The following is a 57,671-nucleotide window of genomic DNA, read 5'->3' as shown; positions in this document are numbered from 1 at the left end:
AGCGTCTTTGCGAATGGTGTGGGAAAGGTCCAGTCTTGGAACAGGATATTGCCTTGTCAAACATCGCTTTGGATTTGTTGGGAGAATCTTCCAACTATTATCAATATGCCGTTGAGATTCAGAATGAAGGAAAAACCGAAGACGATTTGGCCTTCCTAAGAAACGAGCGTGATTTCAAGAATCTGTTGTTGGTAGAAAAAGAAAACGGACATTTCGGAGACACGATTGCGAGACAGTTTTTCTTCGATGCTTATCATCATTTATTATTGACAGAACTGAAACACCATTCAGATTTGAAACTCGCTTCCATCGCAGAAAAGTCTTTGAAAGAAGTAACCTATCACTTAAAATGGAGTAGCGAATGGATGATTCGATTAGGCGACGGTACAGAAGAAAGCCACAACAAAATCCAAAAGTCAGTTAATGATTTGGTGGATTTCACAGACGAAATGTTCATTCCTACAAACTGGGAATTAGAATTAATTGAACAAAACATCATCCCAGACATCAGAATCTTCCGAACAAAATGGGAAACCAAAGTTCTTGAAATCCTGAACGAAGCCACATTGTCCATCGATTTCGAAAAATCAAGAAAACTGACAGGCGGAAAAGACGGAAAACATACCGAGAAAATGGGTTACATCTTAGCAGAAATGCAAATAATGCAACGCACTTATCCAAATATGGAATGGTAGATTTATAAGAGAAATGACAATGACTCAATCTTGTCAAGCCACGTAGTGGCTTAATGTTAATAGCGTCGGGTGAAACCCGATGTAAAAATGACCAAAATGAAGAGAGCCCTGAAGGGGCGACACAATTATTAGCCTTTGTAATAAAAATGACAATCACGGAAAATGACATCTGGCAAATCTTAAAGGAAGTTCCTGACCCGGAAGTTCCGGTTCTCAATCTTTTGGATTTGGGAATCATCCGCGATGTGCGATTCAATGATGACGAAATCGAAGTGGTAGTGACACCAACTTACTCCGGTTGTCCTGCCACATCGATGATTAATATGTCGATTAAATTAAAACTGATTGAAAAAGGTTTCAACAATATTAAAATAACAAACCAATTAAGTCCGGCGTGGACAACCGATTGGATGACTGAAGAAGGAAAACAAAAACTAAAGGCTTACGGCATTGCACCACCTGTCTATTCAAAAAATAGTGATGAATTATTTTCCAAAACAGATGAGGTAGAATGTCCGCTTTGCAGTTCAAAACACACCCATTTGGTAAGTCAGTTTGGTTCCACAGCGTGCAAGGCATTATATCAATGTGATGATTGTAAAGAACCTTTTGATTATTTTAAATGTCATTAATTTGGTTGATGGTTGTTAGTTGATAGTTGTTTGATTTAAATTAAAACGAAAAAAAAAGTCATTGTACTTTTTACATCATACATTTTACAATTAAAAATGAAAATAGGAATAGTCGGTAGCGGAGCAATGGGAAGTGGAATAGCACAGGTTTTGGCAACAGCCGGAAACGAGGTTTTGTTGTACGACAGCAATCCAACTGCCGTAGAAAAAGCAGGACAAAACCTCGAAGCACAGTTTCAGAAATTGGCCGAGAAAGGCAAAATGACATTCGAGGAAGCGGAAACTTATTTTGATAAGATTCGATTGAGTGATAAATTATCCGAATTAAAAGACTCAGAATTAATTATCGAAGCCATTATTGAAGAGTTGGAAATCAAAAAAGATTTGTTCCAAAAATTGGAAAGTCTGGTTTCCGAAGATTGCATTTTGGCGACCAACACGTCATCGTTATCCATTGCATCCATTGCATCGGCTTGTCAGAAACCGGAACGTGTGATTGGGATTCATTTCTTCAATCCTGCGCCGTTAATGGCTTTGGTTGAGGTTATTCCTGCTGTTCAAACGGATAAAAATTTAGCTTCACAAGTGAAAAACTTAGTAGAAAGCTGGAAAAAACTTCCGGTGATTGCAAAAGATACACCCGGTTTTATTGTGAACCGCGTCGCAAGACCATTTTACGGAGAAGCCATCCGGATTTTGGAAGAAGGAATTGCTGATTGTGCAACTATAGATTTTGCAATGGTAAGTTTAGGCGGATTCAAAATGGGACCATTTCAACTGATGGATTTCATTGGTCACGATGTGAATTACAGAGTTACGGAAAGTGTCTTCAAAGAATTTTTCTACGACCCGAGATTCAAACCGTCATTTACCCAAAAACGATTATTTGAAGCTGGTTATTTTGGAAGAAAGTCAGGAAAAGGATTTTATGATTATTCTGAAAATGCAGAACAATCTGAACCAAATGAAAATCCTGAATTATTAGAATTAATCTTCAAAAGAATCTTGGTAATGTTGATGAATGAAGCCGCAGATGCTTATTTCTTAAACATTGCTTCCGCAGAAGACATCGATTTGGCAATGACAAAAGGCGTGAATTATCCAAAAGGATTACTGAAATGGGCAGACGAATTTGGTTTAGAAAATCTTCAGAACGAGCTTGATGAACTTTATAATTTCTACCACGAAGACCGCTACAGATGCAGTCCGATTATTAGAAACTTAATAAAACAGAATAAAACTTTTTATTAATAATATTTTGAACCACATAGACACATAGTTTTTTATAAAGTTTAAATAGTTCACGCAAATTATTTCTTCTCTAACTTTTAAAATTTAATCCTTAACTCTATGTGTCTATGTGGTTAATTAAAAATTTACAATAACTAAATCATTTATCGATTATCATTAATCAATCATAAAAAATGAACAACGCATATATAATAGATGGCATCCGAACGCCAATTGGAAAACTGAAAGGAAGTTTATCTTCCGTTCGTCCCGATGATATGGCGGCTTTTGTCATCAAAAAATTATTGGAAAGAAATCCGAGCATCGACCAAAGTAAAATCTACGATGTCGTTTTAGGTTGCGCCAACCAAGCCGGCGAGGACAACCGAAATATCGCAAGAATGTCAGCTTTGCTTTCCGGTTTGGATTATCACGTGCCTGGCGAAACGGTGAATAGACTTTGTGCTTCTGGTTTGTCGGCGGCGATTAATGCAGCGAGAGCCATTCAGGTTGGCGATGCAGATTTGATGATTTCTGGTGGTGTGGAAAATATGACGCGCGGACCATTGGTGATTTCAAAATCTGAAAACCCGTTTGGTGGTGATTCAAAAATCTACGACACGACTTTCGGCTGGCGGTTCGTCAATCCGAAAATGAAAGAAATGTATGGTGTGGATGCAATGGGCGAGACAGCAGAAAATCTGGCTGAACGTGACCAAATTTCCCGTGAAGACCAGGATTTGTTTGCCTTTAATTCTCAGCAGAAAGTGAGAGTTGCTCAGGAAAGCGGAAGATTGTCGCAAGAAATTGTTCCGGTCAATATTCCTCAGAGAAAAGGCGAAGATTTGATTTTCGATAAAGATGAATTCCCGAAAAACGATACAACATTGGAAGGTTTGTCAAAATTAAGAACAGCTTTCAAAAAAGACGGAACGGTAACAGCAGGAAATGCTTCCGGATTGAATGACGGCGCAGCTGTAAATTTATTAGCTTCGGAAAATGCGATTAAAGAATTTGGATTAACGCCAAAAGCAAGAATAGTTTCCAGCGCGGTTGTCGGTGTTGAACCAAGATTGATGGGAATTGGTCCTGTAAAAGCAGCTGAATTAGCATTGCAAAAAGCAGGATTGACATTTAATGATATTGATATTATTGAATTAAATGAAGCATTTGCTGCACAAAGTTTAGCTTGCATCAGAGCTTGGGGATTGGATGACAACGACTCGCGAATCAATCCAAACGGCGGCGCAATCGCACTCGGACATCCACTTGGAATGAGTGGAGCAAGAATCCTGAATTCAGCAATGTATGAACTTCAAAACCAAAATAAAAAATATGCCATGGCAACGATGTGTGTTGGGTTGGGACAAGGTTTTGCGGTGATTATTGAGAAAGTTTAAATCAGACCAATAGATGATAGACGAATAGAAAACAGACATTTTAAAATCTATCATCTATCCGTCTATTATCTCTAAGTCTAAAAATTAAAATTATGCAACTAGAAAATTACGCGCTCGGCAGATGGACAAAAGGAGAGGGAGAAGGGCAGGCTTTATATAATTCCATCAACGGTGATTTGGTGGCAACAGCGACTTCCAAAGGTTTGGATTTTGCGGAGATGATGGATTACGCCAGAAAAGTTGGCGGTCCGGCTCTTAGAAAATTGACTTTCCAGGAAAGAGGATTGATGCTGAAGAAACTAGCTTTTCATCTTTTGGAAAAGAAAGAAACGTTCTATAAAGTGAGTTGGGCAACCGGCGCAACCAAAGCTGACAGTTGGGTTGACATTGAAGGTGGCATCGGAAATCTTTTTGCGAATGCATCACTTCGAAGACAATTTCCTGATTTACCTTATTATATAGATGGCGATGCAGTGAAACTTTCCAAGGAAGGAACTTTCATTGGTCATCATATTTGCACGCCGAAACGTGGGGTTGCAATTCATATCAATGCATTTAATTTTCCGGTTTGGGGAATGTTGGAGAAAATTGCGGTCAATCTTTTGGCTGGCGTTCCGGCAATCGTAAAACCTGCAACCGCAACAAGCTTTTTAACAGAAGTTGTCGTTAAAGAAATCATCGCTTCCCAAATTTTACCCGAAGGAAGTCTGCAACTGATTTGTGGTTCAGCCAACGGAATCTTGGAAAGTGTGACGAGCGAAGATGTCGTGACTTTTACAGGTTCGGCTTCCACAGGGAAAATGCTAAAGTCTCATCCAAGAATTCTTGAAGAATCTGTGCCTTTCAATTTGGAAGCCGATTCTTTGAATGCAATGGTTTTAGGCGAAGATGCAAAACCAGGAACAGCGGAATTTGATTTGTTCATTAAAGAAGCCGTTCGTGAAATGACGACCAAAGCTGGACAAAAATGTACGGCGGTGAGAAGAATTTTAGTGCCTATTAATTTGGTTGAAGATGTTCAGATTGCGCTTGGACAAAGACTTTCAACCGTTGTCATCGGCGACCCGAATGTCGAAGGTGTGAGAATGGGCGCTTTGGCAAATAAAGACCAGGTGAAGGAAGTTTCCGAGAAAGTACAGGAATTATCCAAAACTCAGGAAATCGTTTTTGGGAATGTGGATGATTTTGATGTGAAAGGTGCGGACAAAAGCAAAGGCGCTTTCATTTCCCCGATTTTATTCCTTAATTCAGACCCTTTTAAATATACAGATTGCCATAATATTGAGGCTTTCGGACCAGTCAGTACCATTATTCCTTACCATAATATCGATGAAGCGATTGAGCTGGCGAGAATGGGAAAAGGTTCGCTTTGCTGTTCTGTTGTGACGGCTGACGACGATTTTGCAAGAGATTTTGTCATCGGTGCTGCATCGATGCACGGCCGGATTTTAATACTCAATTCCGATTGCGCGAAAGAAAGTACAGGTCACGGTTCGCCTTTGCCAATGCTGGTTCACGGCGGACCGGGAAGAGCTGGCGGAGGCGAGGAAATGGGCGGGAAACGTGGCGTTCTTCATTATATGCAACGCACGGCAATCCAAGGTTCGCCAACGACTTTGACCAACATTACGCAGCAATATCAGTACGGCGGAAAACAGTTTGAGGACAATATTCATCCCTTCAGAAAGCATTTTGAAGAACTGAAAGTCAGTGAAACTTACATCACGGCGAAACATACCGTTACCGAAGCAGATATTACGAATTTTGCCAATGTTTCCGGTGATAATTTCTATGCACATATGGACGCGACATCTTTGGAAGGAACGATTTTCGAAGGTAGAGTAGCGCACGGATATTTCATTTTGAGCAAAGCGGCGGGATTATTTGTTGACCCGAGAAAAGGTCCTGTTTTGCTTAATTACGGTTTGGACGAATGCCGTTTCGTGAAACCCGTTTATCCGGGAATGACGATTGGCGTGAAGTTTACCTGCAAAGAAAAAATCAGTCAGGAAAAACGGGATGAAGACGATATTGCCAAAGGAATCGTCCGCTGGCTCGTGGATGTTTATGACGAAACCGGAGAAACTGTGGCGATTGCTACGATTTTGACGATGGTGAAAAAACTTAATCAAGAATAAATTAAGAAACAAAAGAAAAGAATAAAGATAAAAGATTGCGATTCGAAATTTTTATTCTTTCAATTATTTAATATTTAAAAATGGAAGCATACGTAAAATCAACCATAGAAAACGGAATCGGAACCATCGAGTTTTTTCATCCGCAAAGCAACTCGATGCCGAGTTCTCAACTTAAAAATCTGGTAGAAGAAATCAATAACCTTGGAAAAAATGACGATGCAAAAGTCATCATATTAAAAAGTGCTGGCGAAAAAGCCTTTTGTGGAGGTGCTTCTTTTGACGAATTGATTTCAATCAAAGATTTCGAAACGGGAAAAACATTTTTCTCAGGTTTTGCCAACGTCATCAACGCTATGCGAAAATCTCCGAAACTCATCATCGCAAGAATTCATGGAAAAGCTGTGGGAGGAGGAGTTGGAATTGCCTGTGCTGCTGATTATACTTTTGCTACGGAAAATGCTTCTGTCAAACTAAGTGAATTGGCGGTCGGGATTGGACCTTTTGTTATCAGTCCGGTTGTAGAAAAGAAAATCGGAACTTCCGCTTTTGCTCAATTAGCCATCAACGCAACTGAATTTTACTCTGCTGAATGGGCAAGAGAAAAAAATATGTTCCAGGATATGTACGAAACGACGGAAGAAATGGATGCTGAAATCCAAATTCTTGCAGAGAAACTAGCAGCTTCAAACCCAGAAGCAATGTTCGAACTGAAAAACATTCTTTGGAAAGGAACAGAGCACTGGGACCATCTCTTAACTGAGCGTGCGGCGGTCAGCGGACAATTGGTTCTGTCGGAGTTTACAGTGAATGCCATTAATAGTTTTAAAAATAAATAATTGCCAACAAAAAGCCTTTCAAATTCTGAAAGGCTTTCGTTTTATTCTTTGATGATTTTCTGAGTGATATTCTCTTTGTCCGTTTTGATTTTCACAAGGTAATTTCCTTTTGGCAAGTTAGAAATATTGACTTCTTTTATTGTTTTATGGAAGCGAAAATAATATTTTTTTATTGAAAATTTTACAACAAATAAAATCCCTTTCAAATCTGAAAGGGATTTTCTCCATTTAAGGGATTAAGTTGCTGATCCGACTCATAACTTAATTTTCTGAAACATTCTCATCATTATTAGTTTCTAATCTTGGAGCGTTCTGCCGATGAGAGCAGAAATTGCTAACTATTATATATGAATTTGTGTCTGTATCTTCTTGTACAAAGATATTATAATACACACGTGTGGAAACAGAGCAGAAATTACCAATTTTATGATTAAGTATTTATACGGAAATGTTTTTGAATCAATAAAAAAGCTTCATCAATACATTTTTGATGAAGCTTTAAAAATATGAAGCAGGTCTGTCTTATTTTTGCTTTAAAAAAAATGATCGCTAGATTCTAATATTACCGATTTTTTATTGGTTTTATTTCTGGATCTTGTGACACAAAAAACATTTTCTCTTGTTTGTATTACTTCAAATGAGCTGTAAGCCGTTCCAATAGAAACAAATGGCTTTGCCGTAAAAACGCCTCTCGGCGTTCTGATCATCGCTGAAACCTGAACGATAGGACAGATTCCCCGTTTTTCTGATTCCCAATTAGTATTTGGTTTCACAAAAAAATAATGACTGGAACAAAAGACAGTCATATAAGAGATCTCGCCTGAGATGATATAATTGGTAGAGTTTATTATTTCTATTGGGGAAGACATATTGTAAAAAATTAGATAATTGTTTTTTTACATTTTCATACTTCAAAGAAATAATAAAAAATAATCCTGTATTAGAGTAAAAATACTGAATTTTTAGGAACTATAGTTTAATTGAAACAGAATGGATGTTATTAATAACGGCATAGATAACAATCCCTACCGTGTTTTTGGCGCCAATCTTGTCAAGGATCCGTTGGCGGTGGCTTTCCACAGTTCTGGGACTTAGGAACAATATATCAGCGATCTCCTGATTGGTCTTTTCCTGGCAGATCAGTTTTACAACATCTATTTCTCGGTTGGTAAGCGTTTCTTCGTTTTCAAATAATGATTTTTTTCGGGAAGGGGTATTCATATAAGATAGAAGCATTTCATGATCTTCTTTTGTAAAATACATTCCGTTCTGGTCAACTGCTTCTATGGCTTCTATAAAAGTCTTTTTATCAGAGTTTTTTGGAAGAAAAGCAGAAACGCCCAGTTTGATCATATAACCAAGAACACTGCTCTTGTAATGCGAAGAAAGGATAATGATCTTTAGGTTAGGATAGTTTTTTTTCAGGATTTCTACGAGTTCGAATCCATCCATAGGTTGCATCTGTACATCGATCATGGCGATATCCGGAAAATCAGTGGCGCCTATTGTCTCCAAATGTTCCAAAATCTCTTTACCAGAAGTGGCGGCAAAATCTACAGAGATATTTGTTTGTGCAGCAAGCAGCATTTTGATTCCTTCCAGAATGAGCTGTTCATCATCCACCAAAACAATTTTAATTTTTTCACTCATAATTAATTAGGAATATTAATGATCAATCGGCTTCCTATCCCGATTTTGTTTTTCCATTTGTAAAAGCCTTTCACGGAACTGATTCTGGATTCGATGTTTTTGATTCCCATTCCTTTGCCTGCTTTTTCGTAATCGAAACCTTGTCCGTTATCAGAAAGTATCATAGTCAGATATTTCTGATGATTTCTAATGTAAACGACTACTTCATTAGCATTCGAGTGTTTCATTACATTGGTCGTGAATTCCTGAATCACTCTGTAGATCTGGACTTCTGTAAATATATCTTTTTTCTGATAGGCAGGATCGATCTGCAGTATGAGATTTATTTTATGGGAAAGATTAGTAACCAGTTCTTGTAAATATAAAACCAGACCCAGCGTCTCCAAATTTACAGGATAAAGAGAATGCGATATATTTCGGGTAGAATCTATAAGCTCGGTGATCTGATTAGTAATGACCTTTTTGGAAGCTTCCTGGTTTTCTGCATCGAGATTGTTGAGCCAAAGTGAGAGAATATTGAGACGATTACCAATGTCATCATGTACAGATATGGCAATTCGTTTTCTTTCATCTTCCTGCCCTTTGATATGTTCCATCGTCAGTTCCTGCTGATGATTTAGCTCTGCCTGAAACTGGATGTCCTTTTCTTTGATAATGCGCTGAATAAAACTTCGGTACGCTAATAATATAAAGGATATGATGATTATCAGAACGACAATCAACAAGACCAGAAAAATGATATTGAGTTTTATTTCTTTAATTTTAAAAAAGTATATAAAAATGTTAAATATAGGATGACAAGCAGTATATTATTGATGGCCCAGATTATAAAAAAAGATTCGTGGTCAAATCTGAGCACTTGATGCTGCAACATAAAAATAAAAATGCTTACGGTGTAATACAAAAAAAGCATTCCGTCCAAAAAAAGAAATTGGCTTTTAGTTGAATGTCTTATCTCCTGAATTAGCGAATATGCGATAAGACAGATGATAATCAAATTGGATATTGCCTTGGAGTAATCATTTTCATAATACGGAAATATTTGACTTGCGGTCAAGAATACCAAACTTAAAAGTATTATCGGAATAAAATAATATCTGCTAAAACTGAGTTTTTTTAAGAAAGTTCCGCTCAGCAAGAAGAACTCTCCGGCAATATAGATAGGATAGAGATGGGTATGTGTTTGTTTTATTTTGAAAAACATGATGATCTCTATACAAAACACGAAAAAGGCATAATAGATATACCATCTTTCATTTTTTGTAAAGAACTTAAGCTTTATGATTGCAATGATAAGCGTAATTCCCAGAAAAATATCTGCTAATGTAGCACAGATTTCAAATATCTTTTCCACAATTTATCCTATTGTTGATGCTGTATAGGGCGGATATGGCCTTGACCAGTCATACGTATTGGATGGCAACTTTGTGGTCACATTTTTCAAACTCGGGTCATCAAAACAAGAAATGAAGATCAGAGTTGGCAGCAATCGCTGATATACAGGCGAATATTTCAATCCAAATGCACAAACAATACTTGTGGCATCATCCTGATTTTGCAAGAGGTCTGCCTTGGGCACATAAAAGCTTTGAAATATCCTTTCCCCATTGAACTCGTTGGACTCCAGACTTAGCCAGTCCATCCCGTTTTCTCTCCAGGACTCGATTTCATCTACGGCAATTTGTTGGGCTGTTACCGGTTGTTGTAGAATCGGAAAGCTGACATCGGTGTCGTTCTCGTGTTTTGTAAGGTCCTTGGACAATATATAATTATTGGTCATTGTGTAGGTCTTGGTCTGGGTCAGCGTAAGGTCATTCTCCAGAAAGCCTAGCGGAGCATACTCGTAATGGTCTAATATTTTTATATCACCAAAAGTTGTTCTTGGAGCCAGTATCAGGATCAATTCATCTCTCTGCACACCGATATCAAGACGGAAGTAGGTCTCAGTTTCGTTGTTGTTGGCTAGCCAATCTATCTGGTCCGGAAACAATGTGAAAACCTTTTGCGGAGATATAAGACTTTGGATATCAGAATAATTTGATTTTGACAGATTCCAGTTGTCTATGGCAAGGTTATACTTTTCGAAAGTTAAATCAGACATATGTTCTCAATTTTTAGTTTGGGATAAAAATATGCAAAGAATTTTATTGAAGCAATATTAATAACCGATTATTGCCAGGAGAATGATAAAAATTATGGAACGGTCGGGATTTTTAATTTTCGGAATAAATATTTGCAGAATAAAAAAGTTTTCTTATTTTTGCATCCTCAAAACCAGAGTTGCTGGATCCATTAGTCCGAAACTCATATTATAACAAATTTTAAAACTTCTGAAAATGAAACAAGGCATACACCCAGAAAATTATAGATTGGTAGTTTTCAAAGATATGAGCAACGATGAAATGTTCCTTTGTAAATCTACTGCTGATACTAAAGATACTATCGAGTTCGAAGGACAAGAATATCCTTTGATCAAAATGGAGATCTCTTCAACTTCTCACCCATTCTACACAGGTAAGACTAAATTGGTTGACACTGCTGGTAGAGTTGATAAGTTCATGAACAAATACAAAAAATTCGCTAAGTAATCTTAGCTCGTTTTATAAATACAAGCCTTTCGTTTTCGGAAGGTTTTTTTATTTGTAAATTTGCTCAACGTTGAATTTGGAATTTTAAACTCAGAATAAATAATGCAATTAGTATTCTCAGACGCACAATATTGGGAAGATTTCCTTCCGTTGACTTTCACAAGACCTGTTGCAGAAATGCGAATGGGAATTCTGACCTTCTCAGAAAGATGGAAAAAACTTCTTGAGATAGATGATGTTTTTTATATAACTGAAAATTATCTTCAGGATAAATTCAAAGAACCGAAACCTGAACAAAGTCTTTTCATTGTTCCTAATTTCTTCCCTTCAAACGAAGTTTTGAAACAAATTAAAGACTTGCAACCTGGTGAGGCTTTGGTTTATGAAAATGAGGTTCTGGTGGCGAACATCAATATGGAGAATTTTTCTTTGAACCAGATCAATAAAATGACGGATATCCATGAGAAATTATTATTCATAGAAAAACCAACGGATATTTTTTCACATAACGATTTTGCCATTAATTTCGATTTCGATTTGATAAAAGGAGATAGAGATTCTCAGGAATTATCACCTACGAACGGTTTTATTGGGGATAGAGAAAACCTGTTTATAGAAGAAGGTGCTGTAGTAGAATATTCCACTATCAATTGTAAAACTGGACGGATCTATATCGGAAAGAATGCGGAGATCATGGAAGGTTCCAATATCCGTGGTTCTTTGGCGCTTTGCGAAGACTCGAAAATAAACTTAGGAACCAAATTATATGGTGGAACTACGATTGGGCCACATTCCAAAGTCGGTGGAGAGGTCAATAACATTGTGATTTTTGGTTATACCAACAAAGGTCACGATGGTTTCGTGGGCAATTCTGTAATCGGGGAATGGTGTAATTTGGGTGCAGATACCAATTCGTCAAATCTTAAAAATAACTATGCTTCCGTAAAACTTTGGAATTATAGGAAAAAAAGGTTTCTCGACTCCGGATTGCAATTTTGTGGGCTGATAATGGGAGATCATTCCAAAACAGCGATTAATACACAACTTAATACAGGAACTGTGGTCGGTGTTGCGGCTAATATCTTCAAATCAGGTTTTCCTCCAAATTTGGTGGATAGCTTTTCCTGGGGAGGAATGAAGGGTGATGAGAAATTCAAATTGGAAAAATCCTATGAAGTCGCGGAAAAAGCGATGGGACGCAGAAAAATAGCCATCACAGAAGCAGATAAAGATATTTTGAAGCATATATATAATGAGTTTTAATTTTAAAACTCATTTTTGTTTTCAATTTAACTTACTTTACAATTGTCGAAACAATTTTGTATCAAAGTTTCCTTATTTTTGCACTCGAGGATTTTAGTCTAAAATCTAAATTCCAACATCTAATATCTAATTTTTATAATGAAGCAGTTTCTTCTTTGGCTTTTTGCATCGTTGGTTTTGGTAAGTTGTGCCAGAGTAGGTTCACCTGTGGGAGGAAAAAAAGATTCCATCGCTCCAAAAATGATAGGCTCTAATATTGATACGACCAGAGTTAATGTTTCGAAAAATATTAAAGAACTTAGAATCTATTTTAACGAATATATCCAGTTGAAAGACATTAGTAAAAATCTGATCATTTCCCCACCTATAAAATATACCAAGATTCTTCCTTCTTCTACGGGGAACAAGTATTTGGAAATCCAATGGAAAGATTCTTTGCAATCAAACACGACTTATAACTTCAATTTTGGAAATTCTGTTGTGGACCTTAATGAAGGTAATGTGTTGCCCTATTTCAATTTTGCTTTTTCGACGGGAGAAAAACTGGATGATCTCTATATAAGTGGAACAATTTCTGATGCCTTAGGGAATAGTAAAAACTCAGAAGGAAAAGAAAAAAACTTGGTAGTTGGACTTTATCAAGTAAAAGATAGTATGAATTACCGCCAAAAACCTTATTACATTACAAAAGCCGATGAGGATGGTTATTTTGAACTCAATTACCTGACACCTGGAAAATATAGGATCATTGGTTTCGATGATGAGAATAGTAATTCCATCTATGACTCGGGGAAAGAGAGTGTTGCTTTCCAAAAAGCAGAAATCAATCTTGAAAGTAGTATTTCGGGAATGAGGATGAAAACTTTTCCATCAAAAAAAATTGTAAAATATAAGGAAATGGCTGCAACCGTGGGAGGTGTAGCAATGATTTTCGAAGGTAATCCTGATAAAGTCATCGTGAAAACTGTAGGAGAAAAACCGACAGATTACAAAGTGACACACAAGGCAAAATCAGATTCTGTTCGAATTTGGTTCGATGCTGCAAAAGAGAATATTGGAGCAACAGTAAGTGAGAATCTGAAATTTTCTTATGATACAGGTTCCAAACAAGATACAATGTCTGTATTTTATAAGAAACCTGCAAAGGATGAAATGACTATTGCAAATCCCTTTTCTAATAAACTGGCACCAGAAACGGATTTTCGATTTTCCTCTAATTATATTATTAATAAGATCCAACCAGAAAACTGGAAGCTGGAGTCAGACAGTATTACCCAGGATTTCACAGCAAGGATCTCGGAGTTAGATTCGACACAAGTTATTGTTAAATCAAATTTTGTTTCTGGAAAGAAATATAAACTGACTGTTCCTAAAAATACGGTCATTTCTTATTATAACAGATCCAGTGAAAGTGTTCGTTTTGATTTCGATGTTTCAAAACCGGAAGAGTTCGGGAGCTTTAAGGTCCATCTTATAAACCCGCCTGCTCACAAATTTTGGATACAATTACTTAATGAAAAAAATGAACCCGCATATCAGCAATATACCAATCAATCTGAGATTGCGTTTGTCAATATAAAACCGGGAACTTATAAACTAAGGATTTTGGTGGATAACAATGAAAATGGATATTGGGATAACGCAGATTTTGCAACCGAAACTTTGGCGGAGGATGTATATCTTTTCAAGAAGGTTGGGGAAAAAGATGCAATGAGCAATATCAATGCACGACAAATGTGGGAGATCAATGAGAATTGGGATTTAACAAAAGAAGAGCAGCCTGTCAATTGAAAAAAATAATTTTTTGGATAGTTATTGTTTTTCTGGCAATACAATTTATTCCTGTTAATAGAGAAAATAAACCTGTCGATAGGAAAGATAACTTTGTTGATATTTATAAGACTCCGGGAAATATAAAGACAATTCTGAAGAACGCTTGCTATGATTGCCATTCCAATGAGACTGTTTATCCGCAATATTCTTACATAGCCCCAATTTCATGGGCTGTTAAAGATCATATTAATGAAGGTCGGGAATATCTTAATTTTTCCGAATGGGGCAGATACAATGAGGATTTAAAACAAAATGCTGTTCAAAAAACGATTAGCACCGTTCGCGATCTTCAAATGCCTTTACCTTCTTATGTCAGTTATCATCCCAAGGCTAACCTGACAACAGAGCAGAGAAAAGTACTACAAGATTATTTTTTTAATCTCCAATAATCATAAATTAATATTACCCAATTTTATTTAACACATTTTATATCTGGTTAAATAAATTTATGGAACGCCTTTTAACATTTTCTTAATGTTTTGTTTTCTTGCAACTGCACAAAAAAAACAAACAAAAAATCGACAAAAGATGAAATCTGATAAAGATGGATTTTAAATCTGCTATCTTCAAAAGCCATCAATTCGCATACGAGAGAATCATTATCAAGAGGTTTAGCATTCAAGTTTCTTGCGATCCCTCTTGTTATATTTAAATAATAGGGTTGATATTCAGGGTGTAGTGTAGATATGAGAATAAAAGTGCCGGATAAATTTGCGGTTAGGCGAAAAGTTTCTATTTTTGCAACCGCTTCGAGAGGGGCAGCGCAGGAGGGGGTTATGATATCTGGTTGGGATTTTTGGTTTGGGCCTTCGGGTCGACTATAAATATTTCCAGAATAACTTGCCGGGTCGGAAAAAATAGCTATCTTTGCATTCCCTTATCGAGAGAAGGGGAGCGCAGGAGCGGGACCGGGGGTTTGAGAAGGGGTTAAGGTCACTTAAAAAAAACTTTAAGATTTTCTTCAAAAACATTTGGTCATTAAAAAATAATTTTCTACTTTTGCACTCGCAAATCGGGACAAGATGACAGAATTAGATGTCCCGGGGAAGCGAACAGAACGCAGTTCATTGACATAAAAGATATAACAACCAAGTAAGGAAAAAAACCAAAGCGTCAATTTTAGATTGAGTTTGAGTATAGGGACGAACGAACATACAATGGAGAGTTTGATCCTGGCTCAGGATGAACGCTAGCGGGAGGCCTAACACATGCAAGCCGAGCGGTAGAGGTCCTTCGGGACCTTGAGAGCGGCGCACGGGTGCGGAACACGTGTGCAACCTGCCTTTATCTGGGGGATAGCCTTTCGAAAGGAAGATTAATACCCCATAATATATCAGATGGCATCATTTGATATTGAAAACTCCGGTGGATAGAGATGGGCACGCGCAAGATTAGATAGTTGGTAGGGTAACGGCCTACCAAGTCGATGATCTTTAGGGGGCCTGAGAGGGTGATCCCCCACACTGGTACTGAGACACGGACCAGACTCCTACGGGAGGCAGCAGTGAGGAATATTGGACAATGGGTGAGAGCCTGATCCAGCCATCCCGCGTGAAGGACGACGGCCCTATGGGTTGTAAACTTCTTTTGTACAGGGATAAACCTTTCCACGTGTGGAAAGCTGAAGGTACTGTACGAATAAGCACCGGCTAACTCCGTGCCAGCAGCCGCGGTAATACGGAGGGTGCAAGCGTTATCCGGATTTATTGGGTTTAAAGGGTCCGTAGGCGGGCCTGTAAGTCAGTGGTGAAATCTCATAGCTCAACTATGAAACTGCCATTGATACTGCAGGCCTTGAGTAGATTTGAAGTGGCTGGAATAAGTAGTGTAGCGGTGAAATGCATAGATATTACTTAGAACACCAATTGCGAAGGCAGGTCACTAAGATCTAACTGACGCTGATGGACGAAAGCGTGGGGAGCGAACAGGATTAGATACCCTGGTAGTCCACGCCGTAAACGATGCTAACTCGTTTTTGGGCTTTCGGGCTCAGAGACTAAGCGAAAGTGATAAGTTAGCCACCTGGGGAGTACGTTCGCAAGAATGAAACTCAAAGGAATTGACGGGGGCCCGCACAAGCGGTGGATTATGTGGTTTAATTCGATGATACGCGAGGAACCTTACCAAGACTTAAATGGGAAATGACAGGTCTGGAAACAGACCCTTCTTCGGACATTTTCCAAGGTGCTGCATGGTTGTCGTCAGCTCGTGCCGTGAGGTGTTAGGTTAAGTCCTGCAACGAGCGCAACCCCTGTCACTAGTTGCTACCATTAAGTTGAGGACTCTAGTGAGACTGCCTACGCAAGTAGAGAGGAAGGTGGGGATGACGTCAAATCATCACGGCCCTTACGTCTTGGGCCACACACGTAATACAATGGCCGGTACAGAGGGCAGCTACACAGCGATGTGATGCAAATCTCGAAAGCCGGTCTCAGTTCGGATTGGAGTCTGCAACTCGACTCTATGAAGCTGGAATCGCTAGTAATCGCGCATCAGCCATGGCGCGGTGAATACGTTCCCGGGCCTTGTACACACCGCCCGTCAAGCCATGGAAGTCTGGGGTACCTGAAGTCGGTGACCGTAACAGGAGCTGCCTAGGGTAAAACAGGTAACTAGGGCTAAGTCGTAACAAGGTAGCCGTACCGGAAGGTGCGGCTGGAACATCTCATTTTAGAGACTATACGTCAAAAAATATTAAAAAGTGCTTATACAGATAATAAGCTTTGGTTTTTTTACTCGGTTGCTTATATTAAAAAATACACCCACTAGAAATTAGTATAAGGGATAAGAGATTTAGAAAAAGAAGTTAGGACTATAGGTTAGAGATTATCTACCATGTAGTGTCTAAAATCTAACATCTAAAACAAAGTCTCGTAGCTCAGCTGGTTAGAGCGCTACACTGATAATGTAGAGGTCGGCAGTTCGAGCCTGCCCGAGACTACTAATTGTAAAAGACGGGAAGACATCAGATATGAGACGACAGGCATTAAGTCTGACATCTATCATCTGACATCTGAAGTCTACTAGAGGGGGAATTAGCTCAGCTGGCTAGAGCGCCTGCCTTGCACGCAGGAGGTCAAGGGTTCGACTCCCTTATTCTCCACTGTTCTAGGAGTTTGATCTAAAGGTTACGGATAGAGCCAAAACAATATCCGTTCATCAGACGACTAGGAAGAACAAAGATCATTGACATCAACGGTAAGAACATCACAAAGAGAAAACCGAGCGCGACCAAGCGTTTGAGTTTACAAGAATATCTGGCAGCGATGTTAGATAAAGATATTGAACTGATTAACAATCAGGAAAGAAATCGTTAAGGGCGTATGGCGGATGCCTAGGCTTTCAGAGGCGACGAAGGACGTGGTAAGCTGCGAAAAGCTGCGGGGATCGGCACACACGAATTGATCCGCAGATGTCCGAATGGGGCAACCCAATACATTGAAGATGTATTACCTCTTAGGAGGGGCAAACCCGGAGAACTGAAACATCTAAGTACCCGGAGGAAAAGAAATCGAAGAGATTCCGTAAGTAGTGGCGAGCGAAAGCGGATTAGCCCAAAAGTCCTTATATGTTTAATAGAACGTTCTGGAAAGAACGGCCGTAGACGGTGATAGCCCGGTATATGAAAGGCATATTAGGATGATAAATGAGTAGGGCGGGACACGTGAAATCCTGTCTGAATATGGGGGGACCATCCTCCAAGGCTAAATACTCCTGAAAGACCGATAGTGAACAAGTACTGTGAAGGAAAGGTGAAAAGCACTTCGAATAGAAGGGTGAAACAGAACCTGAAACCGTACGCCTACAAGCGGTCGGAGCACCTATATGGTGTGACGGCGTGCCTTTTGCATAATGAGCCTACGAGTTGATCTTACTAGCGAGGTTAAGGACTTCAGGTCCGGAGCCGGAGCGAAAGCGAGTCTGAACAGGGCGCATAGTTAGTAGGATCAGACGCGAAACCTTGTGATCTACCCATGGGCAGGTTGAAGCTTTGGTAACACAAAGTGGAGGACCGAACCGGTTGACGTTGAAAAGTCTTCGGATGACCTGTGGGTAGGGGTGAAAGGCCAATCAAACTGGGAGATAGCTCGTACTCCCCGAAATGCATTTAGGTGCAGCGTCGTGAAAAAGTTTATTAGAGGTAGAGCTACTGATTGGATGCGGGGGAGTCAAATCCTACCAATTCCTGACAAACTCCGAATGCTAATAAATGTTCCACGGCAGTGAGGGCATGGGTGCTAAGGTCCATGTCCGAGAGGGAAAGAACCCAGACCAACAGCTAAGGTCCCCAAATATATGCTAAGTTGAAGCAACGCGGTTGGACTGCATTGACAGCTAGGATGTTGGCTTGGAAGCAGCCATTCATTTAAAGAGTGCGTAACAGCTCACTAGTCGAGCGGTCCGGCATGGATAATAATCGGGCATAAGCATATTACCGAAGCTATGGATTTATAATTTATTATATCTGGTAGGGGAGCATTCTGTTTGCACAGAAGCAGTGGCGTGAGCCATTGTGGAGCGTACAGAAAAGAAAATGTAGGCATAAGTAACGATAAAGCGGGCGAGAAACCCGCTCACCGAAAGACTAAGGTTTCCTCAGCCATGCTAATCAGCTGAGGGTTAGTCGGGACCTAACGCGAACCCGAAAGGGGTAGTGGATGGACAATGGGTTAATATTCCCATACTTGCTCACACTAAAAAGGGGACGGAGTGCCGTACCTGCTGGAGACTGACGGAATAGTCAAGGCCTAGCCTTCGGGCGAAGCTGCTGCAGGGAAAGTGCTTCCAAGAAAAGCCGAAGTGAAGCAACCCGTACCATAAACCGACACAGGTAGTCGAGGAGAGGATCCTAAGGTGCTAGAGTGAATCATGGTTAAGGAACTAGGCAAAATAGTCTCGTAACTTCGGAAGAAGAGACGCCATCAGCAATGGTGGCCGCAGTGAAGAGGCCCAGGCGACTGTTTATCAAAAACACAGGACTCTGCTAAATCGAAAGATGCTGTATAGGGTCTGACACCTGCCCGGTGCTGGAAGGTTAAGGAAGGGCGTTAGCGTAAGCGAAGCGTTTGACTGAAGCCCCAGTAAACGGCGGCCGTAACTATAACGGTCCTAAGGTAGCGAAATTCCTTGTCGGGTAAGTTCCGACCTGCACGAATGGTGTAACGATCTGGGCACTGTCTCAACCATGAGCTCTGTGAAATTGTAGTATCGGTGAAGATGCCGATTACCCGCAATGGGACGAAAAGACCCTGTGAACCTTTACTATAACTTCGTATTGACTTTGAGTAAGTAATGTGTAGGATAGGTGGGAGACTATGAAGCGGGCACGCCAGTGTTCGTGGAGTCGACGTTGAAATACCACCCTTTACTTACTTGGAGCCTAACTTCTTTCAGAAGGACATTGCGTGGTGGGTAGTTTGACTGGGGTGGTCGCCTCCAAAAGAGTAACGGAGGCTTTCAAAGGTACCCTCAGCACGCTTGGTAACCGTGCGTAGAGTGTAATGGCATAAGGGTGCTTGACTGTGAGACCTACAAGTCGATCAGGTGCGAAAGCAGGACATAGTGATCCGGTGGTTCCGTATGGAAGGGCCATCGCTCATAGGATAAAAGGTACTCCGGGGATAACAGGCTAGTCTCCCCCAAGAGCTCATATCGACGGGGAGGTTCGGCACCTCGATGTCGGCTCGTCACATCCTGGGGCTGGAGAAGGTCCCAAGGGTTGGGCTGTTCGCCCATTAAAGTGGCACGCGAGCTGGGTTCAGAACGTCGTGAGACAGTTCGGTCTCTATCTATTGCGGGCGTTAGATGTTTGAGAGGGCTTGGATCTAGTACGAGAGGACCGATCTGAACAAACCTCTGGTGTATCAGTTGTACCGCCAGGTGCACCGCTGAGTAGCTACGTTTGGAAGAGATAAGCACTGAAAGCATATAAGTGCGAAACTCGCCTCAAGATGAGACATCTTTTAAGGGTCGTTGGAGATGACGACGTTGATAGGCTACAGGTGTAAAGGCAGTAATGCCATAGCCGAGTAGTACTAATTACCCGTAGATTTATGGCCTGATTGGCCAATGCCTGGCCGCGCGACCAAGGTTTGCTCTTTGTGAGAGTTTTTATCGATAATTATCGTATACTGTAAAAAGTATGATGTACAAAGTATGAACGAACATCGTGAATACACTCTACATTTTACAAGATACATTGTACATTGATATAAATATACCGTACATCCCTTTGTACGTGACAGCCTTTAGGGTGGTTCTAGCAGAGGGGCTCACCTGTTCCCATTCCGAACACAGAAGTTAAGCCCTCTAGCGCCGATGGTACTGCGAAAGCGGGAGAGTAGGTCGCCGCCAGTTTTTTTCAGACGCTCATCAAGTAATTGATGAGCGTTTTTTTTTGGTATATGGCCCCGTCCATCTATCTGTCCGGATGGGCCTTTTTTGTACCCTATAGGACAAGCCCGTACCCACCCACCCAGGTGATAATGGAGAGATTTATTTAATTAGGGCAATCATTTTTTTGAATAATTTATTTTTGAAGTTTGAAAGCTTCATAACATTTATCTCCTATTATAGGTATTATCTGTTAATGTTTTGATAAAAATGCAAATTTCATTTTTTTTCAAATCTTAATTAAGTTATTTTTGCACAAATTAATTTTTAAAATGAAAAAGTACTTATTTCTTCTTTTACTCTCTTTGATAGTAGTTTCTTGCTCCAAAGTTAAGGTTGAAGGAAATATCAAGGGAGGTTCTCCTTTGGAAAGAATAGAATTTATAGAAGCCTCAGGCGTAGCTACTTTGCCATTGGTCAATATAGGTGTTGACGAGAAAGGTAATTTCAAAGGTGAGTTCAAAGCTCCAAAAAATGGGATGTATGCTATGACATATGCCGGAAAAATGAATTTTATTTATCTTAAAAAAGGACAGAACCTTAAAATCTTTGGAGATGCTGCTACGTTCCCTGAAGTTTATAAGATAGAAGGAGATGCTAAGAAGAATAATGATTTCATCACTGCGACTCAGAAATATATGGAGACTTATAGTTCTAAACTCAATATGGGACTACTTCAGAAGAAAGAATCTGATTTTTTGACCGAGATCAAAAAAGTTTATGCCGACCTTGAAAAGAATATCGATGAAAATGCTGATAAGATTGGCCCTGATAGCGATGTAGTAAAACTGAAGAAAGATGAATTAACAACCAATGTTCTTACATTCCTGGTTCAATATGAATCTTCACATGGACAAGTTGCTAGTGACCCGTCTTTCAAAGTTTCAAAAAACTTCCTTGATTATGAAAAATCTTTGACAAAGAACAATGACAGAATGGTAGAAAACCTTCCTGTTTATAGAAACTATCTTTTAAATAAAGTAGGACAAGATTTTCAGAATTTTGCAGTTAAACAAAAAGACAAAGACAATGTTAGCATGTCAACTATCTTTGCGAGATTTTTGGCTACAAATAAAGACTTATCTCAAAAAACAAAAGATTATCTATTGGCTTTCGTAATTGCAAAGTTTGATCTTAATCCTTATACAAGTGAAGTAGAAAAAGTGCAAAAGATCAGCGAAGAATATATCAAGGATTCTGAGGTTAAGAAAGATTTGAATTCTGCTATCAATGCAGTTTTTGGACTGAAGAAAGGTGAAATTGCCCCAAAGGTCAATTTACTGAAATTGGATGGTAAATCTGGAAATATCGAATCGAATGGCAAACCAACTTTGGTTATGAGCTATGCTTCTTGGAATCCTTATATCGGACAGTCTACGATTCCTGTTCTTAAGGAAGTTGTTAATTTCTATAAAGCTAAGGTTAACTTTGCCTTTGTAAATCTGGATGATACAAAAGAGCAATTTACTAAAACAGCAAATGCAATGTTGAAAGGAATTCCTGGAACTAATTATTATGCTGAAGGCGGATTGTCATCAGAATATGCTAAGAAATTTTTTATCTATGGATTCAAGATTCCAGGTTTTTTCTTGATAGATAAAGATGGAAAAGTTGCTAGCCAAACTTTTTATAATTTGGGCGACGCTAAATTTGTAGAAGAGATGAACAAAATTTCCGGTTTACAAGCACCATCTGTTAATCAGCCGGCACAATTGCAAAATGATCTGTTGCAACAAAAGCCAACAACAACTGATTCTACAGCAACAAAATAAATGATAGATGAAGAAAAAAAAGAATCTGATTCTTGAAAATATCAAACTCCTTTCCGCAGGTGCGAAAGGAGTTTCTGTTGGTAAGACTACAGAAGGAAAGACTGTTCTGGTTTCCGGAGCAGTGCCAGGAGATCTGGTAAATGTAAGGGTTAAAAAAGCCAAAAGCAACTATTACGAGGGTGAAGTTGTAGACATCTTGGAATATTCTGAAGACAGAGTTGAGCCAAAATGTGTGCACTTTGGAACCTGTGGTGGTTGCAAATGGCAAAATATTGCTTACGAGAAACAATTGGATTTCAAACATAATGAGGTTGTAAATAACATTACGAGAATCGGAGGTGTGTCAGGATTTGATATTATTCCAATTCTGGGCTCGGAAGAGCAATATTTCTATCGCAACAAAATGGAATTTTCTTTTTCCAATGCACGTTGGTTGACTCAATATGAGATCAGTTCAGAGGAGAATTTCGGTAACAAAGATGCTTTAGGTTTCCATATTCCGGGAATGTGGAGCAAGATCCTAGATCTTAAAGAATGTTTTCTTCAGGAAGATCCTTCTAACCAGATTCGTTTGACAGTGAAGAAATATGCAGTTGAAAATGGCTTGGAATTCTATGATGTAAAGGCACAGGAAGGTTTCCTAAGAACATTGATGATGCGCCAGAATTCTAAAGGTGAGTGGATGGTCCTTTTTCAATTGTTCAAGGAGATGAAAGCTGAAAGAATCAAGTTGTTTGATTTCCTTTTAAGCCAATTCCCACAGATCAAGACGCTTGTCTTTGCCATTAATCCAAAAGGGAACGACAGCATTTATGATCTGGATATCCAAACATATTTTGGGGAAGGTTTTCTTTATGAGGAAATGGATGGCCTTAAATTCAAAATTGGACCAAAATCCTTTTTTCAGACCAATTACCGTCAAGCCCTTGAACTTTACAGAAAAACTCTTGAATTTGCAGAATTGACAGGCGACCAAGTCGTTTATGATCTTTATACAGGAACTGGAACTATTGCACAATATGTTGCAAGAAATGCCAAACAAGTTATTGGGATAGAAGCGGTACAAGAAGCTATTGATGCAGCAATTGAACATGCAGAACTGAATGGGCTTGATAATACAACATTCTATGCCGGTGATATGAAAAATGTTTTCAATGATGAGTTTCTGGCAAATCATCCGAAAGCTGATGTTTTGATTACCGATCCGCCAAGAGACGGTATGCATCAGAAAGTGGTAGAACAGATATTGAAATTGGCACCGGAAAGGATTGTCTATGTAAGTTGTAACTCTGCTACACAAGCCAGAGATATAGCACTCATGAAAGATGATTATGATCTGGTAAAGATCCTACCTGTGGATATGTTCCCGCAAACACATCATGTGGAGAATATTGCATTGCTTTTGAAAAAATAGAACATTTTCTCTTACCTTTATTTAATGAAAAAAATATTTTTCTTTCTAAGTTTTATCTTGATCTTAACAAGTTGCGGAGGAGATGATGACATCTGTCTGGGAGGAGATTCTACACCGAGATTGAAGCTGAAGTTTCATGATAGTGGTGGAAAATTGATGCAGGTAGATTCTCTGTATGTATATGTAGATTATGGAAATACAAAACTTACCAATATCATGTCTGCTGGAAAAGTAGATTCGGTTTTCATTCCTTTGAAGGTGGATGACAGTCCTTATACAGATGTTTATTTTAAGACAACGATCAATGGAGATAGTTCAAAAGTCCGAATCAACTATGATAGCAAAGCGGTATATGTTTCACCAGCCTGCGGTTTTAAAAAGAACTATGAGAACCTGAAAGCCGAACTTTTAAAAAGTAACCCAGTTTCACTTGTTGAACAAAATCATACATCACTTACAGATGAGAACACGATCAATTTTTATCTGCGTTTTTAGTCTATTTTGTATCTCTGTTTTTTCTCAGAATGAACCTGCAGAGAATAAAAAATCAGATTCTATAAAATGGAAATACACACCTAACTTTACCATAGGTGCGGATGTACTGAATCTTGGAATTGGGCTCTTTGGAGACAGAAAGCTGTTTCAAGGTTTTATTTCTAGTAGGATCAATAAAAGAACACACGCAGTAATCGATCTAGGTTATGATAAAAATATCTATCAGAAAAACGGATACGATGCGAAAGCTGACGGAATGTTTGCCAAGGTTGGTGGGTTTTATATGTTGTCAATAGACCCCGAGAATGATTTGAACGGTTTCTATGCCGGAGGAAAATTAGCCGGCAGTTTTTATACACAAGAATACATGGCAGTTCCAGTAAAAGGAATGTATAGTGAAGGCGTTACTTTGGCTTTCGACCCTTCTACACAAAGCAGTTATTGGATAGAGGCTATGTTAGGAGCAAGAGTTCAGGTCTTTGAAAGCAATTTCTTTATAGATGTCAATGTACAACCAAGATATCTTGCATACACTACGAAGCAGGACGAAATAGAACCGATGATCGTTCCCGGATTTGGCAGAAGTTCGGGTAAATTCACAATGGGATTTAGCTGGAATATCGCTTACAAATTTTAGTACATTCAATAAAAGCATAAAAAGTCTGCAGTGAGCAGGCTTTTCTGTTTTAATGGCATTGCAGTTGGCCTCTTCCATCTTAGGCGGATATCTCCATTCAGCCTAGGCATCAGCTATATGATCAATGTCATGATTATCATTGCCTGGAAGGTTTCCAACTTTAAGCTAGAAGTTGGTCAATAACAAGCTAGAAGTTAGTCAACAACAAGCTAGATGTTGATCAATAACAAGCTTGTTAATATCCAGAGAGTGGCTTCTCATCTACCGAAACCCATACGGCTTGTTACAAACTCATGATCTTAAATAGAGAGTGATGATTCAAAAATAAAAGCACAAAGCTCGTTTATTGGGCTTTGTGCTTTTTAAACTTTATTTTTATAAAAATTAGTTGATTTTTATACTGAAAGGGCTTTCCATCATTACCGCAGATCTGGTATCGGGGTCAGTAATATGCTGGAAGATTTTGAAATTCTCTTTCCCGATTTTATTTTTGATAAGCCTCGTCGAGAAATCCTCTTCTGTTTCCGCTGAAAATATTTGTTCAAATTTCGAAACTTTTGCAGGGTAAGAAGAAACACCATAATCCTTTAGGCCAGCAGACTTGGCTGCGTAATTGATCGCATCTTGTAAAGTCCCCAGTTCATCTACAAGACCAATTTGTTTAGCTCTCACACCAGACCAGATCCTTCCGCCGCCTAAAGCGTCTATCTCTTCAAAAGATTTTTTTCTGTTCAACGTTACGAAATGTACAAAGCGCTGATAGGTAGATTCTACACTCCTTGTCATTATATTAAGGGTTCCGGGACTTAGACCGTTGATTGCAGATATCATATTAGAATTGGCATTGGTAGAGACGACATCGCTTCTGATGCCATTTTTCTCAGCCAATTCTTTGAAATAGGGAATAACTCCGAAAACTCCAATGGATCCGGTCAAAGTATTAGGTTCCGAGAAGATCTTGTCAGCTCCCATGGCGATATAATAACCTCCGGAAGCAGCATAGTCCCCGAAAGAAACCACGACAGGTTTTTTTCTTTTAAGTTGTTGTAATTCAAAAAGGATCTCATCAGAAGCATTGGCACTTCCACCAGGCGAATTGATTCTGAAAACGACAGCTTTCACATCGTCATCTTTCTGTAATTTTTTGATCTCTTTTATGAAATTCTCAGAATAGATGCCATCATAGCCTTTTCCGTTATAGATCGCCCCGGATGCATACAGGACCGCGATCTGTTTATCATCACTATCAGAATTCAAAGATTCTGAGTATTTTGCAAATGATATCTTATTAATTTTCTTATCATTATCAATATTCAGTTTTTTCTTGATGATATTATCATATTCCGATTTTTGGATCAGTTGGTCCGCAAGTTTATATTTAAGACTTAAGTTGGGAAGGTAGCTATAAAGGCTATCCGTAATTGTATTTAGTTCTGCCAGAGGTATTTTCCTGGAACTTGCAATTTTATTGGAGGTGTTTAACCAGATATCATTCAGTAAAGTCGAAAGCTGCTCTTTGTTTTCAGGAGATATTTCGTCTCTTAAAAAAGGTTCAACCGCAGCCTTGAATTTCCCATGGCGGATCACCTGTATGCCTACACCATATTTTTCAGCGAAGTTTTTGAAGAAAGTTACTTCTGTAGAAAGTCCTTTCAATTCTATTAATCCCGCTGGGTTCAGATAATATTTGTCAGCAACAGAACCTAAATAATAGGCGCCCTGAGAAACGGTATTACCATAAGCATAAACAAATTTTCCACTTTTTTTGAAATCTATTAACGCATTTCGGATATCATCTAATTGGGTCATCCCGGCATTGATATTGTCCATTTCCAGACTAATTCCTTTTATTTTGTCATCAGTTTTTGCATTTTCAATAGCCTGCAAAATGTCATAAAGCAAGACAGAAGTTTCTTTTTCCTTGTTATTAAATGCAAAAATATCTTCCTGGTCTTCTGACGGACTATCAATTATTTTTGTTTTTAAATCGAGAGTCAAAACAGAATTCGATTTGACATCTGTGCCTCCCGATATCGATGATAAAATGATAAATCCGATAAAAAACAGGAAAAAACCTGCCATTATAATGAAAATTGCAGTTAAATTTGCTAAAACTAATTTGAAAAAACTTTTCATCTAATTATATTATTTGATATATATGTCGTACAATGATGTGGTTTTGTTACTGGGAAGTAATATAAATAATCCCTGCAAAAATATTGAAATTGCCTTAGAAAAAATAGAAAACAATATAGGTCTTATTTTAATTAAATCAGATTTAATATTAACAAAACCTGTAGAATTTGATAGTATCAATAATTTTTGTAATATTGCAATTAAATTAAAAACACATTTTTCACCTATAAGACTACTCTCTGAATTAAAAAACATCGAAATAGAAATGGGTCGTTTAAAAGACTCGAGTTATTTTGATACATATCAGGACAGGATTATAGACATTGATATAATATTATACAATAATATAAAGTTTATCTCAAAGGGATTGATTGTTCCTCATCATAAAAATCTTTATGAAAGGGAATTTGCAAAAGAGATAATCAGGTTTGTAAAATAAACTCATTTAACACAGATGATTATGAAAAAAAAATTATTATTACTTTTTCTATTACCAGCTCTTGGTTTTTCACAGACTAAGGAAAATACACAACCGAAGCAAGCGTTCAATAACAAAAGCCGACTTTTCAAAGATTGGTCAGTTTCTGTTGGCGGGGGTGGTGCTTTCATGGCCAATGCCGATCTTACCTCTTTATGATGGAGATATCAATTGGGGATGGAATGGCTATGTAAGTTTGGATAAGCAGATCAGTCATACATTTGGGATTTCCTTAATGTATACGAGGGGTGAAACAAAACAAAAAGCTTATCTGAATGATGCCGCCGGAGTGGGGCATGGTTATACCAAATTCGACCAAATTGCATTGCTAGGGGATGTCAACTTTTCTAATATCATGAGAAGAGTGGATAATAGATCTAATTTTAGATGGGCATTGCATGGATACGGAGGTATTGGTGTAATGGGATATAGGACCTTCTTACAAGATAATGCTGTCCTTAGCAAATGGCCTTTATACATAAAACAGAAAATAGATATTTCAAGCATTAGCTATATCGGAGGTATTGGGCTGAAGTATAATATTTCTCGTCTGCTTGACGTAGAATTAAGAACATTATATCTGATAAGTGGAGATGAGGAATTTGATGGAGGTGGATGGACAAGAAATGCAACTCCGGGATACAACTTGATTAATGATTCTTATACGGATAATGCATGGCTTGTAAATTTAGGGATTTCGTTTAAACTTGGAAAGCACGACGATCACCTTCGCTGGGTAGATCCTCTTCAAAGAGCTTATGCGAAAACTGCGGACCTTGAGGAACAATTCAAGGATTTCAAAGTTTGCGAAAAAGGAGACATGGATAACGATGGCGTTTGTGACGATTGGGATAGACAATTGGATACGCCTGCCGGAGCTAGAGTAGATGGAGCTGGAGTTGCTTTGGATGTAGATTTGGATGGCGTTATTGACCTTAACGATAAGTGTGTTACGGTTCCAGGCCCTGTCAATAATAATGGCTGTCCAATAGAGCAAAAAATTAAAGAGCCTTTGCCATCTAGAGAACTTGCCATAGATGAGATCAACAAATATTTTAATGGAATAGAGTTTGAACTTAATAAGGATGTTATTAGAGAAAAGTCATATTCTGACCTTAATAAGGCTGCAGATATTATCAAAACATTAGGCGCGGATAAAGGCTTCCTCGTAATCGGAGCTACAGATACAAGAGGTTCTGCTGTTTATAATAAGAAACTTTCTCAGTCCAGAGCTAATGCTGTTGTGAAATATCTTGTTAGTAAAGGTGTACCAGCAGATGTTTTAACTGCTGAAGGTAGAGGTAAAGATGATCTTAAATATACTGAGTGCGATCCGGCTACAAAATGCCCGGAATGGAAAAATGAAGCAAATAGAAGAGTATATTTTATTGCAAAATAAATAATTAGAAAAAAAACATTCAAATATGAAACAAAATTTATTATCATTAGTAGCAATAGGTTTATTGTTGCCTATGGGTTTAGCTGGACAAGAAGCTTCGACAGGAGGAGCTAATTCTGGATCACAAAATATTTCTCCATTCACACAATCTTCCAAAAGATTCAATGATTGGTCCATATCTATAGGGGCTGGTGTCCCATTGATTCAATCAGCAGATATGACGTCCATCAAGAATGGTAACGGGAAAAATCTTTTTGGATATTCTGCTTATGTAAGTGTTGATAAAGCTATTACCCATGCATTTGGACTTAATTTGCAATATGATAGAGGGGAGACAAGACAAGGTTATGCTAATACAAAAGATCATGTCGAGTTAACAGGAAGAGAAATAGCTGGTAGAACTCAATATGATGCGATTTCTATTTTGGGGGATCTTAACTTTTCTAACCTTCTCAGAAGGGTGGATAATAAATCTCCGTTCAGATGGGCATTACACGGATACGCAGGTATTGGAACAATTGCATATAAGTCTTATAGACAAGATCCTGGTCCGTACAACCAAGTTTTAAATATTGAGAAAAAACCTTTCAAATTAGGATCTCTTTTCGGACAAGCGGGAGCTGGTCTTAAATTTAAAATCAATAACAGATTTGATATCGAAGGAAGGGTAATGTATGTTGTGACTGGTGATGATGAGTTTGATGGAGCTGGTGTTGGACAAACAGGTTATAACCTTACAGAAGATCAGATTTCGGATAATTTCTTCAACACAACTTTGGGAGTTACTTTCAAATTAGGGAAACATGAATCACACTTGATGTGGCATGATCCGTTACAAGAAATCTATTACAAGTTAGATGTGCTAGCAGACAAGACACAAGATCTAGAGGTTTGTAAAAAAGGAGATGTAGATAATGATGGAGTATGTGATGATTGGGACAGACAATTGGATACACCTGCTGGTGCAAGAGTTGATGGCGCTGGTGTAGCTTTGGATACAGATTTGGATGGTGTTATCGATCTTTATGACAAATGTGTAACAGTTCCTGGACCGGTAGAAAATAACGGTTGCCCACTTACAACAAATAACAATGGTGGAACAGGACTTGTTTCAGAAGAAACGACACTACTTAAGGGCATTGAGTTTGATCTAAATTCAGATAGGATTTTACCATCTAATACGCCAATCCTAAATAATGCAATTAATTATATTAATTCTTCTAACAGTAGCTTCCGAGTAATTGGTGGTACAGACACAAGGGGAACAGAAGAGTACAATCAAGGTCTTTCTGAAAGAAGAGCTAATAACGTTAAAGATTTCCTTATTCAAAACGGAGCTGATAAAAATAAAATCGAAGCTTTAGGAAAAGGAGAAACTGATCTTCTTTATCCAGAATGTGAACCAGCTTCTAAATGCCCGGAATGGAAAAACAGAGCTAACAGAAGAGTTTATTTTGAAGCTAAATAAAAAAATAAATTCAATATCATAAAAACCGCAGTAATGCGGTTTTTTTATTTTATAGAAATGGTTAAATTTACAAATGCTTTCTTTCACAGAATCACAGGACAGATTAATTCATCAAACACTCAAACAATTTTGGGGCTTTGATGATTTCCGGTCTTCACAAAAAAATATTATTCTTTCCGTTATTAATGGTAAAGATACTTTAGCGTTATTGCCGACTGGTGGCGGCAAATCTCTTTGCTATCAGTTACCAGCGATTGTTTTGGAAGGAACTTGCATTGTTATTTCTCCACTTTTGGCATTGATGCGAGATCAGATTGATTCTTTGCAAGGTCTGGGAATTGAAGCTGAATTATTAAGTTCAGAATTAGACGAGTTCGAGGAAGAGTCTGTCTATAACCGCTGTAAAGATGGATTGATTAAGATTCTTTATATTTCTCCAGAAAGATTGCAAAATCAATTGTTTTTAAGAAATATTCAGGAAATCAATATCTCATTTATTGCAGTAGATGAAGCTCACTGTATTTCTGAATGGGGCTCGGATTTTCGTCCGAGTTATCAGAACATCAAAAAGTTTCGGCAGGAATTCAAAAATGTGCCTTGCCTTGCGTTGACGGCAACGGCTACAAACAAAGTAGTTGAAGAAATTTCAATAAGGCTAGGACTTCATGATCCTCAGATTTATAAGCAAAGTTTCAAAAGAGACAACCTGAATATCATTCTAGAAAATACCTCTAACAAGTACAACCGGATTTTAGAATTTCTAAGACAAAATCCGGTTTCAGGAATTATCTATACAAGGACCAGAAGAGAAGCAGAAGAGCTAACATTGTTTCTTAAAAATAACAGATTCCAAAATGTCGATTTTTTTCATGCAGGTTTGACTCCTAATGAAAAAGAAAAGCTTCAGAAAAAATGGATTGCCAGTCAGTTTCACGTTTTGGTTTCCACCAATGCATTTGGGATGGGAATCGATAAAGACAATGTTGGTTTTGTTATCCATCTTTCACCTTCCTCCACGATAGAAAATTATTACCAGGAGATTGGAAGAGCAGGACGAAATGGAAACGAGGCTTTGGTTCTAATGCTTTGGAACGAACAGGAACTCACGAACATCGATAATACATTCCAAAACCAGATTCCTAACAAGTCAGAATATCAAAAAATATTGACTTATCTGTATTCCATTTTTCAGGTTGCAGATTCCGATTTGCCGGAAAGAACATTTCAGCTGGACATCAACAGAATTAAAAATCTGACCAAATTATCAACTGCAAAAATCAAAAATATTCTGACGTTTCTGAACAATCAGGAGCTCATTTATTACAAAAATAATATCTCGGCTTCTACCATTCAGAGTTTTATACAGTCTGATGAGTTGGAACAATTGGCTCCCTCCGATGCCTATTTTATGGAATTGTTGTTTAGGAATCTGCCGGGTTTGGCCATTCAAAAAGTATATTTCAGCGACTTGGCTTTTTGCAAAAAGAATGGATTTGATATTTCAAATTTCAAGGAAAGACTGAAACAAATGCAGAAATCCGGACATCTGGAATATCTCGACGGAAGCCAGCATTCCATCAAGTTTTTGAAACCTAGAAATGACCGACATTTGTTTGGAGAATATTGGATACTTTTTAATAATATTCAGAAAAATAAACTGAGGAAATGGGAAGAAAACAAGTTCTTTATTCAAGATCCCGATTTCTGTAAAATGAAACTCATTCTCAGTTATTTCGGGGAACGAGATGTGGAAAATTGTGGAAAATGTTCCATTTGCAGAAAGAGAACCAATTCCAAAAGAAATTTATCATCCGATATTGCGCAACAGCTTTCCAATCGACCGATGTCATTGAACGAGATGGCGGCAAACCTCAATTTTTATTCCAAAGAATCTATTTCAGAAACCCTGATTTTCCTTTTGGACATCGGAAAAGTCAGGATGTTGAATTACAAAACATATATGCTCAATCAATAGAATCAATTTTATGGCAGCTTAATCCGCCTTCCGCTCCCAATCTTTTTTGCATAACGATTTCAGTTCAATAGAAACCGAAGACAAGCAAAAAAGGATTTCCGCTCAAGTCGGGCTGCGTAAGATTCACTGCCAAAACTAAACTCTAATATTAAACATCTAATAAAAATAAATGCAGACGAAATCCCTTAATGTCGTTTTTTTCGGAACTCCCGATTTTGCAAAGGCTTCTCTGGAAGCGATATTCAAATCTCATCATAAAATTGTAGGCGTTGTGACAGCAGCCGACAAAGCCAGCGGAAGAGGAATGAAACTCACGCCTTCACCAGTGAAAGTTTTTGCAGAAGAAAATAATCTCAATCTTTTCCAGCCGGAAAAACTCAGAAATGCAGAATTTTTAGAAGCAATCAAAAATCTGAATGCCGATGTTTTTGTAGTGGTGGCTTTTAGGATGATGCCTCAGGTTTTGTTCTCTATTCCGAGATTGGGGACATTCAATCTGCACGGTTCTTTATTACCCGATTATCGTGGCGCAGCGCCAATTAATTATGCTGTGATTAATGGCGAAAAAAAATCGGGTGTAACTACATTTTTCATCAATGAAAAAATAGATGAAGGTCATATTCTCCTCCAGGCAGAAACCGAAGTTTTGCCAGAAGATAACGCCGGAACTTTGCATGATAAATTGATGGTAGTCGGTTCAGAATTAGTGATCAAAACTTTAGACGGATTAGCCGAAAATTCGATTACAGAAAAACCTCAGCCCCAAAAAGAAAATCCAAAAACAGCTTATAAAATTTTCAAAGAAGATCTGAAAATCGATTGGAATCAAAGTTCTGAAACGATCCATAATTTTGTAAGAGGAATGTCGCCTTATCCAACAGCTTTTACAATTCTAAAAATCGTAGATGAGGAAAAATCATTGAAAATTTTCAAAGGGCATTTTGATTTAACTTCTCATTCAAGAGATGCTGGTGATTTTGATATTTCTAAAAACGAGTTCAAATTCTATACAAAAGACGGAGTTTATTATCCGGAAGATGTTCAAATACAAGGGAAGAAAAGAATGGCGGTAAAGGATTTCCTTAATGGAATTCAGAATTTTGAGGATTATAAATCTTAGACAAAAAGAGAATAGACAAATAGATAATAGATTCCAATGCAAAATAACAAAGTCAAGATTTTAAAGACAGAAATTCTATCGGATAATTGGTACACCTTGAACAAAGTGACTTTCGAATATCTGAAGAAAAATGGAACGCTGGAAACCCAAAGCAGAGAAGCTTATGACCGTGGAAATGGTGCAACGATTTTGCTTTATAATAAGGAATTGAAAACTGTCATTCTCACGAGACAATTTCGTTTGCCCACTTACATAAATGGAAACAAAGACGGAATGATGATAGAAGCTTGCGCCGGACTTTTGGATAAAGATAATCCCGAAGACTGTATCAAAAGAGAAACAGAAGAGGAGTTGGGTTATGAGATTTCAGACATCAAAAAAGTTTTTGAAGTTTATATGTCGCCAGGTTCTGTTACGGAAATTCTTTATTTTTTCATTGCGGAATATTCCAAGTCGATGAAAATCAATGATGGTGGCGGATTGGAAGAAGAGCAGGAAGAAATAGAAGTTTTGGAACTCGATATCGATAAAGCTCTTGAAATGATTGATTCGGGAGAAATCAAAGATGCGAAAACAATTATGTTACTTCAGCACGTGAGACTCAAAAATATTCTATAGATTTAAAATCAATTCAATTATAAAAATTTAAAATGAAAAAATTATTTTTCGGATTAATGTTCGCATCCAGTCTTGTGTTTTCTCAGGATTTGAAAGTGATGACTTACAATATTCGTTTGTCGTTGGATAGTGATAAAGAAAACTCGTGGGACAACAGAAAAGAGGATGCTTTGGCATTGATGTCATATTATCATCCGGATTATTTCGGCGTTCAGGAAGCTGTTCCACAACAGATGGTTGACATCAAAACGACATTGACGGATTATGATTATGTAGGCGTTGGAAGAGATGACGGGAAAAATCAAGGCGAATATTCTGCTATTTTCTATGACAAAAACAAATTGGAAGTTCTGAAATCCGGAACTTTCTGGTTGAGTGAGACGCCAGAAAAACCATCCAAAGGTTGGGACGCAGCGTACAATAGAGTTTGCACTTATGCGCTTTTCAAAATGAAAAAAGGTGGTAAGAAGTTTTGGGCTTTCAATCTGCATTTTGACCACGTTGGCGATGTTGCCAGAGTTAATTCTGCGAAGTTGATTCTTGAAAAGATCAAAGAGCTTAACCCGAAAAATCTTCCATTAACCTTGACTGGAGATTTCAATTTGACGGATGATTCTGAGCCTATTAAAATTATTTCTAAGTCTTTGGACAATGTTTATTACCATTCCAAAAAACCACATTATGGACCGAAAGGAACGTTCACGGCTTTTGATATCAACACCGTTCCGAAGGAAAGGATTGATTATATTTTTGTAAAAGGTTTTGATGTTTTATCTAACAGAACAATCAATGACAGACGGGAAAATCTGCTTTATCCTTCTGACCATTTTCCGATTTTGGCGGAGATTAAGTTTAAGAAATAAACAAATAAAAAATCCTCTTGTTGAAAGAGGATTTTTTATTTTTCAGATGAATGCTTTTGTGAAATATTTGGCTCTGCAAAACCAATTTTTTCTTCGGAGCATAACTTTGATAACTTTTTGAAAATTTCAGAATAATTGAGATGATTTGGAATTTCCATTACAAAATATTTATTTCCCATTCCTTCGCTTTCACATCCTATATTTTCAAATTCATTTCTTAATTGCATTACATCAATATCTTCATCAAGAACAATGATTTGAATTGTTGAATTTCCAGAATATTCTACAACATTTCTATAAGTGATATATTCTTCGTCTTCATCATATTCCGCAAAAACGATATCCCCGCAAGAAAAATCCGGACCATAAAAGGGAATATTATCAATTTTATAAAGTCCTTTTTGAATGTCGATGATTTCTGTCCATAAAGTTTCAACTGTGATTTCTTCAAGAACATCACTGTAATATCGAACTAAAATCTTTTCCGAATTATCACTCATTGTGAATTGCTAATAAATTGCAATTTAAAAAAAATTTATTTCTCCCAAACAATCTTCTTCGTCATCACATCACTCGAATTAGTTCCAACCATAATTTCAAATTCTCCGGCTTCCCAATCATAATTTAGTTCGTCATCATAGAATTTCAAATCTTCCGGAGTTATTTTGAAGTTAATCGTTTTGTTTTCGCCTTTCTTCAAAAATATTTTCTGGAAACCTTTCAGTTCTTTGATAGGGCGAACGACTTTCCCGAAAAGGTCGCGGATGTAAAGCTGAACGACTTCTTCGCCGTCAAAATTTCCTGTATTGGCAACGTTGACATTAATTGTTAAAGTTTGATTTCCTTTAAGATTGTCAGAACTTAGATTAAAGTTTGAATATTTGAAATCTGTATAACTCAATCCAAATCCAAAAGGGAATTTCGGGTCGTTATCTAAATCGATATAAGCGGAAACATAATTTCTATCGGTTGATTTTTCAGCAGGTCTTCCGGTGTTGTAATGGTTGTAATAGACCGGGATTTGACCTTCTGTTCTAGGGAAGGTCATTGGCAATTTTCCACCTGGATTCACATTTCCGAAAAGAATGTCGGCGATTGAATTTCCGGCTTCCGTTCCCAACCACCAGCTGTAAACGATGGTCGAAATATTATCTGCTGCCCAATCAAAAACCAAAGGTCTTCCAGCATTGATCATCAATACAATTGGTTTTCCGGTTTTAGCAATTTCCTTTAACAATTCTTCCTGAACGCCTGAGAAATGAATGTTGCTTCTACTTTTCGCCTCGCCACTCATTGCGTGCCCTTCGCCAAGAGTCATTATTACAACATCTGCTTTTTTTGCTGTTTCGATAGCTTCTGTAAACATCGATTTGTCTTGGTCATTTTCATTACAACCTTTCGCATAAAGCAAAGTTGAGTTTTTGTCTAACTGATTTTTGATTCCATCAAATTGAGTCACGATTCTCTGTGCATCATCTTTGAAAGGAACCGACCAAAATCCGTGCATTGCCACCGTTTCTTTTCCAAACGGACCAATCAAAGCAACTGTTTTAGTCGATTTTGAAAGTGGAAGAAGCTTTTTTTCATTCTTAAGAAGAACTACACTTTTTGCTCCAAATTCTCTCCCGAATTTTCTATGCTCAGGATTATTCGTCTGTTGTTTTTGTCTGTCATTATTGATAAATCTATATGGGTCATCAAATAATCCCATTTCGAATTTCTTTGTTAAGATTCTTCTTACCGCATCATCCACGAACTTGATATCCACTTTTCCTTCTTTTACCAGTTTTGGTAGTTGTTCCATGTAGATTCGGCTTTCCATATCCATATCGCTTCCTGCAAGGATGGCCTTTTCTCCGGCTTCAGCATTGTCTTTGGCGTAGCCGTGTTTTATCATTTCGCCGATACTTCCCCAATCGGAAACCACAAAACCTTGGAAATTCCATTTTCCTTTTAATAAATCTCTTAGGATATATTTGTTAGCCGTTGCAGGAATTCCATTAATATCATTAAAGGAATTCATAAACGTTGCAACGCCAGCCTCGGCAGCTGCTTTGAAAGGCGGCAAATAAGTTTCATTAAGCTGTCTCAAACTCATATCCACAGAATTGTAATCTCTTCCGCCAACTGCTGCGCCATAAGCTGCGAAGTGTTTTGCACAAGCCATTATCGCATCAATATTTCCCAGACCTTTTCCCTGGAATCCTTTGATTCTTGCCAATCCGATTTTAGTTCCGAGATAAGTATCTTCACCCGAACCTTCCATTACGCGTCCCCATCTTGGATCTCTTGCAATATCCACCATTGGTGCAAATGTCCAGTGAATTCCGTAAGCTGAGGCTTCTGTTGCGGCAATTCTTTCGGATTTTTCTATCATTTCCAAATCCCAGCTTGCTGCCTGCCCAAGGTTGATAGGGAATGTCGTTCGGAAACCGTGAATCACATCTTGTCCAAACAACAAAGGAATTTTCAATCTTGATTCTAATGCTAATTTTTGGAAAGCCCTGGTTTCTTCTGCGCCAGTTACATTGAGCATAGAGCCGACTTTTCCACTTTTTATTTCTTCTAAAACTTTTTTGGAATTAGAGTTCTGTGGGCCTGTTGCGTATTCGAAGCCGCTGTATTGGACCAGCTGACCTGCTTTTTCTTCCAGAGTCATTTTGGAAATTAATTCATTGACTTTTTGCTCTATGCTTTTCTGGGCAGAAATGCTAATCGCAAAGGTCAGAAACAGAAAGGAAAGGAAATGTTTTTTCATTAGAAAACGTTTTGTCTCTTTTTGAGAAATTAATATCGTAAAAATAATATTAATTTCAATAATAATAATATTTAAAACAAAAAAGCTGTTTTCGCAATCTGCAAAAACAGCTATAAATAATTAAATAGTTGGTTAATAAACTCTTAATCCAGATCTTGCTCCTGTAGATGTAAGTACAGATTGAGCTCTTACTTTTTGACCAGCTGAGAACATAAACATCGCAGCATCATCTACATAATCCATATAGTTCATAAACATTACAGATCTGGAAGTTCCACTGCAAGTGTTGTATAACGGATAAGTTGGTTTTCCGTAGTTAGCACCAGTTTGTGTTGGTGTGTCGGCAACTAGATCGTTCCCACAAGATGCATCTCCCCAGATGTGTCTTAGGTTGAGGTAATGCCCAACCTCATGCGTCGCAGTTCTCCCTAGATTATAAGGAGCTGTTGCGCCGGTTTTACCAAAATATGGAGCGGCGATTACAACACCGTCATTCCAAAGGCCAGATGATTCAGGGAAAGTTGCATATCCAAGAATTCCGCCCATATTTCCAACAATCCATAAGTTAAAATAACTGTTTGGAGTGGTTGCATCAATGCCTCCTGTTGAGGATTTTTTCATTGCGTCATTAGTTCCCCATTTGGTTTTCGTAGTAGCTTTTCTAACTGTTTTCACAAGGTGAAATCTTACTTTGGTATCACCAGCTTTGACTCCGGAAAATTCAGTCGGTATTTTGGATGCATCGGTATTTGTTCCACCAAAATCAGCATTGAGAATAGCAATTTGTTCTGCAATCCTAGCGTCTGAAATATTTTCAGCAGATGTCTTGTACAACACATTTACAACAACGGGGATATCCACGGTTCCATCTGCTAACACTTTCCCTTGGAATGAGTTTGCAACAGCTTCTATATTGGCATAGCGTTCTCTAGCGCCTGCGTCTCTTTTTAGGAGCTCTGCTCTGATTTCTTCGGAAGGACAAGATCTTCTTGCAGATACAGTTGTTGTAGAGTTATCTTCAGACAACGTTTCGGTTTCGGGATTTTGGCTGCAAGCTGCCAACAAAACTGCTGAGGCCAAGTAAAAAAATGTTTTCTTCATAGGATTATATTTTTAAAATTTTATCAAATGTATATATTTTTTTCATTCAAACGCATTTTGTTTTAAAAAATATTTAACGATTATTATTATGTGTTGAATATTGTTTAATTAATCGTTTGTTTGAATTGATTTTAATTCCTTTCAAGCATATGTGTATATGCTTCTCTGAATGATTAGAAATAACATTTTGATTTAATTCTTTATTTTTGACACTTAAATTTTCTAGCAATGAACAAACTATTATTGGGATTGATTCTGATTGGAACTATAGTTTCTGCACAGGAACTATATATGCCGAGGAACATCAAAAAAGCTTATGCGAACGGAACGCGTGATATGTCTGGAAAACCCGGAAAAAATTATTGGCAGAACAAAGGCGTTTATGATGTGAATGTAAAAGTGGATGCAAAGACAAAAATGGTTTCCGGTTCCGAAACGATCCAATATTCCAATAATAGTCCGGATGAGCTGAAGGTGTTGGCGATCCGGTTTGTGAATAATGTGAATAAACCACAAGCGCCGAGAGCAGGGTTTTCTTCCAAGGATGCTTTGACAGAAGGTCTTAAGATCAAATCGTTTTCCATCAATGGTGAAAAATACAATATCAACAGTGACAATTGGGGAACTGTAGAAGTAGTCAAATTGACGAAAGTGATCGCTTCAAAATCCAAGACTGAAATCAAAATCGAATGGGAATATCCATTGGCAAAGCAAAGTGGAAGAGAAGGACAAATAGACCCAGAGACTTTTTATGTGGCTTATTCTTTCCCGAGAATTTCGGTTTATGATGATTACAATGGATGGGATATGTTACAGCACAACGGCAGACAGGAGTTTTATAATGATTTCAATGATTATTCTTTTGCGATTTCCGCACCTAAGAATTTTGTGGTCTGGTCAACGGGTGATTTCCTGAATCCAGATGAGGTGCTTCAACCAGAATATCAGAAACGTTTCAAAGAATCTTTGAAATCTGATAAGATCATCCACGTTGCAAATGAATCTGAAATGAAATCGGGTAAAGTGACGAAGCAAAATGAGTGGAACATCTGGAAATTCAAAGCGAATGATATTGTGGATTTTTGTTTTGCATTGAGCAATCATTACGTTTGGGATGCATCCAGTGTTCAATTAGAAACAAAAAGAGCAAGTGTTCAATCTGCTTACAATGCTGGTGCAAAAGATTTTGAAAAATATACAGAATGGATGCGTTACAACCTGAAATGGTTCTCAGAAAACTGGCCTGGTGTAGAATATCCTTTTTCTACAATGACCGCCGTTCAAGGTTATGCTGATATGGAATATCCGATGATGATCAACGATACGAGTATTCCAGACGATCTGCAGGATGCGAGACTGACGGCTGATCATGAGATTGCGCATACTTATTTTCCTTTCTATATGGGAATCAATGAAACCAGATATGCTTATATGGACGAAGGTTGGGCAACGATGTTGGAATACCTGATTGGCATTGATGAAAATGGAAAAGAAGCTGCGGATCAATTTATGAAAAACTTTCGTGTGAAACGTTGGATCAATGATGCTTCTACTGAACAGGACCAACCGATTATTACAATGAGCTCTCAGCTTTCGGGCGCAGGTTATGGGAATAATGCTTATGTGAAATCTGCATTGTCTTATCTGGCTTTGAAGGATTATTTGGGCGATGAATTGTTCAAAAAAGCGCTTCATACTTATATGGATAACTGGCATGGAAAACATCCGATTCCGTGGGATTATTTCAATTCTATGAACTCGGGTTCGGGTAAAAATCTGAATTGGTTGTTCAATAATTGGTTTTATACTAATAATTATATCGATTTGAAACTATCTGATTTTAGGCAGCTAAATAATCAGCTAAATCTAAGTATCGATAATGTTGGAGGATTTGCAATTCCTTTTGATGTGGTTTTGACTTACGATGACGGAACGACTGAGAAAGTTCATTTTACACCAATCGTTTGGGAGAAAGACCAGAAATCAACAAATCTGAATATTCCTGTTAAAAAGAAAATCAAATCTGTGAATCTGGATGGTGGAATTTTTATGGATTACACTTCCGATGATAATTTGAAAAGTCTTTAATCCTTTGTTTTACAAGAGTAATTTTGTATGAAAAATATTTGTCTTTTATTGGTATTCGCATTTTTTTCGTCCTGTGTCTCACAAAAGAATAAAACCATTCAGCAAAATATTCTGACGTTGAAGGACAGTTATTGCAAAGCGCCGCTTCAGTACAATTATTCTCAGAAAGTCCCTTCCTATAATTCTGATTCTATTATTGTAGCAAATCAGAAACTTAAACAATATTTCTCGGACCAAAGCATTTTGATTCTTAATGCTTTGGAAAGTATTGATGAAGCAGAGAAAATCATCGACTTGAAAAAAGACTCGACGCTGAAATCCCAATTGAGAGTGGTTCAGCTCAAGACCAAAATCAATAGCAAAATCAGTATTGCGCTGACAGAGCTGGATGCGGTTGCTGCGGAATTTGACTGTGAAGGCGAAAGAGTGGCGCAAATGGCAAATTATGTGGACAATATGAACAGCAACCGAAACAACAGGCTGATTCTTTTCTCGATTATTACCGGTGCTGTGACGTCAGTTGCCGGCGGCGTTATAAAAGATAATGGTGTGGAAAATGCTGTGAATATTGGCGGAGGTTTACTCGGAGCGGGATTGGGTTTGGCAACTTTTAACCCGAAAGGTAAGAAGGTGGAGTTCATCCACGAGCGGAATCTTTTGCGTGATATTTGGGAACAAAAATTATTGTCCAAGAATTTTCCGCCTTTCATCTGGTATATGTACACAGAGAAAAAGTTTACAGGAAATCGTGAGCATTCTATTATAGAGAATATGAAGCAAAGATGGATCCAGTATCAGTTTGACAGCGATGAGAAATCTGCGAATCAATCTGTGAATTTTGGAAATGGCGGACTTTACCGTTCAGCTGATCTGCATAACCGTGCCTCGATGCTGAATCAAATGCAGTCTGCAACGAGAACCATCAATCAAAATATCAATTATCTTTTGCTGGACCTGGATAAGGTAATATCGAATCCTTAAATCAAATCTGTGAATCCGATGTGGGATTTTATGGACTGTACGACGGAGGATAATTTGAAGAATTTGTAAAATAAAAACGCCACAGAAACCTGTGGCGTTTTTATTTGAAATTTTCAATATTGAGTTTTTCTAATTATTTATATACATTTTTATATTAATAAATGTAAAACTATTATGTACTAAAATTAAAATACCAAGATACTATTATAACTATTGCTATAGGTTAATTCCTCTTCCGGCATAAAAATCAAGAACTTTGATACTGAACAGGTAATTGTATTTGGCTTGTGCAACAGAACCTTGCGCATTCGCATAATTGTTTCTGGCAATCGTCACATCATAGATCGTGGAACGTCCCGCATCATAACTTTTAGTAGCAAAATCCAAAGCTAATTTTGTACTTCTTTCTGCTTCAACCGCAGCAACATAAACTTCATAATTGGAATCTGCATTGAACTGTGCCTGCTGTATATCCTGTTTCAACTGGAATTTCTGTTGCTCCAGATTATTTTTGGCAATGACTTCATTGATTTTTGTCTGCTCAACCTGCAGTTTTGTAATTCCTTTATTGAAAATTGGGATGTTTGCAGAAACGCCAACTTGCTGACCAAAATTATCTTTGTATTGTTCAAAAAAACTATGCTCTTTTACATATGGACCTGCGGGATTTCCAAAATTGAGATTATTGGTATACAATTGATTATTATAAAGTGACCCAATTCCCGCACTTGCAGTAATCGTTGGCCAAAAATTTGTTTTCACAACTTCGGTTTGTGCTTCGGCTGCTTTTATTCTGATTTCCGCAGCTTTCACGATTGGTTGAGATGTGTAAGCGATATTCAGAACTTCTTCCACAGATTCCGTTTGAGGCGTCAATTCATCGGGAACTGGGATATCAACAACATCAAAGGTTTTATAATCTTGTAATTGAAGAAGCTGAGCCATTGCAAAAAGCGCTTTGTCAACATTGATCTGAGCTGTTTTTACATTCTGTTTTTCTCTCGCCAAAGATGCCGTTGCTTCTGCTAAAACGGTCTGAGCTGTGGTGCCAACATCTGTTGTTATTTTAGCTCGGTCGTATAATCTTTGTGCATTTTCCATCGCACTCTCAGAGATTTTTTTGATTTCTCTGTTCAACATCACGTTTAGGTATTGCTGTGCTATTTGAAGCGAAATATTATTTTTAATTGTTTCAATATCTTGTAAACTAGCGTCTAAATCAAAACTGTTTTTTCTGATATTTTTTTCAAGCCTTCCATTATTATAAACCAAAACGCTTGCGCCAACATTAGCATTATTATTGAAATTATCGTTTCTAACACTGGTATTTACAAACTGCGAGTTTCCAAAACTTGCGGTATTTGAAATCGTTCCGGAAACCGAAGGCAGATATTCCTTTTTAGCCATTTCCAGATTTTTTGTCTGCACATCTTTGTTGTAAGCCTGCGCCTGGATTTGCAGATTGTTTTTAATAGCATAATCCACACATTCCTGAATCGTCCATTTCTTCTGAGAAAATCCCAAAACTCCAATAGACAAAAGCGAAATACAAAAAACTTTTTTAAGCATAAAAGAAAAATTATATACAATAAGACTTCGGAATTGTAAAAATGTTACGCCTGCAATTAAATTTTTTTTTAAAATTTTGATTCAATAAAAAATTATAAAAATAATTTTTCCGAAACTGTAACAATTCCTTATTCGGATTTACTTATATGTAAAATCCAGACAATGTCTCATCCGATTCTGAAAATAGAAGATGTCAACAAATCTTACGATACAGGTAAGAGCAAACTTCACGTGCTGAAAGGTATTAATCTTAGTATCAACCAGGGCGAGTTTGTTTCTATTATGGGAAGTTCCGGTTCCGGAAAATCGACTTTGCTTAATATCATTGGGATCTTGGACGAAGCCGATAATGGGATTTACGAGCTTGATGGATTTCCTATCAAACATCTTACAGAAGTAAAAGCGGCAGAATATAGAAGCCGCTTCATCGGATTTATTTTTCAGTCATTTAATTTGATCAATTATAAAACGGCGCTTGAAAATGTTGCGCTCCCATTATATTATCAAAATGTTTCCAGAAAAGAGAGAACGAAAAAAGCGCTGGAATATCTGGAAAAAGTAGGATTGAAAGAATGGGCGGAACACCTTCCAAGTGAACTTTCCGGAGGACAAAAACAAAGAGTTGCCATTGCAAGAGCATTAATATCGGACCCGAAATTGATACTTGCCGATGAACCAACCGGGGCTTTGGATTCCAAAACGACACACGATATTATGAAACTGCTTCAAGATATTAATAATGAAGGAAAAACAATCGTTGTGGTTACGCACGAACCAGATGTTGCAGCACAGACCAAAAGAAATGTTGTTTTAAAAGACGGCAGAATAGAAAGTGATGAATTCATTAAGCAAATAGTATTATAATAAAGGCTTCGAGATCCTCAGCCTGACAAAAAAATTAAGAAATAAAATAACGCGAAAAGCTGGAAACTCTCAACTTCCTGCTTCTAGCTTCCAACCTGAAAATTATGTTTGATCTAGACCGCTGGCAAGAGATATTTAGTTCTATTCGCAGTAATGTATTGCGGACGGTTCTTTCCGGGTTTACTGTGGCGTTGGGGCTATTCATTTTCATCGTTTTGTTTGGAATTGGAAATGGGCTTAATAACTCATTTGCAAAGGCATTTACAAGAGATGCGACCAATCTGATCATGGTTTGGGGTGGTAAAACCACGATTCCATACGCAGGCCTTCAGTCTGATAGACAAATTACTTTCAATAATGATGATTTCGATGCAATTGTCAAAGAAAGTAAAGGAAAATTAGAATATGCTTCACCAAGATACCAGACCAATCTTACCGTAAAATATGGTAAAGAAAGTGGCGGTTACCAAATCAATGGTGTCTTAGGAGATGAAAAATTTCTGGAGAACAGAACAATGATTGACGGACGATACATCAATGAACGAGATAATGAACTGAAACAAAATGTCGCCTCTATCGGAAGAATGGTTTGGCGGGATCTGATAAGAGATGGGAATCCGATTGGAAAAGATCTGGAAATCAATGGAACAATGTTCAAAGTTGTTGGTGTCTTTTCCGACCCAGGTGGTGATTGGGATGAACGTCATATTTCTATTCCATTGGCAACACTTCAGCAGATGAAGAAAAGCTCCGATACGATTAGTACTGTAATGCTTTCCTATAATCCTAATATGACACCGGATGAAGGTGTGAAATATGGTGACCAATTGGAGAAAAATATCAGAGCAAGACACAAAATTTCTCCGGAAGACCAACAGGGAATCCGAGTTAATAACAATGCGAAGAATACGCAGGATTCTTTCGCTTTCTTGTTCGTAATTACTGCAGTTGTAGGGTTCATTGGACTTGGGACTTTGTTGGCGGGAATCATTGGTATCAGTAATATAATGGTTTACATCATCAAAGAAAGAACGAAGGAAATCGGAGTAAGAAAAGCAATTGGTGCGAAACCATCCGGAATTGTCGCTTTGATTTTACAGGAAAGTATTGTGATTACTGTAATTTCCGGATTTGTGGGTGTTGGACTAGGTGTTCTTGCTTTGAAATTAATTGGAAATAATCTAGAGGATTACTTTATCACCGAACCTTCCGTAGGATGGGGATTGATTGCGGCGGCATTTTTCTGTTTGGTTATTTCAGGTGCGATTGCAGGATTTGTTCCAGCTTACAAAGCCTCGAAAATCAAACCAATTGAGGCACTTAGAACAGACTAAAAAATAAAGGAACTATCAACTAAAATGAATATACTTTTCAAAAGAGATACCTGGCAGGAAATCTATTATTCCCTTCGGAATAATAAGCTCAGAACGTTCCTTACGATGATAGGCGTAGGTTGGGGGATGTTTTTGTATGTTAGTTTGTTAGGTGCTGCAAACGGGATGGAGAATGGTTTTAACAAGTTGTTTTCAGGATTTGCGACCAACTCGATTTTCCTTTGGCCACAGAATACCAATATTCCTTACGAAGGTTTTGCGAAAGGCAGAAAAATGGACCTTCATCTAAAAGATATTGAATATATTACTAAAAAAGTTCCGGAGATAGATTATATCTCGCCGCAAAGTGTAAGAGGTAATTTTGGAACGGCTGGTGAACAAATTTCTCGAAACGGCAAGAAAAATACCTATATGATCACTGGCGATTTTCCTGTTGGTAATCAGATCTCCAAGAAGAAATTATTGTTTGGACGATATATCAATGATGCAGATATTCAGTCTAAAAAGAATGTCATTGTGATAGGAGAGGAGATCTACAAAAATCTTTTCGATGCAAAGAAAAATGAAAATCCAATCGGAAAGTCAGTCAATCTGAAAGGTATATTTTTCAATGTCATAGGCGTTTTCCGAGTTCCAAGAGGAGGAGGGATGGAGAATGACCAGTCAGCTTATATTCCGTTTTCAACCTATTCCGGGATGTATAACGAAGGCGACAAAGTTGGATTTTTTGCCATCGTTGGAAAACCCAATGCAGAAGCAGCACTTGTAGAAACCAAAGTGAAAGATGAACTGAAAAGAATCAATCATGTTTCGCCTGAGGATACCAATGCATTTGGAAGTTTCAATCTCGCTAAAGAATTCAAAAAAGTAACAGGATTTTTGACCGGAATGCAGTTGCTGACCATAGTTGTAGGAACATTGACGATTTTGGCAGGAGTTATAGCGATTTCGAATATCCTGTTGATCACAGTTAAAGAAAGAACCAAAGAGATTGGAATAAGAAGAGCTTTGGGTGCAAAACCTGCAGAAGTAAGAAATCAGATTTTGCTGGAAAGCGTTGTAATTACCTTGTCATCGGGATTGTTGGGGTTTTTATCGGGGATTTTCCTACTCATCATTCTCAATGTTTTGACAATGAACAACGATGCTTTTCCTTTTTACAACCCGACCGTAGATTACGGCAACGTATTTTCCGCAATGGGAATTATGATTTTCCTCGGGTTGGTTATCGGATTGATCCCAGCACAAAGAGCGGTGAAAATCAAACCAATCGAAGCATTAAGAACAGAATAAAACTAACAATTAATCATTTATAATTAAACTATATTTCTACATAATGGAAAAGGAAAAAAAGAAATTTACATTCAAGAAAGCGATTTCCATATTTTTGGGATTACTTTTCGTGGTAGCTTTGGTTGGTGGAATCGGTTATCTTATCAAGTCCAATTCGGCTGAGAACGAAGTTTTCCTGACCAGAAAACCCAGTATCAAAAATCTGGATGACAAAGTAATGGCCACAGGGAAAATAGAACCTCGCGAAGAAATCGAAATCAAACCGAATATTGCCGGAATCATCCAAACGATTAATGTGGACGAAGGTGATAAAGTGCAAGCCGGACAATTGATAGCAACAATAAGAATTGTTCCTAATATCACGGAAGTGAACAACGCTACGATGCAGGTCAGTAATTCGCAAATTCAATTGACGAATGCAAAAGTCAATGTTGACAATCAGCAGAAACAATACGAGATGCAGGCGAAATTGTACAAGCAAGGTGTGATTTCTAAGCAGGAATACATCACAGCTCAGCAACAATTGGAAACGACGGTTCAACAACAGAAATTAGCCGTACAACAGCTGAATGCGGCTCAAAAGCAATTACAGATCGTAAGAACCGGCGCTACACCAGAATTGCAAAGTATGGCAACCACTCAAGTCCGTGCAAAAGCAGCGGGAACGGTGCTTACAATCCCTGTAAAAGTAGGAAGTCAGGTTATCGAAGCTAACTCTTTCAACGCTGGAACGACAATCTGTTCTATCGCAGACCTTAATTCATTGATTTTTAAAGGTAATATCGATGAAGCGCAAGCTGGAAAATTAAAACAAGGAATGGATATGAGTGTGGTAATTGGTGCTTTGCAAAACAAATCTTTCCCTGGAAAACTAACTTTGATCGCGCCAAAAGGAACCGAAGAAAGTGGAACGATTAAATTTGCTGTAGAAGGCGATGTGTTCAACAAAACCGGAGAATATATCAGAGCAGGTTTTAGTGCGAATGGTGAGATATTGTTGAGTTCTCAGAAAAATGCATTACTTTTGGATGAGTCGCTGATTCAGTATGAAAAGGGAAATAATAAAGCCTTTGTAGAAGTAAAACAACCGAATGGCGGCTTCAAAAAAGTATATGTCAAGCTGGGTTCAAGTGACGGAATCAATGTTCAGATCCTTTCCGGAATCGATAAGAATGCTGAAGTAAAAGTCTGGAATCCTTCTGATAAAGACAAAGAAGAGTTGAAGGAACAAAAGAAAAAATAGACCTTTAAATTATAATTGTTAAAAGAATCCGTCTCGTTTTTATAGCGAGACGGATTTTTTTGATGATAATCTTTGGGTGTATCTATTCTCTTTTTTTTCTATGAAAATAAAGCCAAACTCAAAAAGAAAAAGCCCTGCAAAGTAATTTACAGGAGCTTCGAGTTGGTTAATAAATCTGTAAGGATGCTACATCGGCGGCATATCATCTCCGCCACTACTATTGGCATTGATATCTTTCTTCTTTTTCGGTTGTTCTATCTTTTCTCCTTGTTTGAAACGATAAGTAAATGATATTGAAAACTGTCTTGGATTCCATTGCATATACTGATATTGAGAATAACTTGGAGCATATGTTGTATTTTCTCTGGCTCTGGTATTGAATATATCCTGAATGTTAAAAGCAAGAGTACCATTACCATCCAGAATAGTTCTTGTTGCTCCGAAATTGATAGAATACATAGAATGTCTGTCAACACTGGCCGTTTTTTCAGAACCTCTGTAAAAACCTTGTATTTGTAAAGATGTTTTTTTATCCGGTCGGAAGGTCGTTGTCAATCTTAACCTGGATGAGAAGCCGTTTCCTTCATAACTGAAATCTTTGTAGGAACCAGAATTATCATATCCAAACAAATCAACATTCCCCATTATTCTTAACCATTTGAAAGGGTCGTAAGTTGCATTAAGATCTAGACCGTAATTAGTTTCTGAACCGGCATTAACCGGCATTCTGTATAGAACAGTATTGCCATTGGTATCCAAGGCATCGTATTGGTAGAAATTAACTTCATCTTGGGATTTTTTGAGATATAAAGTAGGATTAAATACGATTTTGCTTTTAGACAAACTGTAGCCTAATTCAAATGAATTTTCGTAGGTTGGGTTCAAGTCAGGATTTCCTAAAAATAAGCTTCTGTCATTACCAAAAGACATAAAAGGAATCAAAAACCAGGAACGTGGCCTGTTGATTCTTCTGGAATAGTTCAATAAAATCTGATTGCTTTTATCCAGGTTATAACTGAAGAACGCACTAGGAAAGAAGCCTGTGTAATTTTTAGGAACTTCTACCAACTCTGCATTTTCCATACTTTTGAAACTTACGTCGATATTGGTGTTCTCCATTCTTAGACCTAACTGGTAACCGAAGTTTCCAATCTTGCTTCTGAACTGGGAATAAACAGCCGATATTTTTTCATCATAACGGGTGTCGCTGGTAAATCGTTCCAAAATTTCAAATGGGCTATCATTTGTACTTTGATTAACAAAATAACTATAATCATTATTATTCAAATCAAATCTTGCTCCGGCTTCCAATTTAGAATTTTCCCCGATTGGCAATTCATAGTCTGCTTTGGCTAGAAATGTCGTATTTTTCGAATTGTTGAGAATATTGTTGACCACAGATTCGCTTGTTCCATCACTTACAATACTTGTTTGATCGATAGGTCCGGAACTGTCACTTTTGTTGGTTTGATAACTCGTGGCCAGGCTTAGAAGCTGTCCTTTGTCGCCAATTTTTTGGTCAAATCCCAAATCGGCTTGGAAAGAATTATTGTTTCTTATAGATTCATTAACTCTGAGTGAGTTTTTGTCCAATATCGTATATGGAACATCAGGATAATCATCAGCGTCTATATCTTTCCGGACTATCCTGTCGTAAGTGTCAATAGTTTCAGTTCCTTCGTTTTCAAAGGTGCGGAACATAACAGATGCGTTCAAAGAAGATTTTTCTGACAGATCAACCACAAATCCGGAATTGACGTTATAATTTTTATTTTCGCTTTTATTCTTCCCTCTTTGGTCGGTAAAGATACTGGCATTGTTGCTCAGTCTGACTGGGTCTAACAGATAGTTGTAAGTGGAATTGTTAGTTGATTTGTTCCTGTTATAGCTTCCTCCACCGTTTAAATAGTAGGTCCATGACCCTTTTTTCCAGCTAAGGCTCGTGTTTAGTCGGGTGTTGGGAAGGTAACCAAGCGTCCCCTCAACGCTTCCGTTGAAACCCATTTTAGACGATTTTTTAAGGATGATGTTTAGAATACCCGCAGTTCCGCTTGCCTCATATTTGGATGAAGGATTGGTAATTACCTCGATTTTTTCAATTTGATCTGCCGGAATTGATTTCAAAGCATCAGCACCATCATCGATACCTAATAGTGAAGAGGGTTTACCATTGATCAAAAATCGAATGTTAGAATTGCCTCTCATAGAAACAGTTCCGTCTGTATCCACAGACACCGAAGGAACATTTGAAAGGACATCCTGAAGATTGCCCCCTTTGCTCACTATATCCTGCGAAGGGTCATAAGTTTTTTTGTCAAGTTCTACTTTGTAAGGTTTTGTAGAAGTAGCAGTAATCACAACACCCTGGATGTCGGTGGTATTATTAAGATTAGCTTTTCCGTCAGAAACGATAACGAATGGAGAGATCGCTCCTGCCTTTTCAACCCGGATTGTTTGAGTGAATTTTTTATAATCAACCGCTTCTATACTTACGTCATAATTTCCGGGTGCAAGGTCTATTTTATAATTTCCATCCACATCTGCTAAAGCAGCATCACTCAATTGTGAGTTTTGTTGATTTTTAAAAGTGATAGATGCGTATCCAACTCCGCCATTTGCATCCTTTACGTTTCCAGAAATATTTACCTTTTGCTGGGCCATTATAAAACTCGCTGCTCCTATTGTCAACGCAAGACCAAAGATTTTTTTCTGAAATACACTTACAATTTCCGTTCGTTCCATTCTTAGTTTATTTTTGAGCCGTTGCTCATTTATTATTTTATTTCTTTGCTGTTCAACCAGTCCTGATAGGCTTTTGCATTTTTAGCGTGTTCAGCATCATTATCTGTGAATTTATGATAACCGAATCTCGCTGGGTCGGCGCACATAAAAATGTAATTGTTGGTTTCCGCTTCCAAAACTGCATCTAATGAGTTCTTATCTACAATACAAATTGGACCCGGAGGAATTCCCTTGTTCGCATAAGTGTTGTATGGCGAAGGTTCTTTAAGATGTTTGTAATAAACTCTCTTGATCTGCTGAGTGAAATTACTCGCTTTGTTCACTGCATAAATGACTGTCGGGTCACTTTGCAGTTTCATCCCTTTTTTATACCGATTGATATAAAGCCCTGCAATTGTTCTTTGTTCATCTGGTTTTCCACCGGATTCTTTGTAAACGATTGATGCTAAAGCATAGATCTGATCTCTAGTTAATCCAGACTTCTTTTCTTTTTCGATTCTTTCTGCTGTCCAAAAATCCTTATAGTCATTTTCGAATTTTTCAAAGAATTCTTTCGGCGTTACAGTCCAGAAAAAATCATAAGTGTTGTTGAAGAAATATTTTTTGAGATCTTCGGCACTTTTATAACCTTTATTGATAGCAATTTCATCTAACTTTTTTATGAATTTTGCAGAGTCGGTTTCTGTTTTTTTAGAAACTCTCCCAACCATTTGATAGACATCATCAAAGTCTTTGATTCTAAAAGAATTCGGCGTCTGATTTCCTGCGATTATCATATTGGTGATTTCTCTGTTGTTCATTCCCGATTTTATTTCATATCGTCCGGCTTTGAAGTTTTCTTTCAGATTTTTATCGTCGGCAATGCTTGTAAAATTGTCTTTGTTTTTAATGAAAGGCGAAATAGAGTCAAGGATCTGCTTATAACTCGAATGATGCGGAATCAGAACAAAGCCTTCTTTTTCCACATTATTTCCAAGATATTTATTATAGAATCTCAATCCAAAAAAAACGAGGATTGCGACAATAGCAACAAAAATGATAAGAATTGTTTTTTTCATAATTTTAAAATATCAGGCTTTGTCTAGATTGATGTCTCCTTTAAAAACCTGAACAGCAGGGCCTTCTAACCAAATGTTTTTGAATCCTTCTCCATTTTTTTCGGCATAAACTTTCAGCTGTCCTCCCATTACTTTGACTCCAACAAACGTTTGATTATTATTTTTCATAAAAGTTAAAGCTGCAGCCGTAACTCCGGTTCCGCAACTGTAAGTTTCGTCTTCAACGCCACGTTCATAAGTTCTTACAAAAAGCTCCTTATCAGACAGTTTTTCCACGAAGTTTACATTGATACCTTCCTGTTTATAAGTTTCAGAATTTCGGATTTCGTTACCGTTTTTGTAAACATTATAATTATTTAACATTTCAACGTACTTAACATAATGTGGAGAGCCTGTATTCAAAACAAAATCATCTCCGTCTGTATCAATGGATTTTACATCGCCCATTTTTAGCTTAATGATACCATTTTTGATTTCCGCCTCGTGGATTCCGTCTATAGCGTTAAAAGTGGTTTTATCTTCAATAATATCTAAGAAATGAGCAAAAGCGACTGAACAACGCGCGCCGTTTCCACAGAAACTTTTGGAACCGTCGGAATTGTAATAATCCACTTCAAAATCAACGCCTTCTGCAGAATTGATTTTAATTAATCCGTCTGCCCCAATCCCGAATCTGCGGTCACAAAGCTTTTGTATTTTCTCGATTGATAGGTCATCCCATTCGCCTAAACGGTTGTCTATCATTACAAAGTCATTTCCTGTGCCTTGATATTTATAAAATTTCATTATTTATTTGTCTGATATTTAATTGTTTATTGTGATTTTTCTATTCCAGAATCAAGCCAGTAAAAATACTCCTTTTAAAATAATTTAGCCTTGATATTTGTTATTTAAATTCACTCTAAATCTCAAATGATTTCCATTCAGAATAATAGAAATTCTCAATCTCTCCATACTAATATTTTTTAATAATATATAGCTATCTTTGTTCACTGAAAAATGAAAGAAGACCAGTTACTCGCTCTCATCATAAAAGCCAGGGATAAGAATCAAAAGGCTCAGACACAACTTATTAATCTATTTTGGGTTGATGTTTTTTCTTTTGTGATGAATAGAGTGAAGGATGAAAATGATGCAGATGAAATCACGGTTTCTGTCTTTTCAAAAGTTCTTAACAAGCTAGATCTATTTGACCCAAATTTTCAATTCAAGACCTGGATCCTGACTATTGCTCAAAATACGATCATTGATTTCTGGCGAAGAAAAAGCCGGGAAAACGAAGATACAAGCGATGGATTGGAAAACGTGAAGAATGAATTTGCAAGGTCACCGGAAGAATTGTTGATTTCTGAAGAAGACCAGCAAAAGATCATCAAAATCATAGAAACAATGGATGCTAAGAATCAGGATATCATCAGATTGAGATTTTTTGAGGAAAAAAGCATCAAAGAAATAGCGGAAGAACTCAATCTTTCCGTAGCCAACACAAAAGTGAGAATAATGCGTGCCAAAAAAATCCTGGCCGAATTATTAAAAGAAGATGAAACGGATTTTTAAAAAGTTAGAAGCTAGATGTCCGAAGTCAGAGGTTTTCAATATTGATCGAACCCTCGAACTTTAAATTTTGAACTTTGAATTTAAGAAATGGAAGAAACAGTCACTCAAAAACCCAAATGGATCCGCGTAAAATTGCCAACTGGTAAGAATTACCGAGAGCTAAGAAATTTGGTTGATAAATATAAACTGAACACAATTTGCCAAAGTGGAAGCTGTCCCAATATGGGCGAATGTTGGGGAGAAGGAACGGCGACATTTATGATTCTGGGAAATATCTGTACCAGAAGTTGTGGTTTCTGTGGTGTGAAAACCGGAAAGCCAATGGACGTGAATTGGGATGAGCCGGAAAAAGTAGCACGTTCTATCAAATTAATGAAAATCAAACACGCTGTTCTGACTTCGGTTGACAGAGATGATCTGAAAGATATGGGCTCCATTCTTTGGGCTGAAACAGTGAATGCTGTTCGTAGAATCTCTCCGGGAACAACTATGGAGACTCTGATTCCGGATTTCCAAGGTGTGACAAAACATCTTGACAGATTGGTGGAAGTAGCTCCGGAAGTGATTTCCCATAATATGGAAACGGTAAAACGTCTGACAAGGGAAGTGAGGATCCAAGCAAAATACGAACGTAGTCTGGATGTTCTGAGATATCTGAAAGAAGCAGGGCAGAATCGTACAAAAACCGGTGTAATGCTTGGTTTGGGAGAAACTAAAGATGAGGTTTTCCAAACGATCGAAGATATCAGAAATGCCAATGTAGACGTGATTACATTAGGGCAATATCTTCAGCCGACTAAAAAACATCTTCCAGTTCAGAGATTTATTTCTCCTGAAGAGTTTGACGAATATGGAGATTTTGCGAGAAATTTAGGTTTTCGTCACGTAGAAAGCTCGCCTTTGGTAAGAAGTTCTTATCACGCTGAAAAACATATTCACTAAGAATATTTATATCGATATTAATGAAAAAAGACTCCTATATGGAGTCTTTTACTTTTGGTTCTACCGGTTGTATATTTTCGGTTTTGTTCATCTGTTCCACTTGTTTAGGAATGAACATCATGTAAGCGAAGTATCCTAAAAGGAATAAGACGATTATGATGATAATTGCCATCATTGGACCTTTGTTGGTCTCGCTGTCTGGTTTTGGAATATCTGATCTCATAATTTATTTTTGTTGATTATATATCAAAACTGATGCCTTATTGTTTTTCGGGCTTTTCGACATGTTGGATGATCTAAATTTTATTTTTAATAATAAAAAATTAGGGGTTTGTGTTTTTGTTTTTATAATTAATTCAAATTAACCCTTTATATTTGCAGGGTTAAAATTTTAAAATATGAAATCGTTTTGTTTTTAGTTTCTGAAAATGACCAAGTGAAATAAACGATTCCATATAACTATTAAAAAAATAAATATCTATATATGAAAATTGAAAAACGCTGGATAATATCATTCGTGATAATTAGTATCGTTTCAATCGCCGCACTTTTCTGGCCGGAACAGACTTCTTTACCAAAACCAGGAATTTTTCTGGGAGAAGATAGTATTGTAGGTTCGGATGTTGCGTGGATTCTGGCTTCTTCCGGTTTGGTTTTGTTGATGACACCCGGGCTTTCTTTTTTCTATGGCGGGATGGTCGGGAAAAAGAATATGATTTCTACGATGCTGCAAAGTTTTATTGCTCTTGGGGTGATTAGTATTGTTTGGGTTGTTGTTGGATTCAGTTTATCTTTTGGAGATTCTATCGGGATTACTATTAATGGGGAACATTATGGACTCATAGGAAACCCGACATCATATTTATTTTTTAACAATGTTGGCGTTTTGCCCCACAGTCAGATGGCTTCTACGATTCCGTTTGTTTTGTTTGCCTTGTTTCAAATGAAATTTGCGGTAATTACGCCGGCATTGATAACAGGTTCGTTTGCGGAGAGGGTAAGATTTATTTCTTATTTGCTGTTTATGGTTTTGTTCAGTTTAATCATTTACACACCACTTTGTCATATGGTTTGGCACCCGGACGGTTTGTTGAACAAATATTTCGGAGTGAAGGATTTTGCCGGAGGAACTGTGGTTCATATGAGTGCAGGGTTCGCTGCTTTGGCTGGGGCTATGATGATCGGAAAAAGAAAAAATCCACATCACGAACCTTCTAATATTCCGTTTGTTATTTTGGGAACAGGAATGCTTTGGTTTGGCTGGTTTGGTTTCAATGCAGGTTCAGCTTTATCGGCAAATGCAACCGCTGCAATGGCGTTTGGGACAACAACAGTCGCTTCTGCAACCGCAATGTTATCTTGGATCTTCTTTGATAGGGTCAATGGTCGCAAAGTTTCTGCTTTAGGCGCCTGTATTGGTGCTGTCGTTGGTTTGGTTGCGATTACACCTGCTGCTGGTTTTGTGACAATTCCGCATGCTATTTTTATGGGATTCATTTCCGCTATTGTTTCAAACTTGATGTGCAACTGGAAAAGACTGAAAAAAGTAGATGATACCCTGGATGTTTTTGCTTGTCATGGTGTTGGCGGAATTATGGGAATGATTCTGACGGCGATCTTGGCTCAAGGAGAGAACGCAAGTCTTCTTCACGGTGGATTCGAAGTGTTTGCGCATCATATGATGGCTTTGGTTTTGGTTTCGGCGTTTACATTTTTAGGTTCGCTGATCTTATACAAATTAACGGATATGATAATTCCTTTAAGGGTTGCGGAAGAGTCTGAGAATATTGGACTTGACTTGTCACAACATGATGAAAGCTGTACTTGATCAGAAATTTGATTTTGTTTTGATATGAAGAGAACCTCGTTTGTTTTTAACAGCGGGGTTTTTTATTAATGAAACTCATGATATAATTCTTAAATTTTATGCCATAAATACAACTTAAATCCGCCAAAAAATATCTAAATTCGTGTCTTAAAATTTTTAAAATGACGAAATTCGGAGTTGATGCGGCCAGTTTTTATGTGCCTTCTTTATATTTAGAAATCAAAGATCTTGCAGAGAAAAGAGGAATCGAACCAGCAAAATTGGAAAAAGGTTTAGGCTTACACAAAATGGCTTTGCCCGATGTTCATGAGGATGCAGCAACTTTTGCTGCGGAAGCTTTACTGAAATTGATCCAAGATTATAACATCGATCCGAAAGAGATTTCCAGAGTTTATCTTGGAACGGAAAGCGCCTTAGACGCTGCAAAACCAACCGCGACTTATGCAGTTCAAATGGTAGAAGAATTCCTAAGTGACGAATTTGGGGAAAGAAGTTTTAAAAACTGTGATGTGGTTGATATGACTTTTGCCTGCGTTGGTGCAGTTGATGCGCTTCATAATTCATTGGATTTTGTAAGAGCAAATCCTACAAAAAAAGCAGTAGTCATTGCGAGTGATTATGCAAAATACGAATTAGCTTCTTCCGGAGAATACACCCAGGGTGGAGGAGCGGTTGCACTATTGGTTTCTGCCAATCCGAAATTGATTGAGATTGATAATAATTGGGGCGTTGCGACAGAAAGTGTTTTCGATTTCTTCAAACCAAGACGTCATCATTCAAAATCTGAATTAACTTCAGCTTCGGAAAGTTATCCTGATAAAATCGAAGTGTTTACAGACGAACCTGTTTTCGACGGTCAATATTCTAATCAATGCTATCAGGACAGGATCCGTGAAGCTTATCAGCATTACAAAGAACAGACTTTTACTGTTAGACCTTACGAAGACTGGAGATATTTGATTTTCCATTTGCCTTACGCATTTCATGGGAAAAGGGTTTTTACCGAGATTTATAGTTTAGAAAATCATCTTGATTTTTCCGATGCCGAGAAACAAAAAGCCATTGCAAAATCTGAAGATTACATCAATTTCATCAATGAAAAAATTGAGAGATCCCAAAGGGCTTCTTCCGAAATCGGAAATATGTATACCGCTTCTATTTTTATGGCTTTGATGTCTGCACTACAAACTTCGTATGACGAAAATGAAGATTTAACAGAAAAAGAAATTGGTTTCTTAGCTTACGGAAGTGGTTCCAAATCCAAAGTTTTCGTAGGAAAG

At 37.7% G+C, this 57,671-nt stretch carries 46 protein-coding genes, 2 tRNA genes and 3 rRNA genes (2 of these 51 cut by a window edge); 37 read left to right on the top strand and 14 right to left on the bottom strand.

Translation table 11 applies throughout. The features are described 5' to 3' along the window. The 6 genes from paaC to BLT30_RS10070 all read left to right on the top strand — a co-directional run. Positions 1 to 695, top strand: the 3' portion of a protein-coding gene (paaC, locus tag BLT30_RS10095; protein WP_089873416.1) for a 1,2-phenylacetyl-CoA epoxidase subunit PaaC. Its footprint begins 70 nt before the window's first position; 695 of the gene's 765 nt are visible here — the last part of the coding sequence; its start codon lies beyond the left edge, outside the window; it ends in the stop codon at positions 693 to 695. Positions 696 to 841: 146 nt separating this feature from the next. Beyond that, on the top strand, positions 842 to 1,327 hold the full coding sequence (paaD, locus tag BLT30_RS10090; RefSeq protein WP_089873415.1) for a 1,2-phenylacetyl-CoA epoxidase subunit PaaD: 486 nt from the start codon (positions 842 to 844) through the stop codon (positions 1,325 to 1,327). Between the two features lie 96 nt (positions 1,328 to 1,423). Further along, positions 1,424 to 2,578, top strand: a complete 1,155-nt coding sequence (locus tag BLT30_RS10085) for a 3-hydroxyacyl-CoA dehydrogenase NAD-binding domain-containing protein (RefSeq protein ID WP_089873414.1) — start codon at positions 1,424 to 1,426, stop codon at positions 2,576 to 2,578. A 173-nt stretch (positions 2,579 to 2,751) separates the two neighbouring features. Beyond that, positions 2,752 to 3,957: a 3-oxoadipyl-CoA thiolase gene (pcaF, locus tag BLT30_RS10080; protein WP_089873413.1), complete on the top strand. Its 1,206-nt coding sequence runs from the start codon at positions 2,752 to 2,754 to the stop codon at positions 3,955 to 3,957. A gap of 92 nt (positions 3,958 to 4,049) precedes the next feature. Further along, the gene (paaZ, locus tag BLT30_RS10075; protein ID WP_089873412.1) at positions 4,050 to 6,095 is read left to right on the top strand and encodes a phenylacetic acid degradation bifunctional protein PaaZ; all 2,046 of its coding nucleotides are present in this window, start codon (positions 4,050 to 4,052) and stop codon (positions 6,093 to 6,095) included. Between the two features lie 80 nt (positions 6,096 to 6,175). Next, positions 6,176 to 6,931 carry an enoyl-CoA hydratase/isomerase family protein gene (locus tag BLT30_RS10070; RefSeq protein WP_089873411.1) on the top strand — a complete coding sequence of 252 codons (756 nt, stop codon included), beginning with the start codon at positions 6,176 to 6,178 and terminating at the stop codon, positions 6,929 to 6,931. Between the two features lie 41 nt (positions 6,932 to 6,972). Here BLT30_RS10070 and BLT30_RS18475 read toward each other — a convergent pair whose 3' ends face one another. The 5 genes from BLT30_RS18475 to BLT30_RS10040 form a co-directional block, all read right to left on the bottom strand. Beyond that, complete coding sequence (locus BLT30_RS18475) at positions 6,973 to 7,137, bottom strand: T9SS type A sorting domain-containing protein (RefSeq protein WP_089873410.1); 165 nt, start codon at positions 7,135 to 7,137, stop codon at positions 6,973 to 6,975. Between the two features lie 327 nt (positions 7,138 to 7,464). Further along, the gene (locus BLT30_RS10060; protein WP_089873409.1) at positions 7,465 to 7,800 is read right to left on the bottom strand and encodes a hypothetical protein; all 336 of its coding nucleotides are present in this window, start codon (positions 7,798 to 7,800) and stop codon (positions 7,465 to 7,467) included. Positions 7,801 to 7,900: 100 nt separating this feature from the next. Next, positions 7,901 to 8,581, bottom strand: a complete 681-nt coding sequence (locus BLT30_RS10055) for a response regulator transcription factor (RefSeq protein ID WP_089873408.1) — start codon at positions 8,579 to 8,581, stop codon at positions 7,901 to 7,903. Positions 8,582 to 8,583: 2 nt separating this feature from the next. Then, positions 8,584 to 9,303, bottom strand: a complete 720-nt coding sequence (locus tag BLT30_RS10050) for a sensor histidine kinase (protein ID WP_245707156.1) — start codon at positions 9,301 to 9,303, stop codon at positions 8,584 to 8,586. A gap of 635 nt (positions 9,304 to 9,938) precedes the next feature. Continuing rightward, a complete protein-coding gene (locus BLT30_RS10040) occupies positions 9,939 to 10,682 on the bottom strand; it encodes a hypothetical protein (protein WP_089873406.1) in 744 nt (247 codons plus the stop codon). Positions 10,683 to 10,917: 235 nt separating this feature from the next. On the opposite strand from BLT30_RS10040, the gene BLT30_RS10035 reads away from it, so the two are divergent. The 13 genes from BLT30_RS10035 to BLT30_RS09975 all read left to right on the top strand — a co-directional run bounded on the left by BLT30_RS10035 (position 10,918) and on the right by BLT30_RS09975 (position 24,976). Next, positions 10,918 to 11,169, top strand: a complete 252-nt coding sequence (locus BLT30_RS10035; RefSeq protein WP_027383206.1) for a type B 50S ribosomal protein L31 — start codon at positions 10,918 to 10,920, stop codon at positions 11,167 to 11,169. 102 nt (positions 11,170 to 11,271) lie between these two features. Then, positions 11,272 to 12,432 (top strand): GlmU family protein, encoded by a 1,161-nt coding sequence (locus BLT30_RS10030; protein ID WP_089873405.1) that lies wholly within the window; start codon positions 11,272 to 11,274, stop codon positions 12,430 to 12,432. Positions 12,433 to 12,570: 138 nt separating this feature from the next. After that, on the top strand, positions 12,571 to 14,223 hold the full coding sequence (locus tag BLT30_RS10025; protein WP_089873404.1) for an Ig-like domain-containing domain: 1,653 nt from the start codon (positions 12,571 to 12,573) through the stop codon (positions 14,221 to 14,223). Then, a complete protein-coding gene (locus BLT30_RS10020) occupies positions 14,220 to 14,654 on the top strand; it encodes a heme-binding domain-containing protein (RefSeq protein ID WP_089873403.1) in 435 nt (144 codons plus the stop codon). Before BLT30_RS10025 ends, BLT30_RS10020 begins: the two co-directional genes overlap by 4 nt. Before the next feature lie 765 nt (positions 14,655 to 15,419). Then, positions 15,420 to 16,936: ribosomal RNA gene (locus tag BLT30_RS10015) — 16S ribosomal RNA — on the top strand. Positions 16,937 to 17,132: 196 nt separating this feature from the next. Then, positions 17,133 to 17,206: transfer RNA gene (locus tag BLT30_RS10010), tRNA-Ile, on the top strand. Between the two features lie 88 nt (positions 17,207 to 17,294). Beyond that, positions 17,295 to 17,368 (top strand) — tRNA-Ala (locus BLT30_RS10005). Positions 17,369 to 17,568: 200 nt separating this feature from the next. Further along, a 23S ribosomal RNA gene (locus tag BLT30_RS10000) occupies positions 17,569 to 20,324 on the top strand. A 190-nt stretch (positions 20,325 to 20,514) separates the two neighbouring features. Next, positions 20,515 to 20,622, top strand: a 5S ribosomal RNA gene (gene rrf / locus BLT30_RS09995). Together the 16S, 23S and 5S rRNA genes with 2 tRNA genes alongside form the textbook arrangement of a ribosomal RNA operon. 308 nt (positions 20,623 to 20,930) lie before the next feature. Further along, entirely contained in the window at positions 20,931 to 22,430 is a 1,500-nt protein-coding gene (locus BLT30_RS09990; protein WP_089873402.1) for a TlpA family protein disulfide reductase, read from the top strand. A 7-nt stretch (positions 22,431 to 22,437) separates the two neighbouring features. Continuing rightward, positions 22,438 to 23,844: a 23S rRNA (uracil(1939)-C(5))-methyltransferase RlmD gene (gene rlmD, locus BLT30_RS09985; protein ID WP_089873401.1), complete on the top strand. Its 1,407-nt coding sequence runs from the start codon at positions 22,438 to 22,440 to the stop codon at positions 23,842 to 23,844. 24 nt (positions 23,845 to 23,868) lie between these two features. After that, positions 23,869 to 24,339: a DUF6452 family protein gene (locus BLT30_RS09980; protein WP_027381913.1), complete on the top strand. Its 471-nt coding sequence runs from the start codon at positions 23,869 to 23,871 to the stop codon at positions 24,337 to 24,339. Further along, positions 24,305 to 24,976, top strand: coding sequence for a DUF6048 family protein (locus tag BLT30_RS09975; RefSeq protein ID WP_089873400.1), 672 nt, complete (start codon positions 24,305 to 24,307; stop codon positions 24,974 to 24,976). Before BLT30_RS09980 ends, BLT30_RS09975 begins: the two co-directional genes overlap by 35 nt. Before the next feature lie 384 nt (positions 24,977 to 25,360). On the opposite strand, the gene sppA is transcribed toward BLT30_RS09975, so the two are convergent. Next, a complete protein-coding gene (gene sppA, locus BLT30_RS09970; RefSeq protein ID WP_089873399.1) occupies positions 25,361 to 27,112 on the bottom strand; it encodes a signal peptide peptidase SppA in 1,752 nt (583 codons plus the stop codon). 37 nt (positions 27,113 to 27,149) lie between these two features. Here sppA and folK point away from each other — a divergent pair, with 37 nt between their 5' ends. The 8 genes from folK to BLT30_RS09935 all read left to right on the top strand — a co-directional run bounded on the left by folK (position 27,150) and on the right by BLT30_RS09935 (position 35,033). Continuing rightward, entirely contained in the window at positions 27,150 to 27,551 is a 402-nt protein-coding gene (gene folK / locus BLT30_RS09965) for a 2-amino-4-hydroxy-6-hydroxymethyldihydropteridine diphosphokinase (protein WP_317040532.1), read from the top strand. A gap of 21 nt (positions 27,552 to 27,572) precedes the next feature. After that, positions 27,573 to 27,749 (top strand): hypothetical protein, encoded by a 177-nt coding sequence (locus BLT30_RS18360; protein ID WP_245707155.1) that lies wholly within the window; start codon positions 27,573 to 27,575, stop codon positions 27,747 to 27,749. Then, positions 27,727 to 28,989, top strand: coding sequence for an OmpA family protein (locus BLT30_RS09960; RefSeq protein WP_245707154.1), 1,263 nt, complete (start codon positions 27,727 to 27,729; stop codon positions 28,987 to 28,989). The genes BLT30_RS18360 and BLT30_RS09960 overlap by 23 nt, the downstream gene beginning before the upstream one ends. 25 nt (positions 28,990 to 29,014) lie before the next feature. Continuing rightward, complete coding sequence (locus BLT30_RS09955; RefSeq protein WP_027381918.1) at positions 29,015 to 30,457, top strand: OmpA family protein; 1,443 nt, start codon at positions 29,015 to 29,017, stop codon at positions 30,455 to 30,457. A gap of 73 nt (positions 30,458 to 30,530) precedes the next feature. Beyond that, entirely contained in the window at positions 30,531 to 32,432 is a 1,902-nt protein-coding gene (locus tag BLT30_RS09950) for a RecQ family ATP-dependent DNA helicase (RefSeq protein ID WP_089873397.1), read from the top strand. A 169-nt stretch (positions 32,433 to 32,601) separates the two neighbouring features. After that, complete coding sequence (gene fmt, locus BLT30_RS09945; protein WP_089873396.1) at positions 32,602 to 33,552, top strand: methionyl-tRNA formyltransferase; 951 nt, start codon at positions 32,602 to 32,604, stop codon at positions 33,550 to 33,552. 36 nt (positions 33,553 to 33,588) lie between these two features. After that, positions 33,589 to 34,170, top strand: a complete 582-nt coding sequence (gene nudK / locus BLT30_RS09940) for a GDP-mannose pyrophosphatase NudK (protein WP_089873395.1) — start codon at positions 33,589 to 33,591, stop codon at positions 34,168 to 34,170. A gap of 32 nt (positions 34,171 to 34,202) precedes the next feature. Continuing rightward, positions 34,203 to 35,033: an endonuclease/exonuclease/phosphatase family protein gene (locus tag BLT30_RS09935; RefSeq protein ID WP_089873394.1), complete on the top strand. Its 831-nt coding sequence runs from the start codon at positions 34,203 to 34,205 to the stop codon at positions 35,031 to 35,033. A gap of 35 nt (positions 35,034 to 35,068) precedes the next feature. Here the strand turns inward: BLT30_RS09935 and BLT30_RS09930 are convergent, their stop codons facing one another. The 3 genes from BLT30_RS09930 to BLT30_RS09920 all read right to left on the bottom strand — a co-directional run bounded on the left by BLT30_RS09930 (position 35,069) and on the right by BLT30_RS09920 (position 38,892). After that, positions 35,069 to 35,533 (bottom strand): DUF4265 domain-containing protein, encoded by a 465-nt coding sequence (locus BLT30_RS09930; protein WP_089873393.1) that lies wholly within the window; start codon positions 35,531 to 35,533, stop codon positions 35,069 to 35,071. 35 nt (positions 35,534 to 35,568) lie between these two features. After that, positions 35,569 to 37,791 (bottom strand): glycoside hydrolase family 3 N-terminal domain-containing protein, encoded by a 2,223-nt coding sequence (locus BLT30_RS09925; RefSeq protein WP_089873392.1) that lies wholly within the window; start codon positions 37,789 to 37,791, stop codon positions 35,569 to 35,571. Positions 37,792 to 37,923: 132 nt separating this feature from the next. Beyond that, the gene (locus BLT30_RS09920; RefSeq protein WP_089873391.1) at positions 37,924 to 38,892 is read right to left on the bottom strand and encodes a zinc metalloprotease; all 969 of its coding nucleotides are present in this window, start codon (positions 38,890 to 38,892) and stop codon (positions 37,924 to 37,926) included. A gap of 228 nt (positions 38,893 to 39,120) precedes the next feature. On the opposite strand from BLT30_RS09920, the gene BLT30_RS09915 reads away from it, so the two are divergent. Next, positions 39,121 to 40,980 (top strand): M1 family metallopeptidase, encoded by a 1,860-nt coding sequence (locus tag BLT30_RS09915; RefSeq protein WP_089873390.1) that lies wholly within the window; start codon positions 39,121 to 39,123, stop codon positions 40,978 to 40,980. Between the two features lie 27 nt (positions 40,981 to 41,007). Continuing rightward, positions 41,008 to 41,961: a hypothetical protein gene (locus BLT30_RS09910; RefSeq protein WP_089873389.1), complete on the top strand. Its 954-nt coding sequence runs from the start codon at positions 41,008 to 41,010 to the stop codon at positions 41,959 to 41,961. Between the two features lie 216 nt (positions 41,962 to 42,177). Here BLT30_RS09910 and BLT30_RS09905 read toward each other — a convergent pair whose 3' ends face one another. Continuing rightward, entirely contained in the window at positions 42,178 to 43,530 is a 1,353-nt protein-coding gene (locus BLT30_RS09905; protein WP_089873388.1) for a TolC family protein, read from the bottom strand. A gap of 174 nt (positions 43,531 to 43,704) precedes the next feature. Between BLT30_RS09905 and BLT30_RS09900 the strand changes: the two genes are divergently transcribed. The 4 genes from BLT30_RS09900 (at position 43,705) to BLT30_RS09885 (ending at position 48,264) form a co-directional block, all read left to right on the top strand. Further along, positions 43,705 to 44,394, top strand: coding sequence for an ABC transporter ATP-binding protein (locus BLT30_RS09900; RefSeq protein ID WP_089873741.1), 690 nt, complete (start codon positions 43,705 to 43,707; stop codon positions 44,392 to 44,394). A 104-nt stretch (positions 44,395 to 44,498) separates the two neighbouring features. Next, entirely contained in the window at positions 44,499 to 45,728 is a 1,230-nt protein-coding gene (locus BLT30_RS09895) for an ABC transporter permease (RefSeq protein ID WP_089873387.1), read from the top strand. Positions 45,729 to 45,752: 24 nt separating this feature from the next. Beyond that, positions 45,753 to 47,021, top strand: a complete 1,269-nt coding sequence (locus tag BLT30_RS09890; RefSeq protein WP_175487171.1) for an ABC transporter permease — start codon at positions 45,753 to 45,755, stop codon at positions 47,019 to 47,021. Positions 47,022 to 47,064: 43 nt separating this feature from the next. Next, entirely contained in the window at positions 47,065 to 48,264 is a 1,200-nt protein-coding gene (locus BLT30_RS09885) for an efflux RND transporter periplasmic adaptor subunit (protein WP_089873386.1), read from the top strand. A 186-nt stretch (positions 48,265 to 48,450) separates the two neighbouring features. Here the strand turns inward: BLT30_RS09885 and BLT30_RS09880 are convergent, their stop codons facing one another. Genes BLT30_RS09880 through dapF form a run of 3 tightly spaced genes read right to left on the bottom strand, consistent with a single transcriptional unit; the run spans position 48,451 to position 52,850 of the window. Then, the gene (locus BLT30_RS09880; RefSeq protein WP_089873385.1) at positions 48,451 to 51,006 is read right to left on the bottom strand and encodes a TonB-dependent receptor domain-containing protein; all 2,556 of its coding nucleotides are present in this window, start codon (positions 51,004 to 51,006) and stop codon (positions 48,451 to 48,453) included. A 32-nt stretch (positions 51,007 to 51,038) separates the two neighbouring features. Next, the gene (gene mltG, locus BLT30_RS09875; RefSeq protein WP_089873384.1) at positions 51,039 to 52,064 is read right to left on the bottom strand and encodes an endolytic transglycosylase MltG; all 1,026 of its coding nucleotides are present in this window, start codon (positions 52,062 to 52,064) and stop codon (positions 51,039 to 51,041) included. Between the two features lie 12 nt (positions 52,065 to 52,076). Then, the gene (dapF, locus tag BLT30_RS09870) at positions 52,077 to 52,850 is read right to left on the bottom strand and encodes a diaminopimelate epimerase (RefSeq protein ID WP_175487170.1); all 774 of its coding nucleotides are present in this window, start codon (positions 52,848 to 52,850) and stop codon (positions 52,077 to 52,079) included. A 213-nt stretch (positions 52,851 to 53,063) separates the two neighbouring features. On the opposite strand from dapF, the gene BLT30_RS09865 reads away from it, so the two are divergent. Both BLT30_RS09865 and lipA read left to right on the top strand, forming a co-directional pair. Then, a complete protein-coding gene (locus BLT30_RS09865; protein WP_089873382.1) occupies positions 53,064 to 53,621 on the top strand; it encodes an RNA polymerase sigma factor in 558 nt (185 codons plus the stop codon). A gap of 87 nt (positions 53,622 to 53,708) precedes the next feature. After that, a complete protein-coding gene (gene lipA / locus BLT30_RS09860) occupies positions 53,709 to 54,563 on the top strand; it encodes a lipoyl synthase (RefSeq protein WP_089873381.1) in 855 nt (284 codons plus the stop codon). A 34-nt stretch (positions 54,564 to 54,597) separates the two neighbouring features. Here lipA and BLT30_RS09855 read toward each other — a convergent pair whose 3' ends face one another. Further along, the gene (locus BLT30_RS09855; protein WP_089873380.1) at positions 54,598 to 54,786 is read right to left on the bottom strand and encodes a hypothetical protein; all 189 of its coding nucleotides are present in this window, start codon (positions 54,784 to 54,786) and stop codon (positions 54,598 to 54,600) included. 261 nt (positions 54,787 to 55,047) lie between these two features. Between BLT30_RS09855 and BLT30_RS09850 the strand changes: the two genes are divergently transcribed. Beyond that, positions 55,048 to 56,391 carry an ammonium transporter gene (locus tag BLT30_RS09850; protein WP_089873379.1) on the top strand — a complete coding sequence of 448 codons (1,344 nt, stop codon included), beginning with the start codon at positions 55,048 to 55,050 and terminating at the stop codon, positions 56,389 to 56,391. Between the two features lie 161 nt (positions 56,392 to 56,552). After that, positions 56,553 to 57,671: the 5' portion of a hydroxymethylglutaryl-CoA synthase family protein gene (locus tag BLT30_RS09845; protein ID WP_089873378.1), read on the top strand. The gene runs 213 nt beyond the window's last position; only the first 1,119 of its 1,332 coding nucleotides appear in the window; it begins with the start codon at positions 56,553 to 56,555; its stop codon lies beyond the right edge, outside the window.

Source organism: Epilithonimonas hungarica (assembly GCF_900102265.1).
Taxonomy (GTDB): domain Bacteria; phylum Bacteroidota; class Bacteroidia; order Flavobacteriales; family Weeksellaceae; genus Epilithonimonas; species Epilithonimonas hungarica.
Note: the sequence above shows the minus strand (reverse complement) of the source record. Positions and strands in the feature narration are given on the sequence as shown.

Bases quoted from the DNA above. Each gene is read 5' to 3' on its own strand.
- BLT30_RS09865 (WP_089873382.1), top strand. From the start codon at position 53,064: ATGAAAGAAGACCAGTTACTCGCTCTCATCATAAAAGCCAGGGATAAG.
- BLT30_RS09980 (WP_027381913.1), top strand. From the start codon at position 23,869: ATGAAAAAAATATTTTTCTTTCTAAGTTTTATCTTGATCTTAACAAGT.
- BLT30_RS10040 (WP_089873406.1), bottom strand. From the start codon at position 10,682: ATGTCTGATTTAACTTTCGAAAAGTATAACCTTGCCATAGACAACTGG.
- dapF (WP_175487170.1), bottom strand. From the start codon at position 52,850: ATGAAATTTTATAAATATCAAGGCACAGGAAATGACTTTGTAATGATA.
- paaZ (WP_089873412.1), top strand. From the start codon at position 4,050: ATGCAACTAGAAAATTACGCGCTCGGCAGATGGACAAAAGGAGAGGGA.
- BLT30_RS09975 (WP_089873400.1), top strand. From the start codon at position 24,305: ATGAGAACACGATCAATTTTTATCTGCGTTTTTAGTCTATTTTGTATC.
- mltG (WP_089873384.1), bottom strand. From the start codon at position 52,064: ATGAAAAAAACAATTCTTATCATTTTTGTTGCTATTGTCGCAATCCTC.
- BLT30_RS10085 (WP_089873414.1), top strand. From the start codon at position 1,424: ATGAAAATAGGAATAGTCGGTAGCGGAGCAATGGGAAGTGGAATAGCA.
- BLT30_RS09960 (WP_245707154.1), top strand. From the start codon at position 27,727: ATGCCGATCTTACCTCTTTATGATGGAGATATCAATTGGGGATGGAAT.
- BLT30_RS09905 (WP_089873388.1), bottom strand. From the start codon at position 43,530: ATGCTTAAAAAAGTTTTTTGTATTTCGCTTTTGTCTATTGGAGTTTTG.
- BLT30_RS09935 (WP_089873394.1), top strand. From the start codon at position 34,203: ATGAAAAAATTATTTTTCGGATTAATGTTCGCATCCAGTCTTGTGTTT.
- BLT30_RS09895 (WP_089873387.1), top strand. From the start codon at position 44,499: ATGTTTGATCTAGACCGCTGGCAAGAGATATTTAGTTCTATTCGCAGT.
- nudK (WP_089873395.1), top strand. From the start codon at position 33,589: ATGCAAAATAACAAAGTCAAGATTTTAAAGACAGAAATTCTATCGGAT.
- pcaF (WP_089873413.1), top strand. From the start codon at position 2,752: ATGAACAACGCATATATAATAGATGGCATCCGAACGCCAATTGGAAAA.
- BLT30_RS09950 (WP_089873397.1), top strand. From the start codon at position 30,531: ATGCTTTCTTTCACAGAATCACAGGACAGATTAATTCATCAAACACTC.
- BLT30_RS09990 (WP_089873402.1), top strand. From the start codon at position 20,931: ATGAAAAAGTACTTATTTCTTCTTTTACTCTCTTTGATAGTAGTTTCT.
- BLT30_RS09955 (WP_027381918.1), top strand. From the start codon at position 29,015: ATGAAACAAAATTTATTATCATTAGTAGCAATAGGTTTATTGTTGCCT.
- BLT30_RS09855 (WP_089873380.1), bottom strand. From the start codon at position 54,786: ATGAGATCAGATATTCCAAAACCAGACAGCGAGACCAACAAAGGTCCA.
- BLT30_RS09920 (WP_089873391.1), bottom strand. From the start codon at position 38,892: ATGAAGAAAACATTTTTTTACTTGGCCTCAGCAGTTTTGTTGGCAGCT.
- fmt (WP_089873396.1), top strand. From the start codon at position 32,602: ATGCAGACGAAATCCCTTAATGTCGTTTTTTTCGGAACTCCCGATTTT.
- BLT30_RS10035 (WP_027383206.1), top strand. From the start codon at position 10,918: ATGAAACAAGGCATACACCCAGAAAATTATAGATTGGTAGTTTTCAAA.
- BLT30_RS10060 (WP_089873409.1), bottom strand. From the start codon at position 7,800: ATGTCTTCCCCAATAGAAATAATAAACTCTACCAATTATATCATCTCA.
- paaD (WP_089873415.1), top strand. From the start codon at position 842: ATGACAATCACGGAAAATGACATCTGGCAAATCTTAAAGGAAGTTCCT.
- BLT30_RS09930 (WP_089873393.1), bottom strand. From the start codon at position 35,533: ATGAGTGATAATTCGGAAAAGATTTTAGTTCGATATTACAGTGATGTT.
- BLT30_RS10055 (WP_089873408.1), bottom strand. From the start codon at position 8,581: ATGAGTGAAAAAATTAAAATTGTTTTGGTGGATGATGAACAGCTCATT.
- BLT30_RS09890 (WP_175487171.1), top strand. From the start codon at position 45,753: ATGAATATACTTTTCAAAAGAGATACCTGGCAGGAAATCTATTATTCC.
- BLT30_RS09910 (WP_089873389.1), top strand. From the start codon at position 41,008: ATGAAAAATATTTGTCTTTTATTGGTATTCGCATTTTTTTCGTCCTGT.
- BLT30_RS09915 (WP_089873390.1), top strand. From the start codon at position 39,121: ATGAACAAACTATTATTGGGATTGATTCTGATTGGAACTATAGTTTCT.
- rlmD (WP_089873401.1), top strand. From the start codon at position 22,438: ATGAAGAAAAAAAAGAATCTGATTCTTGAAAATATCAAACTCCTTTCC.
- lipA (WP_089873381.1), top strand. From the start codon at position 53,709: ATGGAAGAAACAGTCACTCAAAAACCCAAATGGATCCGCGTAAAATTG.
- BLT30_RS09925 (WP_089873392.1), bottom strand. From the start codon at position 37,791: ATGAAAAAACATTTCCTTTCCTTTCTGTTTCTGACCTTTGCGATTAGC.
- BLT30_RS10070 (WP_089873411.1), top strand. From the start codon at position 6,176: ATGGAAGCATACGTAAAATCAACCATAGAAAACGGAATCGGAACCATC.
- BLT30_RS10025 (WP_089873404.1), top strand. From the start codon at position 12,571: ATGAAGCAGTTTCTTCTTTGGCTTTTTGCATCGTTGGTTTTGGTAAGT.
- sppA (WP_089873399.1), bottom strand. From the start codon at position 27,112: ATGAAAAGTTTTTTCAAATTAGTTTTAGCAAATTTAACTGCAATTTTC.
- BLT30_RS10030 (WP_089873405.1), top strand. From the start codon at position 11,272: ATGCAATTAGTATTCTCAGACGCACAATATTGGGAAGATTTCCTTCCG.
- BLT30_RS09850 (WP_089873379.1), top strand. From the start codon at position 55,048: ATGAAAATTGAAAAACGCTGGATAATATCATTCGTGATAATTAGTATC.
- BLT30_RS18360 (WP_245707155.1), top strand. From the start codon at position 27,573: ATGAAAAAAAAATTATTATTACTTTTTCTATTACCAGCTCTTGGTTTT.
- BLT30_RS09880 (WP_089873385.1), bottom strand. From the start codon at position 51,006: ATGGAACGAACGGAAATTGTAAGTGTATTTCAGAAAAAAATCTTTGGT.
- BLT30_RS09885 (WP_089873386.1), top strand. From the start codon at position 47,065: ATGGAAAAGGAAAAAAAGAAATTTACATTCAAGAAAGCGATTTCCATA.